This is a genomic window from Salinicola rhizosphaerae (assembly GCF_014652715.1).
Taxonomy (GTDB): Bacteria; Pseudomonadota; Gammaproteobacteria; order Pseudomonadales; family Halomonadaceae; genus Salinicola; species Salinicola rhizosphaerae.
In genome coordinates this window covers 296,801-352,511 of the sequence record NZ_BMZI01000001.1, presented here as the reverse complement: position 1 = coordinate 352,511, position 55,711 = coordinate 296,801, and the positions used below count along the sequence as shown (strand labels likewise).

The window sequence follows — 55,711 nt, the reverse complement described above, 5'->3', positions numbered from 1 at the left end:
GCGTTATATTCTCCCCGCCCCGCTGGCGGTCGGCCGCGCGCTGATCGCAGAGCGGGCGCTGCTCGCGCATCATGCCATCACCACCGTGATAGAGATCCTTGGTGGACTGATCGGCGGGGTGCTGCTCGGTCTGGTGACCGCGTTGTCTCTGGCCCGATTTCGCCCCCTGCGCCGGACCCTGCTGCCTTTGCTTCTCGTCAGTCAGGCGATTCCGCTGTTCGCGCTCGCGCCGATCTTGATGCTCTGGCTTGGCTACGGGCTCGGCCCCAAGATCCTGATGGCCATGATCATCATCTACTTTCCCGTCGCCTCGACCGGCTACGACGGGCTGCGTCAGACCCCGCAAGGTTGGCTCGACCTCGCGCGGACGTTTGGCTTGAACCGACGTCAGGTGCTGTTCCGCGTGCAGCTTCCTGCCGCCCTGCCGTCACTCGCCTCCGGACTTCGCATGGCGGCGAGCGCGGCACCGATCGGCGCCGTCATCGGCGAGTGGGTCGGGGCGAGCCGGGGCCTCGGTTTTTTGATGCTCAACGCCAACGCCAGGCTGCAGATCGACGTCATGTTCGCCGCCCTGGTCGTGCTCGTCGTCTTCGCCATACTGCTCTACTTCGGCGTCGACGCCCTGCTGCGTCTGGCCATGCCGTGGCACCGCGACGGCGTTGCAACCGAATACTGAAATGCACCACCGGCAATCAACAGCAACCACGAACGATAGCGATCAACCAAGAGGGAACACGATGCCGTCAAACCACTCGACTTGCGATCGAACCGCCCCCGACGCGGCGGGCGTGATGCGCCGAATCCATCGCGCAGCGTCCGTGCTGTTGATGTCGCTGGCGCTGATGCTCGCGGGATCGCTTCCGGCCCAGGCGCAGACGGCCCAGGAGACATCGGCCGGCAATGACGATCTCGCACCGCCGCAGATGATCCCCCTGAGCGTAATGCTCGACTGGTATGTCAATCCGGTCCACGCCCCGCTGATTATCGCCAAGCAGCGCGGGCTTTTCGCCAAGCGCGGGCTGGACGTGGACATCCAGACACCCGCAGATCCGAGCGTGCCACCGAAACTCGTCGCTGCCGGTCGAATCGATCTCGCGCTGAGCTATCAGCCACAGCTGCACCTGCAGGTCGATCAGGGATTGCCCATCGTTCGTGTCGGCACGCTGATCGCGACCCCTCTCAATGCGCTGATGGTTCGCGCCGACAGCGGCATCTCCAATCTGTCGCAGCTCAAGGGCAAGAAGGTCGGCTATTCGGTGGGCGGCGTCGAGGAAGTGCTGCTTGGCGCAATGCTCGAACACAGCGGCCTGAGTCTTGACGATGTGGAGATGGTCAACGTCAACTTCTCGCTGACGCCCGCGCTGATCAGCGAGAAGGTCGACGCCGTGACCGGGGCTTTTCGCAACTTCGAGCCGGCACAGATGCAGCAGGAAGGCGTCAAGGGCAAGGCGTTCTATATCGAAGAGGAAGGCGTGCCCACCTACGACGAGCTGATCTTCGTCGCCAATCGCGACACGCTGGATCAGCATCGTGATGCCTACCGCCGCTTCATGGACGCCATCGGCGAAGCGACCTCATGGATCATCAACCATCCGGACGACGCCTGGCAGCAGTTCATCGCCTATGACGACTCGCTCGACACCCCGCTCAACCATGCGGCCTGGGAGTCGACCTTGCCACGTTTCGCGCTGCGCCCGGCGGCGCTCGACGCCAAGCGCTACCGGGACTTCGAAGCCTTCCTGCTGGAGCGCGGCGCCATCAAGGCGCAGAGCCCGGTATCACGACTGGCCGTCGATCTCGATAACCCTTGACCGGGCGCGGGTTGCGCAAATCGTCTACCGTAGAGGGCATGACTGTCTCCATGCCCTTCTACGATCCCGACCAGGACCCGGCACACACACTGCCGAGCGTCGCGCTAGACGAGGCCTCGACACTGCCCGGCAAGGCCGGAGTCTACGTCTTCTTCGGCGACAGCAACCTGCCGCTCTACGTCGGCAAGAGCGTCAGCATTCGCACCCGCGTGCGCAGCCACATTCAGCAGCCATCCCAGGGCCGACACCGCCACCTGATGGCGCAGACGCGTCGGGTGGCGTGGCTGCGCACCAGTGGCGATCTCGGCGCGCAGCTGCTGGAAGCCGATCTCATCAAGCGCTGGGTACCGCTGTTCAACCGCCAGCTGCGCAAGCGCGTCAGGATGATCAGCTGGAACTGGCCACTCGACGAAACGCGGCCCGCGCTGACCGACGGCCAGTGGGTCATCACGGCGCGGTCGCGATTCTATGGGCTTTATCGTAACCGCCGCGATGCGCAGATGACGCTCAAGGATATCGCTGCCGAAGAGCGCCTCTGCCTGCGCGTGCTGGGTCTCGAACCGGGTTCCGGGCGCTGTTTCGGTTATCAGATCGGCCGCTGCGCCGGTGCCTGCTGCGGCGAGGAGAGTCTGGAAGCACACGCCGAGCGGGCTCGCGAGGCGATGGAGAGGCTACGTATCGAGAACTGGCCCTGGCCAGGCCGAGTGGCGTTTCGCGAAGGCGACGTCGAGGGCGAAATCGGCTACCACGTGGTCGATCACTGGCACTATCTCGGCAGCGCCACCTCGCTCGAGGCACTGCCTGCGATGCCCGACGCACGCGGTTTCGACATCGATACCTATCGCATCCTCAACCGCTTCATGGGCAGCCTCGACAACACCATCGAGGCCATTCCGATCGACGGCGATACCGAAACCGTCTGAGCCTGCTCCGCCGGCGTGTCGCCGAGGCGGCAATCGGAGGCACGTCGACCGTCAGCGCGCTCGGCTCACGTCTCTTCGAGAAAGCGATTCACCGCATCGCGAAACGCCTTCGGCTGCTCCGCATGCAGCCAGTGTCCGGCCCCCTCGATCGTCTCCAGCCGAACGTTCGGCATCATCGCCTCGATGGCTTCGCGGTGTGAGGGGCGGACGTAGGGGGATGTCTCTCCGCGCAGTAGCAGTGCCTTGCCGGTGAAGGCGCCCTCGCCACCGGGCGGAGCGATGATCGAAGGATAGCCATCGCTGATCTCGTCCAGTCCGACGCGCCAGCGCATGATGCCATCATCGTCTCGCACCAGATTGGTCGCCAGAAACTGCCGCGTGGCTGCGATCTCGATCGCTTCCTGCATGATATCGTCCGCCGCCTTCCGGGAGCCTGGCTCGGCCCTCTCGACGGCGCGCATCGCCGCAAATATCTCGTCATGGCCATGCCCGTAACTGACCGGAGAGATGTCGGCAACGATGAGGTGCGAGAGCTGTTCGCCGTGCTGACGCGCCACGGTCATCGCGACCTTGCCGCCCATGGAGTGGCCCAGCAGATCGAAGCGGCCCAGGTTCAGCGGCGTCAGCGTCTCCATCACATCCTCGGCCAGCGCTTCGTACTGCATGCCAGCCTGATGTCCGGAGCGACCGTGGTTGCGCAGATCGAGCGCCAGGACGCGACGCGACCGCTGCCACTGCTTGATGTGGGAGCGCCAGTTGTCGGCACTGCCAAACAGCCCGTGAAGTATGACCAGCGGCGGCGTGTCATGACTGACGCCTTCACCCCTGTCGTCTTTACCACTATCGATAACATGAAGTTGCACTGCCCGACTCCCTCTCCAACCCTTGATTGCGGCGTCGCTCACTCCCCTTGGCGAGGCGATGACCGTCGGTCACCTGCCAGCATACCAAAACCGCCGCTGGGATCTCGCGACCCACGGCCGGCTACCCTGCTCTGATCGAGCGAGGAAGTCCGGGCACGACGCGAGCGATCGGCAGGCTCAGTGCGCCGAACGTGGCACGCCATCCGGGCGAACCCAGCGACGACCAAGCCACGTCAGCAGCACACCGTAGAGAGGCAGGAAGAAGATCAGGCTGATCGCCAGCTTGACCCCATAATCGAACCAGGCGATGTCCACCCAGTGCTCACTCATGAAAGCGTCCGGGCCATGCCAGAAGGCAATGGCGAAGAACGCGAAGGTATCGGCCAGGTTGCCGACCACGGTCGAGAGCGTCGGCGCGACCCACCAGGACCGCAGGCGTCGAAGACGATCAAAGACGTGAATATCGAGCAGTTGCCCCAGCACGTAAGCCATGAAGCTGGCAAACGCGATACGCCCGACGAACAGATTCCAGCTCGCTACCGCGCCCAGGCCCTGAAAATGGCCCTGCTGGAACAGCACCGACACCGCATAAGAGACCAGCAGCGCCGGCACCATGACGCTCGCGATGATGCGCCTGGCGTTCGCCTTGCCGAATAGCCGCACGGTCAGATCGGTCGTCAGAAAAATGAACGGAAAGCTGAAAGCACCCCAGGTCGTATGCAGACCCCAGAGCGTGAATGGTAGCTGAACCAGATAGTTGCTGGCGGTGATCACCAGGATGTGGAAACCCACCAACCAGGGAATGATGGCGCGGCGTTGGCGTGTGTCGAGCGAGAACATTGTTCACCTTTTTCATTTGCCGGGATGCGGACCGAGGGGTAAGGGAACCCTCGAAGGAAAAGCGGACCCTGCGTCTTACGCCGGGTCGATTCGGGCGCCGATGGGACGCGAAAGCGAATCATGATCAGAGCGGCCGGGGATTATAGGGAGACACGCCGCGAATCACCAGCGCTCGCGCGCTGGATTATCTGTAACTTTAGGTTACACTAAGATAATATAAGCCAAGCCTGTAACAGCTCGTTCGGCGCCGGCCCCGCCTGACGCGGATGCGGAAACCCCAAGATGACGACCATAGCCATACCCCTTGAAGACCACCAGATAGCACCCTCGACCGCCGTTCTCAAGGCGCTCGCCAACGAAAGCCGACTACGCATTCTTTGCCTGCTGATGCACGGGGAGCGCTCGGTGACTCAGATCAATCAGGAAATGTCACTGAGTCAGTCGGCGCTGTCCCAGCACCTTGCCGTGCTGCGCCAGGAGCAGCTGGTCGCCACCCGCAGAAGTTCGCAGGTGATCTACTATTCGCTGCACGGCGCCACTGCCGAGCGGCTGATCCAGACGCTCGGCGAGCTCGATATCGCGTAACGCGGGCAACGTCAGGTTCCCTTGGCACGATCGGCCAGCGTCGGTGCCAATCAGCGTCGGTGCCAGTCAGCGTCGGTGCTCGTCGGGGCTGATCAGCGCCGCTGCCAACGTAGATCGTCGACCCGCTGCATGACCTGGTCGACACCGCGCTCCAGACCGCTTTCGACTCCCTTGCCAAGGCGCCCGAGAAGGCCGCTTCTTGCCGTCAGCGCAATATGCAGGACTCTCGCGTGGCTGCGCTGTTTCTCCAGCAAGTACGCATCGCTGGTGCCGACCGCGTCGATCAGCCCTTCGGCGAGCGCCTGGCTCCCGTACCAGATCTCTCCCGTGGCGACATTCTCGATATCGAGTCCAGGGCGGCGCTCGCCGACATACTGCTTGAACAGATCGTGCGTGGATTGCAGGTCTTCGAGGAATTTAGCGCGCCCCTCCTCGCTGTTCTCACCCAGCACCGTCAACGTTCGTTTGTAGCGCCCGGCGGTCAGCAGCTCGACATCGACATCGTGCTTCTTGAGCAGCCGGTGCACATTGGGAATCTGCGCAACCACGCCGATCGACCCGATCACGGCGAAGGGCGCAGCGATCAGCCGGTTGGCGCAACAAGCCATCATGTAGCCGCCGCTCGCCGCCACCTTGTCAACGCAGACCGTCAGGCTTGCGCCGGCGTCGCGCAGTCGGTCGAGCTGCGCCGACGCCAGCCCGTAGCTGTGGACCAGGCCGCCGCCTGACTGCAGACGCAGTACCACTTCGTCGCCTTCGCGAAGCTCCTCGAGCAGCAATGACACCAGGTCGGCCAGCGCTGGCGTCTTCGAGGCCTTGAGATCGCCGTCGAAATCGACCACCCAGACTCTCTCTCGTTCGGCAGGCGGCGCTTGCTTGTCAGCCTGTCTGGCGACCTTGCGCAGGCGCTTGGCCAACTGTCGGCGTCGCGCTTTTGGCGCGGCAGCCAGCTGAAGCTGACGACGTCTGCGATCGAAACGCGCATCCAGCTCGGTGACCTTGAGCACCGCACCGGCGTCTCCACCCTGCGCCCTACCTCGCCCCTTCGCGATGACCGCGAGGATCAAGACCACGGCGATCACCAGCGTCACTGTCTTGGCAAGGAATAGACCGTAGTCGGCCAACCATTCGATCACGTGCAGCTCCTTTTGCGTGTCATGTCTTCATCATTCCCATCCACCTTTGCCGCCCCCTGGGCCTACACACCAACCCAAGTCATGCCGCGCTTGCAAGCCGGCCACCGCGATGCTTTGCTTGGCGCTTTCCTCGAAGGAGAGCTCATCATGGACGACGATCATGTGATCGCCAAACTCCACGCGCGCTTCGACGCCGAGGCGGCTGCCAACGTCGCGGCGGTCTATCAATTTCGCCTGAGCGACGCCGAAGACCATCACATGACCATCGATCACGGCGCGCTCGACATCCAGCCCGGCGAACACGCGCAGCCCGACGTGACCATTTCCAGCGATACCGCCACGCTGCTCGGACTCGTGCGCAAGGAGATCAACGCGATGCAGGCGCTGTTGACGGGATGCGTCAAGGTCAAGGGGGACATCGGTCTCGCCGGGAAACTGCCGAAGCTTTTCGGAAAGGCGCGTCAGACCGCACAATGATGGCGGTCTGACACCAGATCAACGCACGGCGACGGCGCCGCGATGGGTCTCGATCAGCTGGCGCGAGATCGAGTAGACCGGCGGCAACTGAGGCAGATTGTCCGGCGAGAACCATGCCGCATCGACAATCTCTTCGCCATCGATACGGATGCGCCGGCTCGCGGCTTCGGCGAAAAACCCCATCATCAGCGAGTGCGGAAACGGCCAGGACTGGCTCTTGAAGAAGCTGACCCGCCCCACGTCGACGCCAACTTCCTCCATCACCTCACGTCTGACGGCCGCCTCGACCGCCTCTCCCGGTTCGATGAATCCGGCCAACGTGGAGTAGCGCTGCGGCGGGAAACGCGGGCTTCTTGCCAGCAGCATATCCTTGCCATGAGTGACCAGCGTGATGATGCACGGAGAGATTCGCGGGTAGCTGCGCAGACCACAGTGATCGCAGTGCATCGCGAACTCGTGGCCGAGTCTACGCATGGCGTGGCCGCAGCGGCCGCAGAATCGATGGTCGCGGGCCCAGCGCGTGACCTGCAGCGCCGTCGCGATCAGCTCGCTTTCCGCACTGGAAACCTGAGCCAGCCATTCGCGGGCCGGGGGCCACTCCTGCCCTTCCTCGACGGAGACGGCGACCGGGACTTCCGACCAGTAGCCCAGTCGCATCGCCGACTCGGGCCACGGATCGACCCGGCTCAGCATCGCGCCGTCGTCATCGGCAGGTGCCACGCCGCCGGCGCTGTCGAGGCGCAACAGCCAGCCGCCCGACACCGTCGCCGGCGGCATCTCCCGGCGCAGCATCAGTGCTGGCTCCCATCGGCATCGAGCGCGTCCCACCGGCACTCTCCGGCGGCCTGGCGAATCGCCTCCAGGCGCTCGCGGTGCGCGGCCCACTCTTCGTCGCTGGGCCGCGTGACCGCCAACGTCACGCCCTCGCGCGAGACCCTGCGAATACCGCTGGCGCTGCCGGCATCCGAGCCGCCAGCCTCGTCGTTACCGGCGAGTGACAGCGCCGTCTGTCCGCCGGTCATGGCGAGATAGACGTCGGCAAGAATCTCCGAGTCGAGCAAGGCGCCGTGGAGTACACGCTCGCCGTTGTCGATATCGTAACGTTTGCACAGTGCGTCGAGACTGTTGCGCTGACCGGGATGCATCTGCCGCGCCATCTTCAGGGTGTCGAGCACGCCACAATGCTCGGCCACCGGGCCGAGCTTTGGCTCGCCGCGCGCGGCATTGACCAGCTTGAATTCGTGATCGAAGAACCCGACGTCGAAGGGCGCGTTGTGAATGACCAGCTCCGCGCCCTGCATGAACGCCCACAGCTCATCGGCAATCTGTGCGAAGACCGGCTCGTCGGCGACGCGCTCGTTGGTGATGCCGTGGATCTCGATCGCCTCGGCTTCGATATTGCGCTCGGGATTGATGTATTGATGATAGGTGCGGCCGGTAAAACGCCGATTGATCAACTCGATGCCGCCAATCTCGATGACCCGATGCCCTTCGCGCGGATCGATACCGGTGGTTTCCGTATCCATGACGATCTGACGCATGTTTTACCTCACTAAAGCACTGGCTCTCTAAAGCGCTGGAGTCAACTTTTGATCCTGTCGGACCCGCTGAAGAACCGCAGTGGAAATCATGATCAGCGCTGCGGTGCCGCGCGTCGACGCTGATCGACGACGTCATCGATCGCCTCGTTGACCAGGCGGTCGGCGGCTTCATTGCCTTCATGGCCGCTGTGCCCCTTGACCCAGTGCCACTCGACCTCATGACGCTGCGTCTCCGCCAGCAGTTCCCGCCATAGCTCGGCGTTCTTGACCGGCTGCTTCGACGCCGTGATCCAGCCGCGTTTCTGCCAGCCGTGAATCCACTCGGTAATGCCCTTGCGCACGTACTGCGAATCCGTCCAGAGCGCGACGCGACAGGGCCGATCGAGGGCTCGCAGTGCCTGAATCGCTGCCATGAGCTCCATGCGATTGTTGGTGGTGTCGGGCTCGCCGCCCTTCAACGCCTTACGATGAGGGCCGCTGATCATCAGCGCTCCCCAGCCGCCCGGACCGGGGTTGCCGCGACATCCGCCGTCGGTATAGATGGTCACGGAAGGTGACGATGAGGCGGTCGTGTCGGGGGCAGACAAATCGGTAACTCTCTCGGTGACGAATGATGGAATACCGCGGGTTACAGACCGCCAAGGCAGTCTTGCCACGGACTAGATCGGGGAAACGGGCTCGCGCCGTTTGGGCGGCGCCTTGACCTCACGCCGCGCTTCGCCGGTTCGTGCGGCATGCGCTGACCCGACCTCGAGCCGCCGGTCCTCCTCTGGCCGCCCGCGCGCGAGCCCGAGCCAGGCACCGGACTTGACGCCGGCGACGGCCGGTCGACGCAACCGGATCGGCTGCACCGGTACGCTGCGCCGGCGGGCCACCAGCAAGTAGGCCGTGGCCCAGGGCACATTGTAGCGTCGGCCCAGCGTCTCCAGCCGGGCATTGTGAATCGAGCGCCACGGCAGGCGAAATCCGCAGTAGTCTACCCGTTCGATCTCGAAATCGACAAACGCAAGCCAGTCGCTCAGACGGCGCGGCGCGCGCCACTGACGCTGCCAGGGTACCGGCCGTCGACTCGGCAAAACGCCCGCCGGTCCTAGCGGGGACCAGCCGAAGACCAGCAGCCGACCGTCCGAGCGGGTCACGCGAGCGGCTTCCTGCATCACGTGGTGCGGATTGTCCACCGCTTCCAGCAGATGATGCACCAGCGTCAGGTCGACGCTTTCGTCGGCCAGCGGAAGATGTGTCGGCTTGCAGACGAGCGTGTTGGGTTGGCGGACGAGATCAGACCGAGGCGCCCAGTCCAGCGTATGGCGTACCGGGCACATGTCGCTGATCAGCGGTGCCATGCCGAGCTGTAGACTGACGATGCCGCGATGCTGTTCGCAGTGCGGCCCCAGGCACGCCCGCTCGGCCCGCCAGAGTGCCTGGCCGGGACTGGAGGCCCAGAAAAGACGTCCCTGCTGGACGATCGAAGCCAGTGACGAATCGAGCTGCGAGATTGACACGGCGGCGTTTACTCCCCAAGGTTGTCGCTTTTTGGCGTCGCATCGTGATTCGACCGCTCTCGGTCGGCGAGGTTCTGCGCCGGGTCATCGCTGACGCCTCGCGCGATTGCCGACTCCGGCGGCGGCTTCGCGAGACCGTGCCGATCACCGCGTCCGCGAGGACGACGGAACCCGAGCCCGCTCGGCCGGTCTCAACGACGCTCGCCGTGACGGCAAGCCTGTGAATCGATGGTGCCACCGCTCGATTTGGCTGGCCCGGAGGTGCTCACGACTGGAGGGCTTACCGAGCCCGACTCGACGGCACGGGATCTGACGACATCGGACCCGCTGACACCGGGGCTCGTGGCGCCGGACCTGATGAAAGTGGCGCCGGACCTGATGAAAAAAGGATGACGCATGCTGACCGTGATACCGATTCCCGCATTCCAGGATAACTATATCTGGCTATTGCGCCAGGATACGGCCCCTGGCGTTGCCGTGGTCGATCCGGGCGACGCCGAGCCGGTCATCGCCTGGCTGGAACGCGAGAATCTCACGCTGGATACCGTACTGATCACGCATCACCATCAAGATCACACCGGCGGCCTGCAGACACTGATCGAGCGCTACTCGCCGACGGTCTACGGCCCGGACAACCCCGCGATCGCCGGCATCCAGCACACGCTCGGCGACGGCGACGAGTGCCGCGTCCTGGGTCGCCGATTCGAGATCTTCGCCGTCCCCGGTCATACCCTGGATCATATCGCGTTCTACGCCTCCGGCACACCGACGCTGCTGTTCGCTGGCGACACGCTGTTCTCTGCCGGCTGCGGCCGCTGCTTCGAGGGCACGGCCCAGCAGATGCAGACGTCGCTGGGCAAGTTCGATGCCCTGGCCGATGACACCCTGGTCTTCGCTGCCCACGAATACACGCTGGCCAACCTGGCTTTCGCGACCGCCGCTGAACCGGACAATCCCGCACGCGATGCCTACCACCGCGAGTGCGAGAAGGCCCGCGGCCACGACCGACCGACGCTGCCGACCACGCTCGGCCGGGAGCGCCAGATCAACCCGTTTCTGCGTATCGATCAGCCTGGCATCCGGGCAACGCTTGCCGAGCAAGGTCCCGCGGACGATCGCGAAAGCGCGTTCGCTACCCTGCGCGCCTGGAAAGACCGCTTCTGATACGGAGAGATCGGCTAACGATATCTCAGCTCACGAATCTCGCCGGCACCCATGGGCCGCGACAAGAGTGACTCGAAGGATTCTCGACACATGACATTCCGATCGCGACGTCGCCATGTCGCCCTCGGCCTGGCGGGTTCGCTGCTGCTCTCCACGCTGCCGCTGACAGCCGCAGCCAACCAGCCAGCTTCATCGGTACCGCGTCAGCACACGTTCTGGTCCGCCCTGCGCCTTGACGAACGTCCCGCGCCCGACACCTGGACGCGACTGCGCAAGGGTTTCGCGCTATCTCACGAGACGGCCAACCCGCGCGTGCAGGAGTGGCTCGAGTGGTATCGCGAGCATCCGCGCCACGTCGAGCGTATCGCGGCACAGTCTCGCCCCTGGCTACGTTGGGTCACGCGCCAGCTGGAAGCGGATCACCTGCCGACCGAGATTGCCCTGCTGCCGTTCATCGAGAGCGGCTACAACCCGGCCGCGACCAATCCGGGGGGCGCCGCCGGACTGTGGCAGTTCATGCCGGGTACCGGTGACGCCATGGGACTCTCGCGGACCGACTGGTACGACGGACGCCACGACGTGATGGCCGCGACGAAAGCTGCCGCGAGCTACATTCAGCAGCTCGCCAGCCGCTGGTACGACGGTGACCTACTCCTCGCCCTCGCCGCCTACAACGCTGGTGCAGGCACCGTGAATACGGCGCGCGACGTCGCCGCGAATCGCGGCGAGCCGATCGATTACTGGCACCTCAGGCTACCGGCGGAGACGATGGCCTACGTTCCTCGACTGCTGGCCCTTTCGGAAGTCATCGACGAGCCGGAACAGTACGGCATCGCGCTTCCTTCGATCCCGGACGACGCACAGTTCGTCAAGGTGGCCACCGACGGCCCCCTGACGCTGTCGCTGGCCGCCGAACTGGCGGGCGTCTCCGAGCAGACCCTGCGCTCGCTCAATCCCGGTTTCAAGCGGGCCTCCACCCGCCCTCGCCAGGATGCCAGCATCCTGGTGCCGATCGCTGCCAAGCAGCGTTTCCTGGCCAATCTGGAGACGCTTCCCGCCGCCGAGCGCACCGTCATGAATCGCTACGTCGTGCGTCGTGGCGACACGCTCTCCGCCATTGCCGCGCGCTTCGGCGCCAGCGTAGGCGAAATCCGCCGGGAGAATACGCTCAAGGGCGACGTGATTCGCATTGGTCAGACGCTATCGGTACCGGCGCAGGCACTGGCCCAGAACGACTGAACCGGGTTCGCCGCGGGCAAACCGTCGAGAATCTGAAGGCAGCCGATCAGAAAACCCCTCGCCACCGGTAGCGCTCGGTCGGGGTTCCCGGTAAAACTGCCGGAACGTTTTGATGTCGTGTTCGGTGAGCGGCATCGGGTTGTCGCCATCGAGAGATCGGGAAAGTCGTTGAATGCGCTACGCACGCCACCTGCTGACGGGGCTGCTCCTCTGCCTCACGCCGATGTTCGGGCTGCTACCGTCCGCCGTTGCCCGAGCGGCTACCGCCGACGTCAGCAACCATACCAGCGCGGGAGCGCCGACTGACGCGCAGGCCGGGGCCGACTCCCAGCCCGATACCGAGAGTCGCGTTCCCACCGTCCACGCGCTGGCGCTCTACGGCGAGCCCGCCCTGGCGCCGGACTTCGACCACCTCCCGTATGCCAACCCGGGTGCCCCGAAAGGCGGCACGCTGCGCCGCGCCGCCAGCGGCAGCTTCGACTCGACCAATCCGTTCATCATCCAGGGCACGCCCGCTCTCGGCCTCGAACAGACCTACGACACTCTCATGGTCTCCAGCGCAGACGAGCCTTTCACCATGTACGGCCTGCTTGCCGGCGGCATCCGGCTGGCCCCCGACCGAAGCTGGATGGAGATCGATCTTCGCCCGCAGGCGCGCTTTCACGATGGCTCGCCGGTCACCGCTGGCGATGTCGTGTTCAGCTTCCGTCTGCTGCGTGACAAGGGCCAGCCGTTCTATCGCGCTTATTACGCCAACGTCGCGTCGGTCGAGGCGCTGAGCGAGCGCACCGTGCGTTTCTCGTTCAAGCGCAGCGACTCGCGTGAGCTGCCGCTGATCCTCGGTCAGCTGCCGGTGCTGCCGAAGCATTACTGGCAGTCGCATGACTTCACGCGACCGACGCTCGACAAGCTGCCGGGGTCCGGACCCTACGAGATCGCCGAGGTCGATCCCGGTCGACGCATCGTCTATCGCCGGGTCGACGACTACTGGGGCCGCGACCTGCCGATCAATCGCGGTCGCAACAACATCGGTCGTCTGGTCTACGACTATTTCCGCGATCAGTCGGTCGCGCTGGAGGCCTTTCTGGCCGGCGACCTCGACTTTCGACTGGAGAACAGCTCCAAGAGCTGGGCCACGGCCTACGATACGCCTGCCGCGCGTGCCGGGCTGATCGACCGCCTGGTCATCCCCGACAAGCAGCCGGCGGGCATGCAGGGCTACGTGTTCAATACCCGTCGCGACAAGCTATCGGACCCGCGCGTGCGGCAGGCGCTGGGGCTGGTATTCAATTTCGACTGGCTCAATGAACACATGTTCTACGGTGCTTATCGGCGCACCCACAGCTACTTCCAGCACTCCGACATGGAGGCCAAGGGTCTGCCGAGCGCCGGTGAACTCCGCTGGCTTGCGCCCTATCGGGACCGACTCCCCGCCGCGGTTTTCGATCAGCCGCTACCGAGGCAGCAACCCGAGGCGCTACGGCCACGGCTACGCCAGGCGCTGAAACTACTGAAGGCGGCCGGCTACGAAGTGCGTGATGGCAAGATGGTCAACGCCACTACCGGGCGGCCGTTGACACTCGATTTCCTGCTTTACGACTCGCAGTTCGAACGCGTCACCCAGCCGTTCGCCCGCAACCTCGAGCGACTCGGCATCGAAAGTCACATCCGGGTCGTGGACGTCAACCAGTACCTCGACCGCCTGCGCCGATTCGACTTCGACTTGATCATCGGCAGCTTTCCGCAATCCGCCAATCCCGGCAACGAGCAACGCGACTTCTGGGGCAGCGACTATGTCGATGTTCCCCAGAGCCGCAATCTGGCGGGCGTCAACGATCCGGTGGTCGATCATCTGGTCGACGATCTGATCGCGGCCGACTCTCGCGAGGCACTCGACACGGCTGCCCAGGCGCTGGATCGGGTGCTGCGCTGGGGTTTCTATGTCATTCCGCAGTGGTATCTCGACGGCACTCGCGTAGCGACCTGGAACAAGTTCGGTTACCCCCAGCCCTGGCCGCGCTATAACCTCGACTTCTCGGTCTGGTGGGTCGACCCCGAGCGAGCTCGCGCAGTCACCGCACACCAGCGTGGACAGGAGTAAGCGCCATGGCCAGCTACATCGCCCGCCGTCTACTGCTGATGATCCCGACGCTGTTCGGCATATTGCTGCTCAATTTCCTCATCGTTCAGGCGGCGCCCGGTGGACCCATCGACCAGATGATGGCCCGTTTCGAAGGGCTTGGCAGCCTCGCCAGCACCGGGCTCGGCGGCAGCGGCAACGAGGGTGGAGGCCATAGCGCCAGCGATAGTCAGCGCATCCAGGGCGTGAACGAGGAGCTGCGACAGCAGCTCACCCAAGAGTACGGCTTCGACAAGCCCGCCTGGGAGCGTTTCGCGCTGATGATCCGCGACTACGCCCGCTTCGATCTCGGCGACAGCCTGTTTCGGGGTCGCCCCGTCATCGATCTGATCCTCGAGCGCCTGCCGGTGTCGATATCGCTCGGCCTCTGGACCACCCTGCTCGTCTACCTGATCTCGATTCCCCTGGGCATCCGCAAGGCGCTGCGTCACGGCAGCGCCTTCGACGTCTGGTCTTCGGGCGTGGTGATTGTCGGCTATGCGATTCCCGGCTTTCTGCTGGCAATTTTGCTGATCGTGGTCTTCGCCGGCGGGAGCTATCTCAACTGGTTTCCGCTGCGCGGGCTGACCTCGGCCAACTTCAACGAACTCTCGCCCCTGGGCAAGGTTGGCGATTATCTCTGGCATATCGCGCTCCCCGTGACGGCCTCCGCCATCGGAAGCTTCGCCACGCTGACGATGCTGACCAAGAACAGCTTCCTCGACGAGATTCACAAGCAGTATGTACTGACCGCCCGTGCCAAGGGTGCCTCGGACCGGCGCGTGCTCTACGGGCACGTCTTTCGTAACGCCATGCTGATCATCATTGCGGGGATGCCCGCGGCATTGATCGGCATCTTCTTTACCGGATCGCTCCTGATCGAGGTGATCTTCTCGCTCAACGGCCTCGGCCTGCTCGGGTTCGAGGCCGTCATGCAGCGCGATTACCCGCTGATCTTCGGCACCCTCTATCTCTATACCGTCATCGGGCTGCTGCTGAAGCTGATATCGGATCTAACTTACGCTTGGGTCGATCCGCGCATCGACTTCAGCGCTCGGGAGTCATGATGAACCAAGCTCACGTCCCCCGGCGCGACGCGCCTTCGAATGGCCGCGGGCGACTGTCGCCCATCGCGCGGCGTCGGTTGCGCGTCTTTCGTGGCAACCGTCGCGCCTGGTGGTCGCTCTGGCTCTTCGGCCTGCTGTTCGCGATCAGCCTCGGCGCCGAATTCGTGGCCAACGACAAGCCGATCGTGATGCGTTACGAGGGCAACTGGTATGCCCCTCTGTTCGTCGATTACCCGGAGACGACGTTCGGCGGCTTCCTGCCGACCGCGACCGACTACCGCGACCCGGTGATCCGCGCGCAGATAGAAGACGACGGCTGGATGCTATGGCCGCCCGTACCCTTCTCCTATCAGACGCTGGATCGGGACGTCGAGGGGCCGATTCCCTCTCCCCCCACGCTGCGACACTGGCTCGGTACCGATGACCAGGGGCGCGATGTCTTTGCCCGTGTGCTCTACGGCTTTCGACTTTCGGTCGCCTTTGCCCTGGCACTGACGGCAGGCTCTATCGTGCTCGGAGTATTGCTGGGCGGCATCCAGGGATATTACGGCGGCAAGATCGACCTGGTGGGGCAGCGTCTGATCGAGATCTGGTCCGGGCTACCGGTGCTGTTTCTGCTGATCATCATGGCCAGCCTGGTCGAACCCAACGTCTGGTGGCTGCTCGGCATCATGCTGATGTTTTCCTGGCTTGGCCTGGTCGATATCGTTCGCGCCGAATTTCTGCGGGCGCGCAATCTCGAATACGTTCGCGCCGCGCGGGCGCTCGGCCTTCCCTCGCGCCTGATCATGTGGCGCCACGTACTCCCCAATGCCATGGTCGCGACACTGACATTCATCCCGTTTCTCTTCACCGGCGCGATCACCACGCTGACGGCGCTGGATTTTCTGGGCTTCGGGCTGCCGTCAGGTTCACCCTCGCTCGGCGAACTGGTCGCCCAGGGCAAGAACAACCTGCAGGCACCCTGGCTTGGCATCACGGCGTTCGTCACGCTCAGCCTGATGTTGTCACTGCTGGTGTTCATCGGTGAAGGGCTGCGCGACGCCTTCGACCCGCGCCATATCCTCAGTTCGATTTCCGCCCGCCCAACCGCTCAGGAGCGCCCGTGATGAATACCGAGCGACTGCTGGAGCTGCGCGGGCTGTGCATCGATTTCGGCGACCGCCGCGTCGTTTCCCACCTCGACCTGAGCGTCGCACGTGGTGAAACGGTGGCCGTGGTCGGCGAGTCCGGCTCGGGAAAATCGGTCAGTGCGCTTGGCGCGCTCGACCTGCTCCCGTCGGGGGCAAGAATCACGGGCGAACGGGAGTTCGAGGGGCGCGACCTCGCCAGGCTCGACAAGCGCCAGTGGAGCGCCCTGCGCGGCGGGCGAATCGGCTTCATCTTCCAGGAGCCGATGACGTCACTGAACCCGCTCCATACCGTCGGCCAGCAGATCGGCGAGAGTCTTCGCCTGCATCAAGGTCTGCGCGGCAGCAGCGCGCGCACTCGCTCTCGCGAGCTGCTGGAGAGCGTCAAGCTTCCGCGCGCCGAGGCGCTGCTGAGAGCCCGCCCGCACCAGCTCTCCGGCGGCCAGCGTCAGCGCGTGATGATCGCGATGGCCATCGCCAACGACCCGGCCCTACTGATCGCCGACGAGCCCACGACCGCGCTCGACGTCACCGTGCAGCGAGACATTCTCGCCCTGCTCGACGAGCTGCGCCGGGTGCATCACATGGGCCTGCTGCTGATCAGCCACGATCTCAATCTGGTCCGCCGCCACGCGGACCGCGTGGTCGTGATGCATCGCGGCGCTGCCGTCGAGAGCGGCAGCACTCAGGCCGTCTTCACGTCGCCACGTGCCGATTACACACGCCATCTGCTCGCCGCCGTGCCCGACGGCCGACCGCAGCCACTGCCCGGCGCTGTCAGCCAACCGCGGCTCGCCGCCCGGGAACTTGGCGTCGAGTTCGCGCGGCCCAGGCCCCTGCTGCGCCCGCGTCCCACCGCGTTCGTTGCCCTCGAGCCGCTATCACTTGCCGTCGCCCCCGGGGAAACGCTGGGCATCGTCGGTGAGTCCGGTTCCGGCAAATCGACACTCGCCAATGCGCTGATCCGACTACTGCCGTCACGCGGCGAGATCGACTTCGAGGGACAGCGCCTGGACCGGCTCACCGGCAACGCGCTACGTCGCCGGCGCCGAGATTTCCAGATCGTGTTTCAGGACCCCTACGGCTCGCTGTCGCCGCGCATGCCGGTCGCGGACCTGGTCAGCGAGGGACTGCGATTTCACCACCCCGAACTCGACCGCAAAGCCATCGACGAACGCATTCGGTCGGTTTTGAGAGAAGTCGGCCTGCCGGCCGACTGCGGGGATCGCTATCCCCATGAATTTTCCGGCGGCCAGCGCCAGCGGATCGCCATCGCCCGCGCCCTGGTCCTGAAGCCGAAGCTCCTCGTCCTGGACGAGCCCACCTCCGCCCTCGACCGAACCGTGCAGAAACAGCTGATTACTCTGCTGCGAGAGGTGCAGTCTCGCCACGGCATCAGCTATCTCTTCATCAGCCACGATCTGGCGGTTGTCAGAGCAATGGCGCACCGCATTCTGGTACTGAAGGAGGGTCGAGTCATCGAGACGGGGCCCTGCGAGCAGCTGCTGTCGTCACCGCAGAGCGAATATACGCGGACCCTCGTCGAAGCCGCCGAACTCACGCCGGTCGCCCCAGACCTGTCTCGATAGTCAAGAAGCCAACCCGATGGCCGCTGTTGCGGCCGAAGTTACGGTGGGTGCCGCGCCTATCAGTGCTTTTTGCAGCCCCGTAAAAACCGGAAATTGGTGTGTTTGGTAGCACGCAAGATAACGGTATAAACTGAATTTGAATAAAGGTCAGCATGCCTAAAACGACGCGATCTCCTCGGCAGTGAGGAAGCGACACTCACCCGGCTCGAGGTCGGCATCGAGAGAGAGCGCGCCAATAGACTCGCGATGCAGCGTCACGATCGACAGACCGACAGCGGCCGTCATGCGCCGCACCTGATGATAGCGCCCTTCGGTAACGCCAATGACGACCTCGTGATCGGCCAGCCGCTCGAACGTCGCCGGGCGCGTGGCCTGCTCTTCACCCTGCAGCACGATCCCTGCCTCGAAGCGCTTCTTGAGCCGCCTGGCCACGTTGTCGCTCAACGGAGCCTCCAGCGTCGCTCGGTAGCGCTTGAGACAGGCACGGTTGGGCGATGTCACGCGGTGCGTCCACTGCCCGTCGTCGGTGATCAGGAGCAATCCCGATGTCTCGACATCGAGTCGCCCAACCGGATGCAGACGTTCACGCTGGGGAATCTCGATCAGCTCCATGACCGACGGATAGTGCGTGGGGCGCAGCGAACACTCCACGCCGACGGGCTTGTGCATCATCAGATAACGCCACCCCACTCGCGTGATGGGCTCCTCCTGCCAGCGAATATCGTCCTCGTCGGAGACCTGCCTGGCCCCATCCTTCACCGGCTCGCCATTGACGGTCACCTCCTCGAGACGCAGCACGCGCTTGGCCTGGCTGCGGGTCAATTCGGTGGCTTCGCTGAGATATCGGTCCAGACGCATCGGTGACTATTCCTCGGATCAATCGAATTCGGTATGTAAGCAAGGGTGGAGAATAAAGGGGAATCAGGCTCGTGCGGCATGCGGCGGAATCCGCACGCGCGCATCGGGGCGTGTAATGAGGCCGGAATCAATCCAGAGCCAGCGTGAAGCGATCGGCGTCGCGCCAGGCGGGAAACTTGTCGCGGAAGGCAGCAAGCGCCTCCGAGGAGAGCGTGGCGGTCTCGACGAACGCCTCGCCCTGGGGCCGGTCGACGATAGGCTCTCCCTTGAAATCGATCACCATCGAATCGCCGGCGTAGGTCAGGCCGTTGCCATCTTCGCCGATGCGATTGACGCCGATGACGTAGCTGAGATTCTCGACCGCTCTCGCCTGCAGCAGCGTGCGCCACGAGTGACGGCGTGCCGCCGGCCAGTTGGCAACGCAGAGCAGTGCATCGTACTCGAACGCCTCACCCTCGCTCGGCTGCTGGCGCAGCCACACCGGAAAACGGAGGTCATAGCAGACGCTCAGCAGAATTCGGAAACCGTTGATCTGCACGACGGCCCGCGAACCACCGCCAGTGTAGTGGTCGGGCTCCGCGCCCATGCGAAAGAGGTGGCGTTTGTCGTAGTAGCTGACGTCGCCGGTCGGCGTGACCCAGATCAATCGGTTGTAGCAGCTACCGTGATCGGCGATCGCGAGACTGCCGGTGATCGCACAATCGCGCTCGCGAGCCTGTTCGATAAGCCATTGGATCGAGGGGCTGTCCTGGGCCGGCTCCGCCAGCGTTTCCGACTGCATGCTAAAGCCGGTGGCGAACATTTCAGGGAGCACGATCAGATCCGTCAGGCTGCCATCCAGCGCCGCCATGGCGGCATGGAGCGCGCGCCGATTGGCTGCCGCGTTCTCCCAGACCAGATCGGTCTGTACCACGCTCACCCGCAATTCGCCCATCGTCATTCTCCTTCTTTCTGCCGTGGCAAGGACCACGATCGCTTACGCCAACGGCGTGTCATCGCTGAGACGATAGCAAAGATGGAGAACCCTGTCGGCGTTCACATGAGTGACAGGTTTGACGCGAGACTAGATCTGCATGCCCATGACTTCCTTGTAGGCGTTGACCAGACGATTTCGCGTCTGCACGCCCATCTCGAAGGCCACGCTTGCCTTCTGCATGTCGATCATGACGTCGTTGAGCGCAACGTCCGGATCGCCGGCCTGGAAAGCGGCCGTCTGCTTCGCCGCGCTCTGCTGCATGGCGTTGATTCGCGTGAGCGACGCCTCGAAAGCACCGGCAAAGTCGCCGGTGCCGTTCGACGCATCCGGCGATGTCTGCCCCGCCGCCTGGGCGGAGAGCGCCTGCATCTGCTGCAGCGCAGCCTGGATCGCGGGGGCGCTCATCGCGACCGCCCTGCCGGCGAGGCGTTGGCCGACATCGGCGTATTGGCATCCATCATATCGTCACCTGAGATGTGCCGACGGGCCGTCTCGCGAGGCAGGTTTGCCGCGAATCGACTTCCCGAGCGGTCGTTTTCGATGCTGGCAGCCTACCAACACTCTTCTCACCGCCATCGCGCTAAATGCGCCTGAAAACCTCGGCTTTTTTGTCCTTCGCCCTTTACGGCCAGACACATAATGGCTGCCATCCCAATAACGCCCCGATTCCGGGCAGCGTTGATCGCCTCTCGAACCTCGAGGCCGTCGACGATACCGGAGGCCGGAAGAGCCGATGCTTTGCAGGGAGCGGATTACCGCTATGTTTTCGAACCACATCTCGCTGTCGAGTCACCTGTCGTCGACCTGGATGTCAATGAATCGTCGCACGAGTGAGCGCGCGCCGCTTTCCCGTCCGCTGACAGCCGAACAGGGACGCTCATGAGCACCGCCACGTCCCCTAACGAGACGCCCAAGAACGCGTCGACCAGCAGCGGCCGCAACAGTCAGGCAGCCGCCGCGAACAGTCGTGACTGGCTGAACAAGCTCACCAGCAGCCCGCGCATTCCGCTGCTGGTCGCCGGTGCCGCGGCGGTGGCGATTCTGATCGCGCTGCTGCTGTGGGCACGCAGCCCTGACTATCGCGTGCTCTACTCGACGCTCACCGACGCCGACGGCGGTCGTATCATCACTCAGCTCGACACCATGGGCGTACCCTACAAGTTCAGCGACGGCGGTCAGGCGCTGCTGGTGCCGGCGGATCAGGTACGCCCGCTTCGCCTCAAGCTCGCCGAGCAGGGCCTGCCCGAAGCCAGTGGCGTCGGCTTCGAGTTGATGGACAATCAGGCGTTTGGCATCAGTCAGTTCGCCGAACAGGTGAACTACCAACGCGCGCTCGAGGGCGAGCTGGCACGCACGATCGCCACACTGGGCAACGTCGACAAGGCGCGCGTCCACCTGGCAATGCCGAAACCCTCGGTCTTCGTGCGCGAGAGCCAGCCGGCCAGCGCCTCGGTCGTGCTCGATCTGCAGCCGGGCCGCGTGCTTGACGAGGGCCAGGTCAATGCCATCGTGCACATGGTGTCCAGCGCCGTACCGCAGCTCGCCACCGACGATGTCACCGTGATCGATCAGAACGGCGATCTGCTGACCTCGCGTGCCAGCGACGGCGCTCAGCTCGACGGCACGCAGCTCGACTACGTGCGTAATCTCGAAGGCGCCTATGCCGACCGCATCGAGGATATCCTCGCGCCGATCGTCGGCGCCCGTAACGTGCGCGCTCAGGTCACCGCTCAGGTCGACTTCTCGCAACGCGAGCAGACCGCCGAACGCTACGGCCCCAACCAGGGTGACAACCCGGCGGCCGTGCGTAGCGAGCAGAACAGCTCCTCTTATCAAAGCGATGCCGATCTCGCCATGGGCGTGCCGGGCGCGCTCAGCAATCAGCCACCGGGCACTGCGGCGTCTCCGATCAACGACCCCGCAACGCAGGCCAATGCCAACGCGGCCGGACAGAATGGCAACCCGAATGGTAATGCCAACCCGAACGGCAATGCCAACGCCCAGAACGGCAATCAGACCGGGGCCGGCAACGGCGCGCAGACCGCGAACAACAGTGGCAGCAGCGGGCAAGTACGGCGTGACAGCACGGTCAACTACGAGGTGGACCGCACGGTCGAACACGTCACGCAGCAGCGCGGCGGCCTGCAGCGCCTCTCCGTCGCGGTGGTCGTCAACTATCGCGATGGCGTCGACGACGACGGCAATCCGACTCAGGTCGCGCTGAGCGACGAGGAGATGACCAACATTCGCGGGCTGGTACGCCAGGCGATGGGCTATACCGAGTCTCGTGGAGACGATCTGGAAGTCGTCAACAGCCCGTTCCAGGTCAGCGCGGATACCTTCGAGGCGACGCCGTGGTGGCAGACCGCCGAGGCCTGGAGCCTGGCCAAGAGCGTGCTGAAGTACCTGCTGGTCGGCCTGGTCGCGCTGTTCCTCTGGTTCAAGGTGATCAAACCGCTGCTGCGCCAGCAGACCACCGAACTCGCCCCTGCCGCCCCGCCCACCCAGACGCCAGCACAGGCCACCGCCGCCGCGGCAAGCTATCAGCAGGTCGGCGAGATGGACGAGGCCGAAGTCGACGATCGTCCGGCGACGACCCGCAAGCGTGAGCGCCGCTCGTCCGGCTACGAGCAGGATCTCAAGGATGCCCGTGAGATCGCGCAGGAAGACCCCCGCTTGGTCGCCATGGTGGTCAGAACCTGGATGGAAAAGTCATGACGACAGAGATGACCGGCGCCCGTCGTGGCGCGATCCTGCTGCTCTCGCTCGATGAAGACAGCGCAGCGGAAATTTTCAAGTACCTCTCGACCCGCGAGGTGCAGGACGTCAGCCAGGAGATGGCCAAGCTCGGCCAGGTCTCCCACGAGGAGATGGCCGTCGTGCTGCGCGACTTCCACCGCGAAGCGGAGCAGTTCACCGCCATCAACCTGCATACCAACGAGCACATTCGCAGCGTGCTGACCAAGGCGCTCGGCAGCGAGCGCGCCAGCAGCCTGATCGAGGACATTCTCGAGACGAGCAACACCGCTTCCGGTATCGACTCGCTCAATCTGATGGAAGCCTCGATGGTCGCCGAATTGATCCGCGACGAGCACCCGCAGATCATCGCCACCATCCTGGTCCATCTGGAGCGCGGCCAGGCAGCGGATATTCTCGAGCTGTTCGACGAGAAGCTCCGCGACGACGTCATGCTGCGTATCGCCACGTTCAGCGGCGTGCAGCCAGCCGCCCTGCAGGAGCTGACCGAAGTCCTCACCTCGATGCTCGACGGCACCAACCTCAAACGCAGCAAGATGGGCGGCGTGAGGACCGCAGCCGAGATACTGAACCTGATGAACTCCTCGCAGGAAGAGCACGTCATCGAGATCGTACGCGCTCACAGCGAGGATCTTGCCCAGCGCATCATCGACGAGATGTTCCTGTTCGAGAACCTGCTCGACATCGACGATCGCGGTATCCAGCTCATCCTGCGCGAGGTCGAGACCAATTCGCTGGTCATCGCCCTGCGCGGCTCGGAAGAGGCGCTGGTCGAGAAGTTCACGCGCAACATGTCTCAGCGCGCCGCACAGCTGATGCGCGAAGACATGGACAACCGCGGACCGGTGCGGCTGTCTCAGGTCGAAACCGAACAGAAGGCCATTCTCGGCATCGTTCGCCGCCTGGCGGACTCCGGCGAGATCGCATTGAGCGGTGGCGACGATGGCTACGTCTGATCGCGACGGCAAGCCGACCGGCCACGAGGCCCAGTGGCATCGCTGGCAGATGGGGTCGCTCGAGCGAGAGCCTCGAGCCGCGTCCGGTAGCGAATCCGCCCATCGCGAACAGCAGCGACGCCGGCTGGAGACCCAGGCGCGCGACGCCGAGGCCAAAAAGGCCCGCGAAGCGGGATTCCAGGCCGGCCACGAGGAAGGCAAGGCGCAAGGTTACGACGCCGGTTATGCCGAAGGCCTCGCGGCCGCCCAGGCCGCGGCGGAGCTCGAGTTCCACAAGCGGGTGACGCTCTGCCTCGATCCGCTGGCAGAGCTCGCTGACGGCTTTCATCACGCCCTGCAATCGCTGGATGACCATATCGCCGATCAACTGGTCGAACTCGCGCTGATCGCCGGACGACAACTGGCAGGCGACGCCCTCGAGGCACACCCGGAGCAGATCCTCGCGATCGTCAACGAGCTGCTCGACGCCGACACCAGCCTGAGCGGCAAGCCGCGGCTCTGGCTGCACCCTGACGATCTCGAACTGGTGACGCAGTCGATTGGCGATGCGCTGGCCGCGGCCAACTGGGAATGTCTCTCCGACCCCGCGCTGGCGCGCGGCGGTTGCCGCGTGACGAGTGCCGGGGGTGGGCTCGATGCCAGCCTCGATACCCAGTGGAAGGCGATTCTCGATCAGCGACGCCACCGCCGCGTCAGCGCCCTGCCGGACGACGACCAGGCCGATACCGATGGCTGAGCTCGGCGATCGTCAAGGCATCGATGACCGTCAAGAGATCGGTGAACGTGGTGATCCCGGCGATCACCACGAGCGCTGGCGTTTCACGCTCGACAAGGTCACGCATCGCATCGAGGCGCTCTCCCGCTATCGCCACGAAGGCCGAGTCACGCGGGCCACCGGGCTGGTGCTCGAAGCCGTGGGGATCCGCCTGCCGCTCGGCAGCGCCTGCCTGATCGAACTGTCCGTGGGCCAGCTGCCCGATCACGAGGCCCGCTTCGCCGAGGCCGAGGTCGTCGGCTTCTCCGCCGACAAGCTGTTTTTGATGCCGCTGGCCGATACCAGCGGCCTGCTGCCCGGCGCCCGCGTCCTGGCCTTGAGCGGCAATCGCCTGGATATCGCCAGTGCTCGGCGCTTTCCGCTGGGAGACGGTCTGCTCGGCCGCGTGCTGGATGGCAACGGTCGCCCGTTGGACGATCTCGGTCCGCTGGAGCAGTCACCGCACGCGCCACTGGAAACACCGCCGATCAACCCGCTGGCGCGAGCCCCGATCGACACGGCCATCGATGTCGGCATCCGGGCCATCAATGGCCTGCTGACGGTCGGCCGCGGGCAGCGCATGGGACTGTTCGCCGGTTCCGGTGTCGGCAAGAGCGTGCTGCTGGGCATGATGGCGCGCTTTACCGACGCCGATGTCATCGTCGTCGGACTGATCGGCGAGCGCGGCCGGGAGGTCCAGGACTTCATCGAGAACATCCTCGGCGAGGAGGGGCTGGCGCGCGCCGTCGTCGTTGCCGCGCCCGCCGATACCTCACCGCTGCAGCGCATGCAGGGCGCCGCCTATGCCACCCGGCTGGCGGAAGATTTTCGCGACAAGGGACGCAACGTCCTGTTGATCATGGACTCGCTGACCCGCTATGCCATGGCCGCCCGCGAGATCGCGCTGGCCATCGGTGAGCCGCCGGCGACCAAGGGCTATCCGCCTTCGGTTTTCGCCAAATTGCCCAGCCTCGTCGAGCGCGCCGGCAACGGTAAACGCGGCGGTGGTTCGATAACCGCCTTCTACACCGTGCTGACGGAAGGCGACGATCAGCAGGACCCCATCGCGGACTCCGCCCGCGCGATTCTCGACGGCCACATCGTACTGTCGCGCCAGCTGGCGGAAAGCGGCCACTACCCCGCCATCGATATCGAAGCCTCGATCAGCCGCGCGATGCCGGCGGTCGTCGACGGCGGGCAGCTACGCCAGGCCCAGCGTTTCAAGCAGATGATTTCGCGCTATCAGCGTAACCGTGACCTGATCAATGTCGGCGCCTATGTCACCGGCCAGGACCCGCAGCTGGACCGCGCGGTGGCGCTCTACCCGCGGCTGGAAGGCTTTCTCGCGCAGCGCATGGACGAAAATTCGGATCGGGCGCATACCCTGGCCGAGCTTGGCCGGCTGGTACCGGCCGACGGCCCTTGATCGCATCGAATCGCGGAATGTGCCTCGGTGCGAACGCCGAACCTGATAACCGCAACCGTCTACGAAACGCGAATAGCGTACCCGCAAGCCCGCTTATCGTCCCTTAGACGCGACGCCAACCGGCAGACAATGGCACTTATCGAAGTTGTGTCGAAACCCGTCGTTTCGACAACCGATCGTGTCGAAAACCTTCGTGTGGGTAAGGAGGGGACTCTTGGGCAATCTGCAAGCCATGGAAATGCTTCGCGACCTCGCGCAGCGCAGCAGCGACAAGGCCGTCGAAGACCTTGGGCGGCTGCAGCGCCAGCAGCAGGACGTCGAACGCCAGCTCGAACAGCTCATGCAGTACCGCGACGAATATCAGCGCAAGCTGCATGCGACCCTGGCCAGCGGCGTGACATCGAGCCAGTGGCGAGACTATCAGCAATTTCTCGGGTCGCTCGAGCAGGCGATCGCACAGCAGCGGCTCCGCCTCGGCGACCAGCAGGCTCGCGTCGAGTCCGGTAAACGCCACTGGCAAGGCGAGCACCGTCGGCTCAACGCCTACTCGACGCTCCACGCCCGCGGTGAACGGGAGCTGGCTCACAGGGCCGCCAAGCACGAACAGCGAACCAGCGACGAGCTTGCCGCCCAGTTGAGACGGCGCCAGGCGGACTCGCGTCACTCTTGATGGTTTGACAGGTCTTGCCTCGACAGCTCTTTTTTCGCCCCATTCTTTTTCGTCCCTTTTTGCCGGAATCGCGACATGGACATCTCCCAACTGACCGCCAACGCCACACAGTCCTCCCGCGCCGGCACGAGCCCATCGCGATCCGAGAATTCGGGGTCCGCGGAGAGCGCGCCCTTCGCGACGGCCATGCAGCGCGCTCGGGATGCCGAGGAGAGCGCGACGCAGACGCCAAATACTGTTCAGGCTGGTGATCGCTCAGCGCAGCAGGCCAAGACCAGCGCCGACGCCGCCGCGAGCGTTGACGACAAGACGGCAGCGAGTACCCAGTCTTCTGGCAGCGAAACGGGAGAGCTGGCAAAAGCGCCCGCCTCGTCATCAACTGATACCGCGATGAACGACGCGCAAGCCGGCGATTCGCAGCGACTTCTGCCTGATGGCGTGCACGTCGACGGCGGCGCCCAAGCGACGCTGGCAGCCTGGATAGCCTCGCGAGAAAGCGGTCTCTCTCCCGCTCTCGGGACATCACCTGGCCCAACGGACAGCGGTGATAGCGACCTTGCCAACAGCGCTTTACCGCAGGGCGACCCCCTGACCGATAACGCTGCATTGGCAGCCATGGTCGCCGCGCTCGGCGGACAACTCGTCCCGGTGAACGCTTCCGGACAGACCGACCCAGCGCGCCGGGCGAGTCTGTCTGAATCCGGGCGCGCTGATCTGGCGGGCGCCTCGGTGTCAGGCCAGGCCATGGCGCTGGACACCGGCACTCGAGCGCAGCTGGCATCGTCGCCCCTCGCGGCGGACGACCCGGCACGGACCACCGATGATGTCCTTTTCCCCCGAGGTGACGCCACAACCTCGCGCCACGACGCCACGCAGCTGATGGCCAAGCTCGGAAGCGACGCGTCCCCGGCCGCTTCGAATGCCATTTCAGCGTCGCAGAAACCCGTCGACGGTAGCTTCATCAACGCGCTGGCCCAGCCGCTCAGTCGCTCAGGTGGGGACACCGGCAGTATCGATGCGGCCACGCTGGCAGCCACGACCAACGGTAGCGTCAGCAGCCACCTCGCCCCCGGCAGCGCGCCGGGCATGACAGCGACAACGGCGACCTCGACGGCACCGGCGGGCGCCACACTGCCGGTGGCGGTCAACTCACCACAGTGGCCCGCGGCGCTTGGCCAGCAGGTCGTCCAGATGCATCATCGCGGCGACCAGCAGATGGAGCTGCACCTGAATCCGCAGTCGCTAGGGCCATTGAGCGTTTCCCTCTCCGTTCACGATCAGCAGGCGCAGCTGCAGATCGCTTCCGCCCATGCGCCGGTGCGCGCCGCGGTCGAGGCGGCCTTGCCCCAGCTGCGCGAAGCGCTGGCGCAAAGCGGTATCGCGCTGGGTGAGACCAGTGTCGGCGATCAAAGCCAGTTCCAGCAGCAGCAGGACCCGCGAGGCGACACCTCGGGGCAGGGCCGCGCGATCGGAACAATGGCCGCCACCGGCGGCCTGGATATCCAGTCAGAGGCGCCTCTGCGTCCGGTCGCCATTGGCGCCAGGGGCAACATCAGCCTTTATGCCTGACGGCGGCTGCCGATAAACCGAGATGCCGGACGCTTTCCGCAAGCGTCCGGCATCTGACGTTATGCGGTGTCGTCTAGCCCGGCTTCAGCACGCCTATCTCCCACTGACGAAAGGCGAAGTTGGCAAACCGGAAGCGGCCTTTTCCATCGATCGCTGAAGGACTCGGCGCCGCATAATCCTCTGCAACTCCTCGGGATTACCGCTATGGCAGACGCAATGGCAGCACCGCAAGCCGCGCCGCGCAAGAAACGCACTCTCATTCTGATCGGACTGCTCGTCCTGCTGCTGGCGATCGCCAGCTCCGTCGCGGTCTATTTCTTCCTCGATGCGCGCGACAGCTCGCCGGTCGCGGCGGAAGACGCACCCCCGCCGGAGCCGCCGGTGCCGATTTTCGTGACGGTATCGCCGTTCACCGTGAATCTGCAGAGCGACTACGGCGACCGTTTGCTCTACGTCGGTCTGTCGCTTCGGGTCGGGGACGACAAGACCAGCGACTTCCTGGCACAGCACATGCCGGAAATCCGCAGTCGGCTCTTGATGCTGCTCTCCGGCAAAAGTGCCGAGGAACTGATCAAGCCCGCCGGGAAGATCGAGCTGAAGAAAGAGATCATGGGGCTTTTCGACACGCCCATCACCACGCCGCAGCCGACGTTGGCCATCGACGACGTGCTGTTCTCCGATTTCATCGTGCAGTAGGCGGCACCAGACTGACCATGTCCCAAGACGATTTGCTGTCGCAGGAAGAGATCGACGCCCTGCTCAATGGCGTCAGCGGCGACGACGACAAGCCGGCGGACGACACTCCCGGCGAAAAACGCACGCGGCCGTTCGATCCGGCGAATCAGCACCGGATCATTCGTGAACGCCTGCACGCGCTGGATATCATCAACGAGCGATTCGCGCGCCTGTTTCGCGTGGCGATGTTCAACCTGATCCGGCGTAGTGCGGATATCACGGTGACCGGCGTTCGCTACCAGAGCTACAGCGAGTTCGCCCGCAACCTGCCGGTGCCGACGAACCTCAACCTGATCAGCCTCAAGCCGCTGAAAGGCACCGCGCTACTCGTCTTTCCGCCGAGCCTGGTGTTCATGGTCGTCGACAATCTGTTTGGTGGAGATGGCCGGTTTCTCACCAAGTCGGACGGCCGCGAGTTCACCGCGACCGAGCAGCGCATCATTCAGCGCCTGATGACGCTGGCGCTGGAAGGTTACGGCGACGCCTGGAAATCGGTCTACCCGCTGGAGATCGAGTACATGCGCTCCGAAATGCAGGTGCGTTTCGCCAACATCACCAACTCGCCCAACGAGATTGTGGTCAACAGCACCTTCCACCTGGAGGTCGGCAACCTCGCCAGCGATTTCAATATCTGCATCCCGTTTTCCATGATCGAGCCGATACGCGACGTGCTTTCGAGCCCGATCGGCAGCTACGGCAGCGACGACACTCAGTGGGAGTCGCGCATGGCCGGCGAGATCAAGCAGACCCAGGTCGAACTGATTGCGGACTTCGCCGAAGTCGACTCGACTATCGCCGAAGTGATGTCTCTGAAGGTCGGTGACGTATTGCCGATCGACCTGCCGAAGAGCCTTGACGTGCGCGTCGACGGCGTCCCGGTCATGGCCTGTGAATATGGTACGCGCGAGGGCCACCGCGCCCTGCGGGTGAAGCATCTTATCGACCATGGTACGTACTCTGCCATGAAGGACTTCGACAATGAGTGACGATCAGAAACCGACTTCGAAAGACGAAGCAGCGTTGGAAACCGGTTCCGCCAACAGTGACGCCGAGACGGCCCAGAGCAACGCTGACGCCGACGATCTGTGGGCGGCGGCGATGGCCGAGCAAGGCGTCGAGCCCGAGTCTGAACCGGAAGCGCCGGAGGTGGCGACCAGTTCGCCGGAGATTACCGCCAAACCGTCTGCCGTCTCGGCCGAGGCCGGCGTCTTCCCCTCCTTCGACGAGGGAAGCGGTACTCGCGAAAGCCGCGATCTAGGCATGATCATGGACATTCCGGTGAAGCTCTCGGTCGAACTGGGCCGTACGCGTATCACCATCAAGCAGCTGCTCGAGCTGGCGCAGGGTTCCGTAGTCGAACTCGACGGTCTGGCGGGAGAGCCGATGGATATCCTGATCAACGGCTATCTCATTGCACAGGGCGAAGTGGTGGTGGTCGAGGACAAGTACGGCATCCGTATCACCGAGATCGTCACGCCATCCGAGCGCGTGCAGAAACTGAACCGATGAGTCGCGCTCGATGAATGACAGTGCTGCCACCCAGAGCGCCCAGATGGGTCATGACGCTACCGGCGGCGTCGGCTTGTTGATGTTCGGCAAGACCGCCATGTCGCTGCTCGTGGTTATTGCGATCATCCTCGTCTGCGCTTGGCTGCTGAAGCGAGTGGGCCCGAACCGTCGCGCGGGCACGCAGCATCTGCGTGTCGTCGCCAGTACGCCGGTGGGCCAGCGCGAGCGCGTTGTCATCGTCGAGGTCGAGGACCGCTGGCTGGTGCTCGGCGTCGGCGGCGGCCAAGTCACCAAACTGGATACGCTGACGCCGCCCGAAGCGCCGCCATCCCCGACCGGCGGCGCGCCGCTGGCCGGTGGCTTCGCGAGCCGGTTCACCCAGGCGCTCAGACAGAATGCGCGTCAATCGCTTGGCGGCAAGGCCTCTGGTCGTGACAGCTCTGGTCGTGACAGTTCTGATCAGGATGGCTCCCGCTCGTGATCCGCTACGCATCCATCAGGACCTTCGTGCTTACCGTAGCGGCATTGACCGCGGCATTCGGCAGCCAGTGGGCCATGGCGCAGGCGCTCCCCGGCGTGGTCAGTCAGCCGCTGGCCGACGGTGGCCAGCGCTGGTCGCTGAGCTTACAGACACTGCTGTTCCTGTCGTCGCTGGCCTTCCTGCCGGCGATGCTGCTGATGATGACCTGCTTCACACGGATCATCATCGTCTTGGGCCTGCTGCGCACGGCACTCAGCACGCCCTCGGCGCCGCCGACACAGGTGCTGATCGGGCTGGCGCTGTTCCTGACGTTCTTCGTCATGTCGCCGGTGCTGGATCGCATCTACGACAACGCCTGGCAGCCCTACGCCGCCGAGCAGATCTCGCTGGAAGAAGCCCTGGACCGTGGGGCGCAGCCGCTGCGCGAGTTCATGTTCGCGCAGACGCGAGAAGCGGATCTGGCGATGTTCGCGCGCATCGCCAAGATCGGCGACATGCAGGGCCCGGAGGACGTGCCCATGCGTATCCTGGTGCCGGCCTACGTCACCAGTGAATTGAAGACCGCCTTTCAGATCGGGTTCACGATCTTCATTCCCTTTTTGATCATCGATCTGGTCGTCGCCAGCACGCTGATGGCCCTCGGGATGATGATGGTGCCACCGGCGACGATATCGCTACCGTTCAAGCTGATGCTGTTCGTTCTCGTCGACGGGTGGCAACTGCTGATCGGTTCCCTGACGCAGAGTTTCTACATGAGCTGACCCTGATCGGGACGGCTTGTTCATGGCCAAAGCGGATCGCGGCGCGATCCCCGGGAGCATCGCAATGACGCCGGAAATGGTGATGAGTCTCGCCTACCAAGGCATGAAGCTGACTCTGATGGTGGCCGCGCCCCTGCTGCTCACGGCGCTGGCGATCGGCCTGCTGGTCAGCCTGTTTCAGGCCGCCACACAGATCAACGAGATGACGCTCTCGTTCATTCCGAAAATTCTCGGCGTGTTCGCGATGCTGATCGTCTCGGGATCCTGGCTGATCCAACTGCTGACCAACTTTACCCGCGAAGTGATTCAGAACATTCCCAATCTGGTCAGCTGACCGCGAAGGCGCCGATGATCGACATCACCTCCGCGCAGTGGCAGAGCTGGATCACGCTGTTCTTCTGGCCGACGGTGCGCATTCTCGCCTTCCTGATGGCGTCTCCTCTGTGGAGCACGTCAGCGGTGCCTCGCCAGGTCAAGCTGTTGTTCGGCATGGCAATTGCTCTGGCCATCGCCCCGACGCTCCCACCAATGCCGGATATCCCGCTCTTTTCGTTGACGGGGCTCGTCGTCATGCTCCAGCAACTGCTGATAGGCATTGCGATGGGCATGGTGCTGCGCATCATGATCGCCGTGGTGCAGACGGCCGGCGAGTTCATCAGCATGCAGATGGGGCTGGGGTTCGCGACCTTCTACCAGCCAGAGGCGGGTACCAACACCATGGTGCTGTCACGCTTTCTCGAGATCATGACGCTGCTGATGTTCATGGCCATGAACGGCCACCTCATCAGTCTTCAGATCCTTGCGTGGACGTTCGAGGTGCTGCCGGTGGGAGCCGATAGCCTCGATACGAGCTTTGCCGAAACGCTGGTGCGCTGGGGCGGCACGATCTTCTCCTCCGGACTGCTGCTCGCCATTCCGGTGGTCACCGCCCTTCTCCTGATCAACCTCTCGCTGGGCATTCTCAACCGAGCATCCCCGCAGCTATCGATCTTTTCGGTCGGCTTTCCGATGACACTGACCGCGGGTCTGGTGCTGTTTCTGGCGCTGGTACCCAACCTGGGCGGGTTCTGGAGCGATCTGTTCGATCAGCAGTTGCGCTTCATGCAGGGGCTTATCGAGCAGATGGCGGGGACGCCGCGTTAAGCGAAGGACGTTTTTTTAGCGCCTGCACCGCTCGCCGAACGCCGTCATCGAAGGGCGTCATCAAGGGCGGGCCAGAAACGCCAGAGGCCGGTTCCCGCGGGAACCGGCCTCTGGAACGCTCGTCTTGGGTGACGGCGATGACGCGACCCTACATCATCTCGAAAAGCGACGTGCCCTGGAGCTCGACGAACGCCTTCTGTGCCGCCTGCAAGCCAACCTGACGCAGCACGTAATCCGATACCGCGGTGTTGTAATCGAGATCGATCAGGTCGCTCTGGGTCTGGGTATAGGCGATCTCTCGGTCGCTGCCGACCGTATCAAGCGTATCTAGCTCGCTGAGTCGAGAACCGACCGAGGCCCGCACGGTCAGCACGTTGTCCAGGGCGTTATCCATCTGGCGACTGGCGGTCGAGAGCGTATTGGCAAATGCCGCCTTGTCCTCGTCGGAGTCCAGCGGATTCTGCAACGCGGAGAGCATGTTCTCGAACGTCGTGAAGATGTCAGGGTCCATGTCGGCGGCCTTGCCCACCTCGATCGTATCGCCGGTCTCGGGTTCACCTTCCAACGTCAAGCGCACGCCGCCGAACTCGATCGCCTGACCGGACTGGTATTCGGCAGCCGACACCACTTCGTCACCATCGGTATTGGTCACGGTATACGTGGTCGGGGCAGCATCGGCATCGAAACTGATCGTATAGCTGTCACCGTAGCCGGCATCGGAGGTATCGGCGATGCTGGGGCCGGTGAAAGTCAGTGTCCCGGCGTTGTCTGCGCCGGCCTCTGCGAGATAACCTGCCCCGGAAGCGACGCTCTGGAACACGTCGCTGCCAGTGTCGCCGATCTCCATCAGTCGGGAGGAGTCGACTTTCTGCTGGCGGACACTCTCGGAGCCGCTGTATTCGACGGCACCGTCTGCGTTCTTGACGAACGGCGCCGCGCTGTCCTGGTAGCCGGCAAACAGGTAGTTTCCGTTACCGTCAGTGGAGTTGGCCTGACCCAGCAGCGCCTCGTAGACACCTTCCAGCTCGGAGGCCATGGACTCTCGGTCCGCATCGCTCAGCGTGCCGTTGCCCGCCTGTACCATCAACTCCTTGGCTCGGGTCAAGGCATCGGTGACGCTGTCGAGCACGCTCTCTTCCTGACTCAGCGCATTGCGCGCCGTGACCCGGCTGTCGCTCTGCTGGCTGTTGGTCGCCAAGGACTGCGACACGCCAAGCGCCTGGGCCGCGGCCTGCGGATCGTCGGATGGCCGCACGACCCGTTTGCCCGAGGCGATCTGCTCGCCGACATCCAGAAACTCGCTCTGCTGCCGATTCATCGAGGCAACGCTGCGCTCGAACATCATCGTCGTACTGACACGCATGGGAATCTCCTTCTTCGCGACGGCGGGAAGCGCCCGGCACCTTGCATCGTCGCTACTGATCTACCGAATCGGCATGAAACCTTATTGCCCTACCCGCTCACTCAGTTCCGCAGACCGAGAATCGTGTCGAGCACCGAGGTGCCGGCATCGATGACCTTGGCGTTGGCCGTGTAATACTGCTGATATTTCATCAGGTTGGCGTACTCTTCATCGAGATTGACGCCGGAGTCCGCCTGCTGATAGGCGTATAGCTGATCGCGCAGCCCCTCCTGAGTGGTCAGGTTGGCTTCGGTGATCGACGTCTGATTGCCCACATCGCTGACCAGCGAGGCGTAGGCGCCATTGAACGTGGCCGTGCCGGAGACCAGCTTCTGGTTCTGCAGATCGAGCAGGTTGAGCGCGTTGGCGTTGTCGCCCGTGCCACCGGTCGCCGATCCGGCAGCTGCGAACAGACTGGTATCGGTGAAGGCGATGTCGAGCCCTTGAGCAGCGTCACGAGTTGGCTGAACCAGGAAAGTATCCCCTTCGGCAGGGGTGCCGGACGGCGTGATCGACACGCCACCGAAGACCAGATCACCGTCAGCGTTCGGCGAAATCGTGGAGACATCGCCGCTGGTCAGGTTCTCGAGCTGATAGCTTCCGTCGGCCTGATACGTCAGACGGTAGTCATCGGCCGTCACATCCGCGTAGCTTCGCGTGTCACCGTCGGCAACCGCGTCATCCCCGGTATAGCGGATCGCCATGACTGCATCGCCACTATTGCTGGTGTTCGGTTGCACGCCAGGTGAACCCATCGAGAAGAACGATTCACCGGCATCGCCATCGAGGTCGAAACCCTGCTCCTGCATGGCGTTGAAGCTGCCGGCCAGCGTCACCGCGAGCTGGCCGAGCTTGTTCTGTGCGCCGTCGAGCGTCTCGCTGCGAAAACTCAGCAGGCCACCGAGTTCACCGCCCTGAATGACCGACTCGTCGATCTGCTTGACCGCCCCGACCGCGTTGCGATAACCGATGGTCACACGGCTCGGATCTTCCTCGTCGGTCACGGCGGCCAGATCGTAGCTCTTGTTGCCGGCCACCAGCGGCAGACCGTTGGATAGCGAGACCTGATAGGTAGAGCCATCCTGGACGGTCACATCGACATCGACGAGCTGGCTCATGTCGCTGACCAGCTTATCGCGCTGGTCGAGCAAGGAGTTCGGTTCTTCACCGGTTCGCGCGCGCGCCAGCGTGATCTGCTTGTTGAGATCGGCAATCTGGTCACTGAGATCGTTGACCTGAGAAACGACATCGCCGACCTGGCTATTGACGCCATCTTGCATGTCGCTCAGGTAGTCATCGTAGGATTTGAACTGTGCGACCAGGCTCTGCGCCGTTCCCAACACCCCTTCCCTGGCCGCGGAATCTGCCGGCGAACCGGAGAGATCCTCAAGGCTGGAGAAGAAATCCTGCATCAGCGAATTGAGCCCGGAATCGGAGTCCGCCAGCAGGTCATCGATCTGACTGATCTGAGTATCGTAGGTTTCCAGTGCGCTCTGGCGGCTGTCGGCCTGATTGAGCTGCGTGGAGATATACTGGTTGTACTGACGCTGGATGCCGTCGACGCTCACGCCCGTGCCCAGCGAACCGGTGCTGCCACTCTCTCCCAGCAAGGTGAGCTGGCGGCTGTAGCCGTCGGTATAGACGTTGGTGATGTTGTTGCTGGATGTCGACAGCGCGTTCTGCGCCGCGCGCAAGCCGCTCAGACCAATCGAGTAGAGACTCATTGCGTTATCCCGTCAGGCGCCACGTCATGCACATGGCCATGATCTAAAGTTATGATTCTTATCGGCCGAGCCCCGTTACGGCTTGAGCCGTCGCGCATGCTTTTTCGCAACGATTTGTTATCCGGCAGTGAGCCGGAAAAGCGCGAAATTTCTCTCCAGAAATTTCCGCCGGCACATCATCAGAAAATCGTCGTCGGCGCAGTGTCGGTCGCGTAGGGATCGTCGAGCTCCGCCTTGGCCATCAACGTCGGTGCTGCGATACCGTCGATGCTGCCGAGCTGCGCCATGACCGCATTGAGCTTATCGGCGTAGCGTGGGTCGGTGGCATAGCCATTGCGCTGCAGTGCGACGGCTGCCTGCTGCGGCGTCGCGGCGTCGACCACATCGCGATAGCGAGGATTGTTGCCGATCAGATTGGCGTAATCGGAGAACGCGTCGCTGTAGGAGTCGTAGACGCGGAAGGCATCGTCTTTCTTGATCGGTCGGCCATCGACGTATTCGGTCGTCGTAATCGTCGTTGACTCGCCCTGCCAGTAGCTACCCGCCTTGATGCCGAAAAGATTATGGCTGTTGCCGCCGTCGGCTGTCGGGATCTCGCGCGCGCCCCAGCCCGTCTCGAGCGCCGCCTGCGCCAGAATCAGTTCGGCCGGGACACCGGAGGAGGCTTCCGCCTGCTTGGCCGAGGGCGCCAGTTTGGCCAGAAACGCCTTGACGGATGACGGGCGATCATCGTCTTCGACGCTGAACGGCGCGTCTTGCGATGCGCTCAATTCTTGGGGCATGCGCAATCCGCCATGCAGCACGCGCGGCGTCCCGCGAGGGATTCCAGCAATCACGGCCGAGACGTTCGCCTCGGCCCCGGCGGCCGAAGATCGATCCGACGTTCCCGGCAGTCCGCTGCGAGAAAGCTCCGAAACCAGCTGATCAGCCAATCCGAATCCCTTGCCGGCCAGTTGCTGGGACCACTGCTGATCCTGCATCGACTGCATCATGTCCATCTGCTGGCTATGCATCAGGCCGGACTTGGGCGTCGCTTCTCGCATGCTCTTCAACATCGACTGGATGAAGATCGCTTCGAACTGGCGCGCCGCTTCTTTCAGACTCTTCTGCGGGTCGTTGGCAGCGCTGTACTTGAGCTTCTGCACGCTCTGTACATCGAGGGCGAACTGTCCCGATAGACTCTGCGTGATCGCCATCAGATGATCTCCAGGTCAGCATTGAGCGAGCCTGCCGCCTTCAGCGCCTGCAGAATCGACATCAGATCCTGAGGCGAGGCCCCGAGAGCGTTCAAGGCATTGACCACGTCCATCAAATCGGCGCTGGTGTTGAGCATCTGCAGCGCGCCGCCTTCTTGCTGCACCGTGATGTCGGCGTTGGGCACGACGGCCGTCTGGCCCCCGGAAAGCGCTCCCGGCTGACTGACGACCGGGTTGGAGTCGATCACCACCGACAGGTTGCCGTGCGCCACGGCGGCGCGATTGAGCGTCACGGTATCCGACAGCACGACAGAGCCGGTTCGCGAGTTGACGATGACCTTGGCCGGTCCACGTTCGGTCGAGACATCGATACCTTGCACCCGCGCCAGAAAACTGACCTGCGAGTTGCTGTCCGCCGGCAGTTTCAGCTGCACCGTGCGGCCATCCACCGCAGCTGCCACGGGCGCGCCGAATTCCTGATTGATCGCGGCGACGACGCGACGCGCATTCTCGAAGTCAGAGCGCTTGAGGAACAGGTCGAGCGTGCCGTCGGGCGAACCAAGACGCATCGGGACTTCCTGCTCGACGACTCCGCCATCGGGAATGCGTCCGGCGGCCTGATGGTTGATCGAGACGCTGCTGCCGGCCGCCGACGCACTGGCGCCGCCAATATAGACATTGCCCTGCGCCAACGCATACACCCGGCCATCCGCCCCTTTCAGCGGCGTCATCAGCAGCGTACCGCCGCGAAGACTATCCGCGTTGCCAACCGAGGAGACCGTGACATCGATCTCCTGCCCCTGACGGGAGAACGGCGGCAGCTCCGCCGTTACCATGACGGCAGCAACATTACGCAGCTGCATGTTGGTCCCCGCTGGGATCGTCACCCCGAGCTGCGAAAGCAGATTGGTGATGCTCTGCCCGGTGAAGGGGGCCTGAGTCGTCTGGTCGCCGCTCCCGTCGAGACCGACCACCAGCCCGTATCCCACCAGCGGGTTGTTGCGGATACCCGAGAAATTGGCCAGGTCCTGAATCCGCTGCGCGCTGGCGACACTGCTCAGCGACGAGATCAGCAGCGCCAGACACAGGCCCAGGCTCAGACGGCCGAGGCGAATACTCGACTGACGGAAGACGGTCGACCGGATAGCGGTCGATGAGAGACGGCGAAAGCGGTTCATAAGCATCAGAAAGGCGCGATGTTGAGGAAGAAGCGCTGCAGCCAACCCATGGTCTGCGCCTCGTTGATATAGCCATCCCCGATATATTCCATACGGGCATCGGCCACCTGACTCGACTGCACGGTGTTGACGCCGCTGATCGCGCGCGGGTTGATCACGCCTGAAAAGCGGATGTACTCGGTCCCCTGGTTGATCGCGATCTGCTTTTCGCCGCGAACCTTCAGATTGCCGTTGGCGAGCACGTCGTAGACCGTCACCGTGATGGTGCCGGTAAAGGTGTTGTTGGCATTGGCACCGCCCGAGCCATTGAACACGTTCTCCCCTTCCACGTCGGTGCCGTAGTCATTGAGCACATCGAGCGGGTCGGGAACCTGATTCATGGTCAGGCCGATGGAGCCGTTACGGGTCGCGTTCGCGGCGGAACTCTTGCTCGCGCTGACCTGTTCATCGAGCACGATGGTGATGATGTCACCGACCTGACGCGGCCGGCGATCCTCGAACAGGGGCTGGTAGCCGAAGCGCGCCTGGTAGATCGAGCCGTTGACCTGCGTCGGCGGCGTGGAGGGAATCTCGACGGGATCGGAATTGTCGACCACCGAATGGCGCGGGATCTGTGCGCAGCCGCTGACGAGCAGCAAGAGCACTGCCACACCTGTCCACCATAACTTTTGCCGCATCGGATTCACCTTCGCCACGCGTGCCGTCATCGCATCATCGATCATCAGAGCTGGGTCAGACGCGCCAGCATCTCGTCGGAGGTCTCGACAGCCTTGCTGTTGATCTCGTAGGCGCGCTGCGTCTCGATCATGCTGACCATCTCCTCGACGACATTGACGTTTGAGGTCTCGACATAGCCCTGATAGAGCGTGCCCGCGCCGTCCAGCCCCGGTGTCAGGTCATTGCGCGGACCGGAAGCCTCGGTCTCGAGATAGAGGTTCTGACCGATGCTCTGCAGTCCGGTCGGATTGATGAAGGTGGACAGCATCATCTGCCCGACTTCGTTGCTGTCCGAGGTGCCGGGCTGCGTCACCGAGACCGTGCCATCCTGACTGACCGTGATCGACAGGGCGTTCTGGGGAATCACGATCGGCGGATCGACGGGATAGCCACCGGCGGTCACCATCTGGCCGTTCTGGTTGACCTGGAAACTCCCGTCGCGGGTATAGGCCGTGGTGCCATCGGGCATCTGCACGGCGAAAAAGCCCTTGCCGTTGATCGCCAGATCCCGCGAGTTCTCGGTGTTCTGCAGACCGCCCTGCGTGTGCAGACGCTCGGTTGCCACGGGGCGAACACCGGTACCGACCTGCATGCCGGAAGGCAGCGTGTCGACGACCGACGACTGAGCGCCGGGCTGGCGAACGTTCTGATAGAGCAGATCTTCGAACACGGCACGGGAGCGCTTGAAACCGTTGGTCGAGACGTTGGCCAGGTTGTTGGAGATGACGTCGAGCTTGACCTGCTGCGACTCGAGGCCGGTCTTGGCGGTCCAGAGAGACTTGATCATGGGAGAACCTCGTTAAGCGGTGGCGGGTCGTCAGCTGGTCAGCGACAGCAGGCTGTTGGCGCGCTGCTCGTTCTCGTCGACGCTGTCGATCACTTTCATGTGCATGTCGTAGCGCCGCGAGCTGTCGATCATCGAAATCATGGCGTCGGTGGCGGTCACGTTGCTGCCTTCGAGCGCGCCGGGCACGAGACGCAGGGCGTCGTCGGCCGGGACTGGCGCCGCAACGTTCTGCCCTGCTGGCGGCGTCATGCGGAACAGGCCATCTTCGCCGCGGACCAGATTGTCGTTGCCGGGCGCAACCATCTTCAAACGCGCCAGCGGCGCGACCGAATCCGGATTCTGGCCAGGCTCGAGAACGCTGATCGAACCGTCCGGCGCAATGGTCACGTCCCCGCCCAGCGGCACGACGATGGCCTGACCGTTGTCGGAGAGCACCGGGTTGCCCAAAGAGGTCAGAAGCCCCGTAGCATCGACCTGGAGATCGCCACGCCGTGTGTAGGCCTCCCCCCCGTCCGGGGACTGTACCGCCAACCAGCTATCCGCTCCCTGCAGCGCCACGTCGAGGCTGCGCCCGGTGGTGTCGATATTGCCTGGCGTGAAGTCGGCGCCCGGCGTCGTCATCATCGACGAAACCCGGGTGTCCAGACGCGCCTCGCCCTCGACCGGCACCGCACGGAGCGCCATCAACTGGCCGCGAAAGCCCGGCGTCGAGACATTGGCGAGGTTGTTGTTGACCACGGCCTGCTGAGCCATGGTCTGACTGGCACCGCCGCCGGCGGTGTAGAGAATGCGATCCATTCGAAGATCCTCGGTACCCCTGTGCGCGAAGGCATCGCATCAGCCCCGGCCAGCCAGGCCGGCGCCGATGCGACAACGGCTCATCAACGCAGGTTGACGACCGTCTGCAGCACTTCGTCCTGCGTCTTGATGGTGTTGGAGTTGGCCTGGAAGTTGCGCTGGGCAATGATCAGATTGACCAGCTCCTGGCTCAGGTCGACGTTGGACGCTTCGAGCGTGCCGGACTGCAGCGAGCCGAACGAACCGTTGCCGGCAGTGCCGATCACGGCCTGGCCGGACGCGGTAGTCGCCTGCCACAGATTGTCACCGATCGGCTGCAACCCTTCGGTGTTGGCGAAATCCGCCAGCGCCACGCGGCCCAGGGCCACCGTCTGATCGTTGGAGTAGCTGCCGTTGATGGTGCCATCGCTATCGATGCTGATGCCCACGAGCTGACCGGAAGCGTAGCCGTCCTGATTCGGCGAGCTGATCGCATAGGACTGCTCGGTCTGAGTGGAGCCATCGAAGTCAAAATCGAAGCTCAGCTCAGCGGCGCCATCGGTGCCCGGGAACGTGAAGGACAGAGCACTTCCGTCCGTCGTACCAGTGCCTGTGCCATCATCGACGCCCTGCAAACGGCCATTTTCGTCGAACAGTAGCGTGGTGGAAGGCGTCGTGGTCGTCGGGTCTGTCGTGCCATCCAGGCTGGTATTGACGGTCCAGGTGTTATCGTCCGTTTTGGTGAAGTACATCTGCAGGTTGTGAGCCACGCCCAACGAGTCGTAAACGGTGGTCGAGGTCGCGTAGTTGTAGGTATCGGCGTCGTCGGCGTCGAAATCCGCGGTGATCGCGTCATCGCTGGCATCGAGATCGATCGACGCAGATGCACTGGTCGTCGCCCTGGCGGAGATCGAACCGCTCGGAATCTGGATCACCTCCGGCTGACCACCGGTCGCGACCGTCGCAGCCGTCGTGGAACTGTTGAAGTTCTGCACGTTATAGCCGGTCAGATAAGCCCCCTGGGCATTGGCCAGGTAGCCGTCGGTGGTCATGGTCAACTGGCCGTTGCGCGAGTAACCGACCGTGTCACCTGACTGGAACCGGAAGAAGCCGTCACCGCTGATCCCGAGATCCAGATCCCGGTCGGTGGTCTCCAGCGTCCCGTTACCGAAATCCTGCAGAATGCCCGCTACGCTGGTACCCAGACCGACCTTGCTGCTGGCGTAGACGTCGGCGAACTGGACCGACGAACTCTTGAACCCCGAGGTCTGCGAGTTGGCGATGTTGTTGCCGATCGTGTCGAGCTGCTGCGAGGCGGCGTTCATGCCGCTCAGAGCCTGCGAAAATCCCATGATGGTCTCCCTGCCTGATTAGTTGGCATCGTTAAATGACATCGTTGAATGGCGTCAAAAACTGCTGCGTTGTCTGTCTGTCGACTCAGAGAATTTGACGCACGTCATCGAGCGTCACGGGATCCTGAGCGTATCCCAGGTCGAGCGTCGGCGAGCCGTCGTCGCTCTGGATCACACCGTTGACCAGCGCATAGTTGAGCGTGGTCGGGGTATAGCTGCTGTCACCGCTGACTGCGGTCATCTCGACGCTGTAGGTCTGGTCGGCGGAAGCGTAGCTGCCATCAGACAGCGTGCCGTCCCAGGTGAAACTGTGAACGCCGGCGCTGAGAGGGCCGGTCGAGAAGCTGTCGATCGCCTGGCCGTTGGCGCCCTTGATCGTGATCTGCAGGTCGTCGACCGCGCTGTCGAGATCGACCCCCACTGGCGTCGCGGCCACTTCGCCCGTGGTGTCATCGCTGGTGCCCACCAGGATCTGATCGCCGGGCACCATGACGCCCTGCCCGATCAGCGCAGTGGCCTGCAGAGCTTGTCCAGCGCCGATCTGATCGTTGATCTTGTCGAGGCTGTCGTTAAGATCCTCGATGCCGCTGACGGTGTTGATCTGCGCCAGCTGCGCCGTCATATCCGAGTTATCCATCGGATTGGTCGGATCCTGATTCTTCAGCTGAGTGATCAACATCGTCATGAAACGGTCGTTGAGCTCATCACTGGAGCTGGTACCTGTCGTCGTACTCGTCGACGTGGTGCCGTTGATATTGGCGAGTGTCGTGCTACCGATCACCGGACTGGCCATGCTGTCTCCTTAGCGGAAAATCCATCGGGACTGGAAAGCGGCGGTCGTTCAACCTTCGCCAATGGTCAAGGTCTTGCTCATCAATGTCTTGGCGGTATTCATCACCTCGACATTGGCCTGATACGAGCGCGAGGCCGCAATCATGTCGACCATCTCGTTGACGGGATCGACATTGGGCAGCTGCACGTAGCCGTCATCGTTTGCCAGCGGATCGCCCGGCCGGTACTCCAGACGCATTGGCGTCGTCTCGTCTTCCACCACGCGATCGACGCGCACACCGCCGACGCCCGAGCCGTTCTGGCTCATCGCCTGGAACATCACCTGCTTGGCGCGATAAGGCTCGCCATCGGGACCGGCGACGCTGTCGGCGTTGGCGAGGTTACTTGCCGTGACATTCATGCGCTGAGAATTGGCCGTGAGGGCCGATCCGGAAATTTCGAATACACTGAACATGGACATGGAATTACTCCGATTGCATCGCGTTCTTCAGCCCCTGGATTCGGCGACTGACGAAAGTGAGATCCGCCTGATAACGCAGCGCGTTATCGGCGAAAGCGGAACGCTCACGGTCCATGTCGACCGTGTTTCCATCCAGGCTTGGCTGATCCGGCATGCGGTACTGCAATTCGTGAACGGCGCTGACCGCGCCGGCACCGCCGGCAATGTGACGCGATGAAGTACGCTCCAGCGCCAGCCCCGAGCCCTCGCTGCGCCCCTGCTCCATGACGCGCGTCAGTTCGGACTGGAAATCGAAATCGCGCGCCTTGAAATTTGGCGTGTCGGCATTGGCGATATTGTTGGCCAGCACCTTCTGACGCTCTGCGCGCAGATTGATCGCTTCTTGCTGGAATCTCAGTGCGCTGTCCAACTTGTCGAACATGCCAAACGCTCCCTGATGGTGATCATCGACCGACGCATGGTCGTCGGTAACAGTGCCGATATCGGCAAAACCAAAGTCCCGAGGTGGCAATCCTGGAAATCAACACCGCTCGAAAGCGGACCACGGAAAATCGTCAGGATGGAGAATAACGGCGAGCCAAAACCGACAAACGACGAAATAGGCCGTCAATTGCGCATCATTTTGATCAATGCCCGACGACCGACAGCTATACAATCGCTTCTCATGTTGGAGAGAACCGCCCCAGGAGCCTGTCGGGCTTGACCGATCGTCGCGACGTTAAGCCCAACAGGCTCCTAGACTCGGTGGCCGACTCCGACCCGTTTTGCCTGCCCATGCGAATCGAGAGCCCGCCATGAAATCCGGTATTTCCCGATATTCGGCCTCACCCCGCTCCGGTCGAGCGTCGCGCCTGAGGCGCGGATTGATGATTACCGCATTGGGCACCTGGGTGATTCTTTTCGCCCTGTCGATGCTGCCGTTGCCGTCGATCGCACAGGCAGATGGGCTGGACTCACCGGCGCCTGGGCTTGACGCCACGGTTCGCGCCTTTCTGGTTCAGCAGACGGCGGCGCTGGGCGACGACGTTGAGATCCAGGTGCGGGACGGCAACGCCAATTTCGGTCCCTGCGCATCGCCACAACCTTTTCTCCCCCGCCCGGGCACCCCGCAGGGGCGCGTCACCGTTGGCATTCGATGCGGTGCCGAAGACGAGCAGACGCGCTATGTACAGGCGACGGTATCCGCGCAGGTCAGACATCTCGTCGCCAGCCGAACCATCGGACCGGGCGAGCGACTCGACCAGGCAGCGCTTTCCTGGGAAACCTCGGATCTCTCTCATTTGCGCCGCGGTTATCTCTCCTCGCTCACGGAGGCGGTCGGCCAGGTGGCAAAGCGGCGGATTCCGGCGGGCACGAGCGTGACCGACGACATGATTCGAAAACCCTGGATGGTCAAACGGGGAGATACGGTCATGTTGACGGCCACGGGCGAGGGCTTTCGCATCAGCCGAAGTGTCGAAGCGCTGGAAAATGGCGGACTGGGCAGCACGATTCGTCTCAAGACGGAAAATCGGCAGATACTGCAGGGTAAGGTGACGGGGCAGGATCAACTGAGTGTCGATTTTTGAGTCAGACCATGTTGAGTCAGACAATCGAGCGGGCTAGTCAGATAAATTTCTTAACAAAATTCTGACCCCGCCCGATTTCAGTTTTGATGACGTTTGCCGATAACGTTGGCAAGCACACATCGTGCAGAACGCCATGAGGTAGATAACGTGAAGATCGATCAGACACAACCGCTGACTCGCCCGACCCAAAGCGACGCCGCCGATTCCAGAAAAGGGGCAGCGCCGCTCGTCTCCCAATCGGCTCAGGCCGGCTCGACCACGACCCTGAGTCAGTTTTCTGCCAGCGACGAGAGCGGCGACATCGATACGGCGCGCGTCAACGAGATTCGCCAGGCGATTGCCGAGGGACGTCTGGATCTCGACACCGGCAAGATTGCCGATGGGCTGGTCCAGAGCGTGCGTGACCTGCTGGGCAGTAACTCCTAATTCTTGATCCGGATAATGTCATGACAGCGCCCACACTCATCGCCGAACAGCACGCCTGCCTCGAACAATATCTGCGCGCGCTCGAAGTGGAGCGGGAGTGCCTCAAGTCCGGCCAGGTCGACGGCAGCAGCCTGGCGGAGACTGCCGCTCACAAACAGTCATGGCTCTCTCGACTCGAGCAACTGGAAAACCAGCGCCGCAAAGCGCAGCGTGAGGCGGGATATGGCGAGGGTCGTCAGGGTGCCCAACGCTTTGCCGAATCCCTCGATGCGGGATCGCTATGGTCGCAGATCGTGCTGCTGGCGCAGCAGGTTCAGCAGGTCAATCGCCTCAACGGCTTCATCATCTCTCAGCGTCTGGAACACAACCAGCGCGCTATCGATTTTCTCAACCAGGCGATCGGCGGCAGTGTCTACGGGCCGAACGGCCAATCACGCCATGGTGGTTTCGGCGGTATCAGCTCGAAGGCCTGATATCCGAAGCCCGACGGCTTTCAAATCGCGACGCCTGCCCCCTCGCTCCTGCCCCAGTCCGGCCATCGCACTAGCCAGTACCGCACCGATCAATCCCGCATCGCCACCAGGGTAGCCAGTACACTCTCTCCGACTCAAACAGTCGCGACGAAAAAAAGCCCGAACCCAGAGGCTCGAGCTTTACGGCGTTCGATATCGCGTCAGATTCTACGACAGTGACCAGAAGGCCGGTCAGTCTCTCTGACGGTCTCAGCATCAGTCTTCGGTGCGGACGACCCACGACTCGACGGTATCGCTACCGTGCTCGTCTTTCCAGATCTTCAGCGTCTTGTGGTTGCCGCCACGCGTCTCGACGACCTCACCCGTATTCGGGTTCTTGTAGATCTTGAGCTTGCGCTTGCGTCGGCCACCGCTGGAAGCCGCGGGTGCAGCACTGCTGCCACTCTCCGGCTTCGGGCTCAGCAGCTCGATGACATCTGCCGCCTTCTTGCCATACTCCGACATCAGCGCTTCCAGCTTCTCCTTGAACTCGAGCTCCGCTTTCAGGCGCTGATCGCCTTCCATGCGCTTGAGTTCTTCCTCGAGCTGTTTGAGCAGCTGTTCCTTCTTGACGTAGTCACTCAATAAAGACATTAGCTTTTCCGTTGTAGAACACTTGGCAGGCGTATTATTGCTTTTATGCCATCGAATGCAAGTCCAAGAGCGATGATAATTTCAGGACCTTCCGATTGATTTTCTTTATTCCGTGAAACTTATTGGTGTTTTGCGGGTTTTTCCGTGCCCACCGCGCGTCTTTCGGGAAGATTCGATTCAATCCGGCGATCTCGGAAGCCCCCTTTCGAAAAACCGGTATTAAGACCACATGAGTTAAATACTGGTTACTTTTTAACCATACCCGGACAAACCATCGCTCCCAGGCGCGCCTCGTTAGGGATGAGACGCTCACGCCAAGCCGTTGATCCACCTTGCGTCGCCACACTTTAAATCCGGCTTTCGATACTGGCTCTCAATATCGGCTTTCGATACCCGCGTGGAGAATAACGCCGCCATTAACGAGTCGTTATTTGCCGATAACAATTCCACAAGCCAAGTTACCGCAGACGGCGTCGCCGGGCGGCTCCAGGGACGTATCGTTAGTCTTCCGCCTGCCGGTCCACACCGAAAGGAGCCACCGCTCTATCTTTCAATTCTCATGGGTCGATAAAAGCCCGAATATCTCTGAGAGCCATCCAGCGGATCCTTGTACGCCTACACGTTTTCCACCCTTGTGCCCATACCGGCCCTCCGGGCCGCCGACCGACCTGGCAACGACAATACGACCAGCTAATTGAGTTATCCCTGAATCAACATTGCCCCCAAATCCGATTATCTCCCGGACTTAATGAATCGATGCCGACTACAGTTATCGCCCCGGCGGTCGATATATCTTTCGCAAGCGGCCTTCGGCGCGAGCGACCCGATCGCGGACGGTCGTGGTTTGCCAATGACAAGACGATATGGATCTCGACACCGTTCATCACCATGCTGAAATCGATCGCACGCTCTACCCTGATGCTTTCGCTCGCTGCTGCGCTGATTATCCTGACGGCGGCGGCCCTGCTCGTCGCCATTGCGCGAGGCTTGAGCGTCTTCCTGCCTTTCTGGCCCGCCACCATGCTCGCGGGCATCTGTGTCGCCATGCTCGCCGTCGCCGGGACGCGGCTCATTCTCGATCGATGGCTTCTGACGCCGATTCGGCGTCTGGTCGATCATGTCCGGCTCGAGAGCGACTTCGGTTACACACCACGGATGATGCCGAAAGACCTCGCCACACGCACCGATGCCGTCGGCCTGCTCGCCCGACAGATCCAGCAGTTGATCGAGGCGTTGCGAAGCCACAACGCATCGCTTCTCGAGCAGACGATGAACGATCCACTGACCGGCCTTGGCAACCGACGCCTGCTCGAACACCGTCTGAACCTGATCGTGCCGTTGAGCCGTCGACTCCACTGCACCGTCTCGGCCATGATGATCGACGTCGACCATTTCAAGGCGTTCAATGACAACTACGGGCACCCGGCAGGCGACGCCTGCCTGGTCGAAATCGCTGGCGTACTGCGCGACACCTTCCGTCGGGAGACCGATGTCGTGGTGCGCCTGGGCGGTGAGGAGTTCCTGGTCCTGCTAATCGATACCGTACAGGAAGAGGCCTGGGCGCTCGCCGACGCGATGCGCGGCATGATTCAGGCGCTGGGTCTGCCCCACGCACACTCCCCGACCGCGCCGGTGGTTACCGTCAGCGTCGGTGTCGTGACCAGTCCTCACGGCGTACTGGTCAACGTCGATGACATGATCGCTGACGCCGACCGGGCACTCTACGACTGCAAGGCGCACGGCAGGAACCGAGTATCGGCGAGAGTCGTCGGTGTCGCGCCGGAGAACGAGACGTCATTGACGTCATCCTGATATCCGCCGATCTATTTTATCTGCCGTTCTTTTTATCGACTGCTCTATCTCCGCCGTGGTCGATGGCTTGTCGTTCCACCGCGTTTCTTCTCTCGTCGCGTCTTACGCCACCCACGTCCCGGCCGACGAACGAAGCCCGGTGCCGAGCGCTAAAAAAGCCCCACGCGGCCGCTCCCCTGCGAATCAATACACCCTGATTTACTTCCTTGGCTTACGAAAAAATACTGGATATATACACAGTATTTGAGCTAGCGTAACGACAGCGCTGTAGGCTCATGCACACCAATTTCGATAGCTTTTTTTACGCATAATTTAAATTATAGCTTTTTTTATCTATATTCTGACGAAAGCACTGAACTCGATCGATGGAGATTCGTCGTGCCTATCATCGGTGTACTCAGCGGCGACGTCGTCGCCTCACGGGAGATTTCGGACAAGCCGCGATTGAGGCGCGCCATCGACGCCGGGCTTGCCCTGCTGCATTCGCAGTGCGCGGCCGTCGGTATACGGTTTCGCGGTGATGCTTTTCAGTTGGCCCTGCCCGATCCCGCCGAAGCGATTCGTGCGGCCGTGATCATGCGCGCCAGCCTGATCGAGCACTCCCCTGGCAAACAGCAGACCTGGGATGCGCGGATTGCGATCGGCATCGGCAAGGGCGATATGCCCAGCCAGGACGCGTTTATCGATGCCGACGGCGAACCCTTCGTACGCTCCGGTCAAGGGCTCGATCAACTCGGCCAGAGCGATCAGCGACTGGGGCTCTTTCTACAGCCCCCTCGAGACGATCTCGATCTGCTGACTCGCTTTGCCGATGACATCATCAGCCACTGGAGCCACAACGCCGCCGAGGTCATCCGGTGGAACCTGACCACCTCCCTTTCGCAGCGCGAGCTGGCCAGGCAGATCGGGCGCACCCAGCCAACGGTGAACCGTCGCCTGACGGCCGCTCGATGGAGCCTGATCCAGGAGTACATGCGCTACGCACGCGAGGCCCTGGTTGGGGCATCGGAGGCACATGCCGATGAGCGATGAAGCCCTTTCCCTGCTCCTGTCTCTCTTGCTGGCGCACGTGATCGGCGATTTCCTGCTGCAGAGCAATAGCTGGGCCGCCCAGAAGCGCGAACGACACTTTCGCGCGCCGTCGCTCTACGCCCACGTCGCCATTCACATGGCGTTGAATCTTGCCGCACTGCGCTTTTTCGATGTCGACTGGATGCCGGCCCTGCTCACAATGGCAGCGATCGGCATCAGCCACTGGCTGATCGACGTCGCCAAGAGCTACACCACGGCACGCCCGATCCGCTACTTCGTTCTCGATCAGGGCCTGCACCTGCTGATCGTGGTATGGCTCTGGACCGAACTGCAGGCACCGCTGCCACAGGTCGATATCGACTGGTCGCTGCTGTGGCAGCCTGACACGCTACTGCTGTTGCTTGCCTACCTCGTCGCCATGAAGCCCGCATCGGTATTGATCGCCCTGATCATGCGGCGCTGGAGCCAGGGCGTGGACACTCGGGGCACGCTGGCTGACGCCGGTGCACGAATCGGCATGCTCGAACGCTTTCTGATTCTGACGTTCGTGCTCAGCCACCAGATGGCCGCCATCGGTTTTTTGCTGACCGCCAAGTCGGTACTGCGCTTTGGCGATCTTTACGAAGACCGCGACCGCAAGCTGACCGAATACGTGCTGCTCGGCACCATGCTCAGTTTTTCGCTGACCTTGACGCTCGGACTCGCCACGCGCTACCTCTTGACCAGACTCTGATCCGCCCAATCCGACAAGCCCCGCCCAGAGGCATTCATGACGCCGAACCACTCTCTCTCGACCCGTTGCCGATACTGGCTCGCTTTCTGCGTCTGGGGGCTGATGGCTGGCTGCGCCAGTCATTCCCTGGAACAGCGTGCCGGTTATCGGGTCGATTCGAGCCATCATTCCAGCGCTTTCAATCAGCGAATTCGCTATCTGGTGCTGCACTACACCGACTCGGATGCCCCGCGTGCGCTGAAGACCCTGATGGGGCCTGACGTCAGTGCGCATTACCTGGTGCCCCGCGAGCTCTCCGACGACGGTCACATCCACGTCATGCAGCTGGTCGACGAGGATCGTCGCGCCTGGCACGCCGGCGTCAGTGCGTGGCAGGACCGCACGCAGATCAACGACACCTCCATCGGCGTGGAGATCGTCAATCGCGGGCCACAGCACCAGCACGGGGTCGCTAGCTGGCAGTCCTATCCCGATGCACAGATCCGCGCCGTCATCGCGCTCGCGAAAGATATCGTCACCCGCTACGACCTGCCCCCGCCGGCCGTCCTCGGGCACTCGGATATCGCCCCCTCACGCAAGATCGATCCCGGCCCTCGGTTCCCGTGGCATCGTCTCTACCTCGCCGGTGTCGGCGCCTGGCCGCATGCGGCGGACGTCGCCCGTTATCAGCGCCGGTTTGTCCGCTGTCCGCCATCGATCGATGCCTATCAGGCGGCGCTCTCCACGTACGGCTACGCGCTCGAGGTCAGTGGCGAACTCGACCCGATGACACGCGATGTCACGCGCGCCTTTCAGATGCACTTTCGACCCGCCAATACCGCCGGCAATCCGGATGTCGAGACCCAAAGCATTCTGTGGGCGCTGTTGAAACGCTATCGCCCTGATGCCCTTACGATGCCGGCGCTGCCGGATGAGTGTGCAGCGGGTAGTGGATCAGATCGTGAAATCTCACCGGGTGCGACGTGAGATTGCGGTAGCCATGGGGCTGATCGGCCGGAAAGCGCATCGCTTCGCCGGCCCCGAGACAGTACCGCCTGTCATCGACGGTCAACTCGAGTTCGCCGGCGATCACCACGACATGCTCGATGACGCCCGCGGCGTGCGGCGTGGACTCGCTAGCCCCCGCCGCCGCCAGTTCGATCAGGTACATCTCGAATCCCAGCGCCGGGTCGAAAGCAAACAGGGGTTGGATCACCATCCCTGAAACATCGCGATGCCATGCCGCGGGTGCCGATCGCGTTTCGCCGACGATGGGCGAGAGAAAGTGCGAGAGTGGCGCCTGGATGCCGCTGGCGATTCGCCATAGCGTCGCCACGGTCGGCATCGACTCGCCACGCTCGATCTGTCCCAGCATCGCCTTGCTGACACCGGTCGCTTTGGCGGTACGATCCAAGCTCCAGCCGCGCTCCCCGCGCAGACGTTTCAGATGGCGACCGATCGAGGCCATGTTCTCTTCCATGCTTGCCTCTCCGTCGGGCATGAATATCGGCTCGCTCGGCGAGCGACGACCATCATACGGGTTATCCCCGTCCGTTCTATTCCGATTCCCTGTCTTGCGGTTCGATCTATCTCGATCCTGGCTATCTCGATCCTGTCCATCTTGACCCTGACTGTCTCGAACCGGCCTGAATCGAGACTCTGGCTTCAATCCATGATCATTCTTTGCAACGGCGTGCGTTATCGCGACCGTTGAACTAGCAGATATTTGTGCGCTATAACGCACGTAACCTTCACCAACTGCCCCGACTCGACATGCCGACACCCCCATCGTTCTGGAAATCGCTCAGCGCTTCGCATCTCTCGGCGGGCTTCATCGCGGTGCTGGTCGGCTATACCAGTTCCGCCGTCATCATCTTTCAGGCCGCTGAGGCCGCCGGCGCCACGGCCGACCAGATCGGTAGCTGGCTAGCGGCGCTGGGACTGGCCATGGGGGTGACGTCGATCGGTCTATCGCTGCGCTACCGACAGCCTATCCTGACGGCGTGGTCGACGCCGGGCGCCGCGTTGCTGGCGGTCAGTCTACCGGGCACTCCCCTGAGCGACGCCATCGGGATCTTCATGTTCTGCGCGGCGCTGATCGTGCTGTGCGGCGTGACCGGCTGGTTCGCCCGCCTGATGCAGCTCATCCCCCAGTCATTGGCGGCCGCGATGCTCGCGGGTGTTCTACTGCGATTCGGCCTGGACGCTTTCGCCTCCCTGCAGAGCGATTTCACGCTCATCCTTGCCATGCTGATCACCTACCTGTTCGCCAAGCGCTGGCTACCCCGATACGCCATTCTGCTGGTGCTGATCGTCGGGCTGGGCCTCGCCATCGGCGGTGGCGAAACACGGCTTGCCGACACCCACTGGTCGATGACTCAGCCTCAGGCAGTCTGGCCAACCTTCTCGCTGGCAAGTCTGATCGGAGTGGGCCTGCCGCTGTTCGTGGTCACGATGGCTTCTCAGAATGCCCCGGGCGTGGCCACGCTGCGGGCCGCGGGACTCGATGCCCCCGTCTCGCCATTGATGATCTGGACCGGGCTCACGGCGCTGATCCTGGCGCCTTTCGGCGGTTTTACCGTCTGCCTCGCCGCGATCACGGCGGCAATCTGCATGGGGTCGGATGTGCATCCGGATCCCGCGCGCCGTTATCCGGCCGCCGTCTGCGCCGGTGGGTTCTATCTGCTGGCGGGCGTGTTCGGCGGCTCCATCGGCACCCTGTTCGACGCCCTGCCGCATGCCCTGGTCGTCGGTATCGCCGGGCTCGCTTTGCTACCCACCATCGGCGGCAGCCTCAGTGGCGCGCTCGCGGCGCCGGAACAGCGCGAGGCAGCGCTGATCACCTTTCTCACCACGGCATCCGGGGTCACACTTTTCGGTATTGGCGCGGCATTCTGGGGACTCGTCGCGGGCGTCCTGGCGCTGATCATTGCCGGCCATTGGACAAGAGAGCGACGCAAACTCCCCGTCTGACGATTGGCCATCAGAGACTGGCCGCTAGAAACCGCTCAACGCGCCTTGGCGCGACTCGCCGGCGATCGGCTCCACGTCGACGGCGACCTCGAGTTGATGCGTTCCCCCACCGCTCATGACGCCCTTGAGCGGCGGAACATCCCCATAGTCACGCCCCCAGGCGAGAACCAGATGCCGCATCCCGGGGCGGGCACCATTGGTCGGGTCGAGTTCCAGCCAACCCCACTCCGGGATATGGACGGCAACCCAGGCGTGGGACGCGTCGGCCCCGACCAGACGCGGCTGGCCGGGCGGTGGCAGCGTTTCGAGATAACCGCTGACATAGCGCGCTGACAACCCCATCGAACGCAGACAGCCGATCATCAGATGCGCGAAGTCCTGACAGACGCCGCGTCTGGCTTCAAGTACGTCGAGAACCGGCGTGGCGAGCGTGGTAAATCCGGGATCATAGACGAAGGTCTCGAAGATTCTCAGGTTGAGATCATCGAGCGCATCGATCAATCCACGTCCCGTGGCAAAGCTCGGCGCCGCAAAGCGGCGCAGCGCCGAATGTCGCCCCACGAACGGCGAATCCAGCTGAAACTGGCGCAGCGTAGCACGCTGACCGACGTGCCCGAGGGCCTGCTGCCAGTCGAGATTGGTGGCCTGTGGCGGCAACGGTCGCTCGGACGTTTCCAGACGACTGCTCGCCGTGACGGTCAGCGTCTGGTGCACTTCCTGGACGGAAAAGTAGGCCACGTCATTGCCGAAGAAATCCTGTCGCCACTGGATCACCTGGGGCGCGGGCACCACCGCAAGCTCGCTCTGCGCCACCCGCTGCCAGGGTAGTTGCCGAGGCGCGACACGCGCTTCGTTGTGGCACAACGATACCGGCGAAGCATATTCGTAGCGTGTCTCATGACTGACGCGGTAACGCATGTCGCGATCCTTGCGTTGACGGCCTTTGCCGGCTCGTTCAGGCCTGCATGGGAATCAGCTGGCGTGGTGCCTCGACGTGACTGAAATGACTGTGCTCGATCGCCAGCGACAGCGCCGACAGCGGTGCCGCGAGACCATCGAGCAGTGCCGCCAGTGCTTCCCGGGCGAGAGGGTCCTCATCGACCCGCGCGAGTGTCTCGAGATCAGCCAGATGCAGCGCCGAGCGCGCCTGGATCAGCAGACGCGCCTCATTGCTGCGGTACGGCGTATCGCTGGGCTGAGGCAGATGATCGATCTGGCGCTCCAGGCGTTTGAAGATATAGCCCATCGAACGCGGATTGCCTTCATCGAACAGCAACAGATCCAGCATGGCAGCCGGGTGAAGTTCGCTGCGGTAGCGGCGCCGATAGGCCGTGGCATTATCGGTGACCGACAGCACGACGTCCCAGAGCGCATCGCCGGCGTGAGTCGACTCGATCAGCGCATAACGCAGCAGCGAGAGCGTCGACATGGCGCGTTCGAGAAAGCGCCCGATATCCATGAATCGCCAACCGTAATGGTGCGGCATGGTCTCGTTGCAAAAACCGAAAAACGCGGCCAGCTGGGTCATCAGCGTCTCGACCGCCCGCCGCCCATGCACCGGCTCCAGCTGCGGCATGCGGATCGCTTCCTGACGCAGCTGATTGAACACGCGCCAGGCATCGTCACCGAGATGATCGCGCACCGCACGCCCGTTGTGGATCATCCGCGAGATCAGCTCGGGCAGCGACCCACCCTGACGCTCGCCGAACAGCGCCATCAGGCGATCACGATGCGCCACGAAACGCTCCTCGGCGGCGTCGGCCTCGGCGTAGTCCACCTCGAGCAGATGCAGGAGATCGTCGAGCGTGGCGTCGGCCATGCCCTCCTGATCCTGATCCAGCAGGCGATAGAGCGCTTCGCGCAGTAGCCGCGAGCGTCCGTCGAGACGCTCACCGTAGCGACCCAGCCAGAGCAGGCTGTCAGCGACGCGACTGGGCAGATCCATGCCATCGCGGGTCACCACCAGCGGCTGATGTGAACGCCGCAGGCGGCTGACATGGGGCTGCGGTGACTCCGCCTTGACCCAGAGATCCTTGACGCACTGGCTCGCCTGCATCGCAAGGCCCGGCTCTCCTTGCCAGGCCAACCCGCCCGGCATGGCTTCGAAGCCGGTGAACTGGAGCCCGTCATCGAAGCTTGCCTGGGTAAAGCAGCGCAGATTGAAGGTCGAGGGAATCAACGACTCGCAGTCGGGCGTCAGAAATGGCGCGGTCGCCCCGCGAATCGGGCGAGAGGCCACATAGCTCGCTGGCTCGGCCACCAGCGCGTGCCGCAACGCCTCTCGCGCAGGCGCATCTAGCGTCGAAGGCACGAGCGGTGCGCGGCCATCGACGTGCTCGAAGTGCAGCGCATCGAACTCGGCGAGCGCCCACGCCAGCCCCTCGCCTCGGCCGCACCAGTGACGCTCGCCGCCGTGCATCAACAGCGGCTCGCCCAGCAGATGCTCGCTGAGCTGCGGCAAGTGAGCCGCTACCAGCGGGTGTTCCAGCGCCCCGACGCCGGGCGGATTGGAGATACCGACACCACCGGCGCGAATGGCTTCCATTAGTCCGGGAACGCCGATCAGGGAGTCACCGCGCAGCTCCAGGGGGTCGCTCCAGGCGTCGCCAATCTGGCGCAACAGCACGTCGACGGGCTTGAGTCCGCCCAGGGTACGCATCCAGACGCGGGCGTCACGGACCACCAGATCGCCGCCCTCGACGAGCGCCAGGTTCAGATAATTGGCGAGATAGGCGTGCTCGAAGTAACTTTCATGATCCGGCCCAGGCGCCAAGAGAGCCACCGTCGGCTGATCGAGATTGAGCCGCGACAGCGCCGCCAGCGAGTGATGCTGGCGCGAGAGGAACCCGGCCAGACGTTTCAACGGAGCGTTGCGATAGAGGTCCGGCAGTGCCCGCGCCATCACGATGCGATTTTCGAGCGCAAACCCCATGCCGGAAGGCGCCTGCAGATGGTCCGCCAGCACGTGCCAGCGGCCCTCGGCGTCCCGCGTCAGGTCGACGCCATGCAGGGAGATGCCGGGGTCATCTTCGCCGAGCAGACCGTCACTAGCGAGTAGAAATCCGCTATTCGCGAATAGGGCGTCAGCGGGCAAGATGCCCGCCTCCACGACGCGT

Annotated in this window: 57 protein-coding genes (1 of these 57 only partly in view); 32 read left to right on the top strand and 25 right to left on the bottom strand. The window is 63.2% G+C overall.

The window, feature by feature from the left end:
- The 3 genes from IE125_RS01485 to IE125_RS01475 all read left to right on the top strand — a co-directional run.
- A protein-coding gene (locus IE125_RS01485; RefSeq protein WP_189442815.1) for an ABC transporter permease crosses the window boundary here: on the top strand, window positions 1-676 show its 3' portion. Its footprint begins 98 nt before the window's first position; 676 of the gene's 774 nt are visible here — the last part of the coding sequence; the start codon falls outside the window, past its left edge; its stop codon occupies window positions 674-676.
- A gap of 115 nt (window positions 677-791) precedes the next feature.
- Window positions 792-1,811, top strand: coding sequence for an ABC transporter substrate-binding protein (locus IE125_RS01480; RefSeq protein WP_229808865.1), 1,020 nt, complete (start codon window positions 792-794; stop codon window positions 1,809-1,811).
- Between the two features lie 50 nt (window positions 1,812-1,861).
- Window positions 1,862-2,734, top strand: a complete 873-nt coding sequence (locus IE125_RS01475) for a hypothetical protein (protein WP_189442814.1) — start codon at window positions 1,862-1,864, stop codon at window positions 2,732-2,734.
- Window positions 2,735-2,799: 65 nt separating this feature from the next.
- Here IE125_RS01475 and IE125_RS01470 read toward each other — a convergent pair whose 3' ends face one another.
- Window positions 2,800-3,597, bottom strand: coding sequence for an alpha/beta fold hydrolase (locus IE125_RS01470; RefSeq protein ID WP_189442813.1), 798 nt, complete (start codon window positions 3,595-3,597; stop codon window positions 2,800-2,802).
- 177 nt (window positions 3,598-3,774) lie between these two features.
- Window positions 3,775-4,437, bottom strand: a complete 663-nt coding sequence (locus tag IE125_RS01465; protein WP_189442812.1) for a 7-cyano-7-deazaguanine/7-aminomethyl-7-deazaguanine transporter — start codon at window positions 4,435-4,437, stop codon at window positions 3,775-3,777.
- 282 nt (window positions 4,438-4,719) lie between these two features.
- Between IE125_RS01465 and IE125_RS01460 the strand changes: the two genes are divergently transcribed.
- Complete coding sequence (locus tag IE125_RS01460) at window positions 4,720-5,022, top strand: ArsR/SmtB family transcription factor (protein ID WP_189442811.1); 303 nt, start codon at window positions 4,720-4,722, stop codon at window positions 5,020-5,022.
- 92 nt (window positions 5,023-5,114) lie between these two features.
- On the opposite strand, the gene sohB is transcribed toward IE125_RS01460, so the two are convergent.
- On the bottom strand, window positions 5,115-6,158 hold the full coding sequence (gene sohB / locus IE125_RS01455) for a protease SohB (protein WP_189442810.1): 1,044 nt from the start codon (window positions 6,156-6,158) through the stop codon (window positions 5,115-5,117).
- Window positions 6,159-6,305: 147 nt separating this feature from the next.
- Between sohB and IE125_RS01450 the strand changes: the two genes are divergently transcribed.
- The gene (locus tag IE125_RS01450) at window positions 6,306-6,635 is read left to right on the top strand and encodes an SCP2 sterol-binding domain-containing protein (protein ID WP_189442809.1); all 330 of its coding nucleotides are present in this window, start codon (window positions 6,306-6,308) and stop codon (window positions 6,633-6,635) included.
- Window positions 6,636-6,653: 18 nt separating this feature from the next.
- On the opposite strand, the gene nudC is transcribed toward IE125_RS01450, so the two are convergent.
- The 4 genes from nudC to IE125_RS01430 all read right to left on the bottom strand — a co-directional run bounded on the left by nudC (window position 6,654) and on the right by IE125_RS01430 (window position 9,678).
- Window positions 6,654-7,427 (bottom strand): NAD(+) diphosphatase, encoded by a 774-nt coding sequence (nudC, locus tag IE125_RS01445; protein WP_189443174.1) that lies wholly within the window; start codon window positions 7,425-7,427, stop codon window positions 6,654-6,656.
- Window positions 7,427-8,176: a DNA polymerase III subunit epsilon gene (dnaQ, locus tag IE125_RS01440; RefSeq protein ID WP_189442808.1), complete on the bottom strand. Its 750-nt coding sequence runs from the start codon at window positions 8,174-8,176 to the stop codon at window positions 7,427-7,429. The genes nudC and dnaQ overlap by 1 nt, the downstream gene beginning before the upstream one ends.
- A 92-nt stretch (window positions 8,177-8,268) precedes the next feature.
- Entirely contained in the window at window positions 8,269-8,763 is a 495-nt protein-coding gene (gene rnhA, locus IE125_RS01435) for a ribonuclease HI (protein WP_189442807.1), read from the bottom strand.
- A 72-nt stretch (window positions 8,764-8,835) separates the two neighbouring features.
- A complete protein-coding gene (locus IE125_RS01430; protein ID WP_189442806.1) occupies window positions 8,836-9,678 on the bottom strand; it encodes a methyltransferase domain-containing protein in 843 nt (280 codons plus the stop codon).
- Window positions 9,679-10,074: 396 nt separating this feature from the next.
- On the opposite strand from IE125_RS01430, the gene gloB reads away from it, so the two are divergent.
- The 6 genes from gloB to IE125_RS01400 all read left to right on the top strand — a co-directional run bounded on the left by gloB (window position 10,075) and on the right by IE125_RS01400 (window position 17,986).
- A complete protein-coding gene (gene gloB / locus IE125_RS01425; protein WP_189442805.1) occupies window positions 10,075-10,842 on the top strand; it encodes a hydroxyacylglutathione hydrolase in 768 nt (255 codons plus the stop codon).
- 90 nt (window positions 10,843-10,932) lie between these two features.
- Window positions 10,933-12,081: a transglycosylase SLT domain-containing protein gene (locus IE125_RS01420; protein WP_189442804.1), complete on the top strand. Its 1,149-nt coding sequence runs from the start codon at window positions 10,933-10,935 to the stop codon at window positions 12,079-12,081.
- A gap of 172 nt (window positions 12,082-12,253) precedes the next feature.
- A complete protein-coding gene (locus IE125_RS01415) occupies window positions 12,254-14,182 on the top strand; it encodes an extracellular solute-binding protein (RefSeq protein WP_229808864.1) in 1,929 nt (642 codons plus the stop codon).
- A 5-nt stretch (window positions 14,183-14,187) separates the two neighbouring features.
- The gene (locus tag IE125_RS01410) at window positions 14,188-15,267 is read left to right on the top strand and encodes a microcin C ABC transporter permease YejB (RefSeq protein WP_189442803.1); all 1,080 of its coding nucleotides are present in this window, start codon (window positions 14,188-14,190) and stop codon (window positions 15,265-15,267) included.
- Window positions 15,267-16,376: an ABC transporter permease gene (locus IE125_RS01405; protein WP_189442802.1), complete on the top strand. Its 1,110-nt coding sequence runs from the start codon at window positions 15,267-15,269 to the stop codon at window positions 16,374-16,376. The genes IE125_RS01410 and IE125_RS01405 overlap by 1 nt, the downstream gene beginning before the upstream one ends.
- A complete protein-coding gene (locus IE125_RS01400; protein WP_189442801.1) occupies window positions 16,376-17,986 on the top strand; it encodes an ABC transporter ATP-binding protein in 1,611 nt (536 codons plus the stop codon). Before IE125_RS01405 ends, IE125_RS01400 begins: the two co-directional genes overlap by 1 nt.
- A 156-nt stretch (window positions 17,987-18,142) precedes the next feature.
- Here the strand turns inward: IE125_RS01400 and IE125_RS01395 are convergent, their stop codons facing one another.
- The 3 genes from IE125_RS01395 to fliE all read right to left on the bottom strand — a co-directional run bounded on the left by IE125_RS01395 (window position 18,143) and on the right by fliE (window position 20,225).
- Window positions 18,143-18,844, bottom strand: coding sequence for a pseudouridine synthase (locus tag IE125_RS01395; RefSeq protein WP_189442800.1), 702 nt, complete (start codon window positions 18,842-18,844; stop codon window positions 18,143-18,145).
- Window positions 18,845-18,971: 127 nt separating this feature from the next.
- Complete coding sequence (locus IE125_RS01390; protein ID WP_189442799.1) at window positions 18,972-19,778, bottom strand: amidohydrolase; 807 nt, start codon at window positions 19,776-19,778, stop codon at window positions 18,972-18,974.
- Between the two features lie 129 nt (window positions 19,779-19,907).
- The gene (gene fliE, locus IE125_RS01385; RefSeq protein WP_189442798.1) at window positions 19,908-20,225 is read right to left on the bottom strand and encodes a flagellar hook-basal body complex protein FliE; all 318 of its coding nucleotides are present in this window, start codon (window positions 20,223-20,225) and stop codon (window positions 19,908-19,910) included.
- 474 nt (window positions 20,226-20,699) lie between these two features.
- On the opposite strand from fliE, the gene fliF reads away from it, so the two are divergent.
- The 13 genes from fliF to fliR all read left to right on the top strand — a co-directional run bounded on the left by fliF (window position 20,700) and on the right by fliR (window position 32,581).
- The gene (gene fliF, locus IE125_RS01380) at window positions 20,700-22,538 is read left to right on the top strand and encodes a flagellar basal-body MS-ring/collar protein FliF (protein WP_189442797.1); all 1,839 of its coding nucleotides are present in this window, start codon (window positions 20,700-20,702) and stop codon (window positions 22,536-22,538) included.
- Window positions 22,535-23,533 (top strand): flagellar motor switch protein FliG, encoded by a 999-nt coding sequence (fliG, locus tag IE125_RS01375; protein ID WP_189442796.1) that lies wholly within the window; start codon window positions 22,535-22,537, stop codon window positions 23,531-23,533. The genes fliF and fliG overlap by 4 nt, the downstream gene beginning before the upstream one ends.
- A complete protein-coding gene (locus tag IE125_RS01370) occupies window positions 23,520-24,269 on the top strand; it encodes a flagellar assembly protein FliH (protein ID WP_189442795.1) in 750 nt (249 codons plus the stop codon). Before fliG ends, IE125_RS01370 begins: the two co-directional genes overlap by 14 nt.
- The gene (gene fliI / locus IE125_RS01365; protein WP_189442794.1) at window positions 24,262-25,713 is read left to right on the top strand and encodes a flagellar protein export ATPase FliI; all 1,452 of its coding nucleotides are present in this window, start codon (window positions 24,262-24,264) and stop codon (window positions 25,711-25,713) included. The genes IE125_RS01370 and fliI overlap by 8 nt, the downstream gene beginning before the upstream one ends.
- Window positions 25,714-25,927: 214 nt before the next feature.
- Window positions 25,928-26,383, top strand: a complete 456-nt coding sequence (gene fliJ / locus IE125_RS01360; protein ID WP_189442793.1) for a flagellar export protein FliJ — start codon at window positions 25,928-25,930, stop codon at window positions 26,381-26,383.
- A gap of 75 nt (window positions 26,384-26,458) precedes the next feature.
- A complete protein-coding gene (locus IE125_RS01355) occupies window positions 26,459-27,952 on the top strand; it encodes a flagellar hook-length control protein FliK (RefSeq protein ID WP_189442792.1) in 1,494 nt (497 codons plus the stop codon).
- Between the two features lie 204 nt (window positions 27,953-28,156).
- Window positions 28,157-28,648 (top strand): flagellar basal body-associated protein FliL, encoded by a 492-nt coding sequence (gene fliL / locus IE125_RS01350; protein ID WP_189442791.1) that lies wholly within the window; start codon window positions 28,157-28,159, stop codon window positions 28,646-28,648.
- Between the two features lie 17 nt (window positions 28,649-28,665).
- Window positions 28,666-29,673, top strand: coding sequence for a flagellar motor switch protein FliM (gene fliM, locus IE125_RS01345; protein ID WP_189442790.1), 1,008 nt, complete (start codon window positions 28,666-28,668; stop codon window positions 29,671-29,673).
- Entirely contained in the window at window positions 29,666-30,196 is a 531-nt protein-coding gene (gene fliN, locus IE125_RS01340; RefSeq protein ID WP_229808863.1) for a flagellar motor switch protein FliN, read from the top strand. Before fliM ends, fliN begins: the two co-directional genes overlap by 8 nt.
- Before the next feature lie 10 nt (window positions 30,197-30,206).
- A complete protein-coding gene (gene fliO, locus IE125_RS01335; protein ID WP_189442789.1) occupies window positions 30,207-30,677 on the top strand; it encodes a flagellar biosynthetic protein FliO in 471 nt (156 codons plus the stop codon).
- A gap of 74 nt (window positions 30,678-30,751) precedes the next feature.
- Entirely contained in the window at window positions 30,752-31,438 is a 687-nt protein-coding gene (gene fliP, locus IE125_RS01330) for a flagellar type III secretion system pore protein FliP (RefSeq protein WP_189443171.1), read from the top strand.
- 64 nt (window positions 31,439-31,502) lie between these two features.
- Window positions 31,503-31,772 carry a flagellar biosynthesis protein FliQ gene (fliQ, locus tag IE125_RS01325; RefSeq protein WP_189443170.1) on the top strand — a complete coding sequence of 90 codons (270 nt, stop codon included), beginning with the start codon at window positions 31,503-31,505 and terminating at the stop codon, window positions 31,770-31,772.
- Window positions 31,773-31,786: 14 nt separating this feature from the next.
- Window positions 31,787-32,581 (top strand): flagellar biosynthetic protein FliR, encoded by a 795-nt coding sequence (gene fliR, locus IE125_RS01320; RefSeq protein WP_189442788.1) that lies wholly within the window; start codon window positions 31,787-31,789, stop codon window positions 32,579-32,581.
- A 148-nt stretch (window positions 32,582-32,729) separates the two neighbouring features.
- Here fliR and flgL read toward each other — a convergent pair whose 3' ends face one another.
- From flgL to flgB, 11 genes are all read right to left on the bottom strand, one after another.
- A complete protein-coding gene (gene flgL / locus IE125_RS01315) occupies window positions 32,730-33,944 on the bottom strand; it encodes a flagellar hook-associated protein FlgL (RefSeq protein WP_189442787.1) in 1,215 nt (404 codons plus the stop codon).
- A gap of 101 nt (window positions 33,945-34,045) precedes the next feature.
- Window positions 34,046-35,707: a flagellar hook-associated protein FlgK gene (gene flgK, locus IE125_RS01310; RefSeq protein ID WP_189442786.1), complete on the bottom strand. Its 1,662-nt coding sequence runs from the start codon at window positions 35,705-35,707 to the stop codon at window positions 34,046-34,048.
- Window positions 35,708-35,886: 179 nt separating this feature from the next.
- On the bottom strand, window positions 35,887-36,903 hold the full coding sequence (gene flgJ / locus IE125_RS01305; RefSeq protein WP_189442785.1) for a flagellar assembly peptidoglycan hydrolase FlgJ: 1,017 nt from the start codon (window positions 36,901-36,903) through the stop codon (window positions 35,887-35,889).
- The gene (locus IE125_RS01300) at window positions 36,903-38,087 is read right to left on the bottom strand and encodes a flagellar basal body P-ring protein FlgI (protein WP_229808862.1); all 1,185 of its coding nucleotides are present in this window, start codon (window positions 38,085-38,087) and stop codon (window positions 36,903-36,905) included. The genes flgJ and IE125_RS01300 overlap by 1 nt, the downstream gene beginning before the upstream one ends.
- Entirely contained in the window at window positions 38,087-38,758 is a 672-nt protein-coding gene (locus IE125_RS01295) for a flagellar basal body L-ring protein FlgH (protein ID WP_189442784.1), read from the bottom strand. The genes IE125_RS01300 and IE125_RS01295 overlap by 1 nt, the downstream gene beginning before the upstream one ends.
- Before the next feature lie 44 nt (window positions 38,759-38,802).
- Window positions 38,803-39,585: a flagellar basal-body rod protein FlgG gene (gene flgG / locus IE125_RS01290; protein WP_189442783.1), complete on the bottom strand. Its 783-nt coding sequence runs from the start codon at window positions 39,583-39,585 to the stop codon at window positions 38,803-38,805.
- 30 nt (window positions 39,586-39,615) lie between these two features.
- On the bottom strand, window positions 39,616-40,383 hold the full coding sequence (locus IE125_RS01285) for a flagellar basal body rod protein FlgF (protein WP_189442782.1): 768 nt from the start codon (window positions 40,381-40,383) through the stop codon (window positions 39,616-39,618).
- 83 nt (window positions 40,384-40,466) lie between these two features.
- Window positions 40,467-41,714, bottom strand: a complete 1,248-nt coding sequence (flgE, locus tag IE125_RS01280; RefSeq protein ID WP_189442781.1) for a flagellar hook protein FlgE — start codon at window positions 41,712-41,714, stop codon at window positions 40,467-40,469.
- Between the two features lie 85 nt (window positions 41,715-41,799).
- Window positions 41,800-42,507, bottom strand: a complete 708-nt coding sequence (locus tag IE125_RS01275; RefSeq protein ID WP_189442780.1) for a flagellar hook assembly protein FlgD — start codon at window positions 42,505-42,507, stop codon at window positions 41,800-41,802.
- A 48-nt stretch (window positions 42,508-42,555) separates the two neighbouring features.
- Window positions 42,556-42,966, bottom strand: coding sequence for a flagellar basal body rod protein FlgC (gene flgC / locus IE125_RS01270; RefSeq protein WP_189442779.1), 411 nt, complete (start codon window positions 42,964-42,966; stop codon window positions 42,556-42,558).
- A gap of 4 nt (window positions 42,967-42,970) precedes the next feature.
- On the bottom strand, window positions 42,971-43,387 hold the full coding sequence (gene flgB, locus IE125_RS01265; RefSeq protein WP_189442778.1) for a flagellar basal body rod protein FlgB: 417 nt from the start codon (window positions 43,385-43,387) through the stop codon (window positions 42,971-42,973).
- Window positions 43,388-43,832: 445 nt separating this feature from the next.
- Here flgB and flgA point away from each other — a divergent pair, with 445 nt between their 5' ends.
- The 3 genes from flgA (at window position 43,833) to IE125_RS01250 (ending at window position 45,433) form a co-directional block, all read left to right on the top strand.
- Window positions 43,833-44,534, top strand: coding sequence for a flagellar basal body P-ring formation chaperone FlgA (flgA, locus tag IE125_RS01260; RefSeq protein WP_189442777.1), 702 nt, complete (start codon window positions 43,833-43,835; stop codon window positions 44,532-44,534).
- Between the two features lie 147 nt (window positions 44,535-44,681).
- Entirely contained in the window at window positions 44,682-44,960 is a 279-nt protein-coding gene (flgM, locus tag IE125_RS01255) for a flagellar biosynthesis anti-sigma factor FlgM (RefSeq protein WP_189442776.1), read from the top strand.
- A 20-nt stretch (window positions 44,961-44,980) separates the two neighbouring features.
- Entirely contained in the window at window positions 44,981-45,433 is a 453-nt protein-coding gene (locus tag IE125_RS01250) for a flagella synthesis protein FlgN (RefSeq protein ID WP_189442775.1), read from the top strand.
- A gap of 255 nt (window positions 45,434-45,688) precedes the next feature.
- Here IE125_RS01250 and IE125_RS01245 read toward each other — a convergent pair whose 3' ends face one another.
- Complete coding sequence (locus IE125_RS01245) at window positions 45,689-46,066, bottom strand: histone-like nucleoid-structuring protein, MvaT/MvaU family (RefSeq protein ID WP_189442774.1); 378 nt, start codon at window positions 46,064-46,066, stop codon at window positions 45,689-45,691.
- A gap of 888 nt (window positions 46,067-46,954) precedes the next feature.
- Here IE125_RS01245 and IE125_RS01240 point away from each other — a divergent pair.
- The 4 genes from IE125_RS01240 (at window position 46,955) to IE125_RS01225 (ending at window position 50,609) form a co-directional block, all read left to right on the top strand.
- Entirely contained in the window at window positions 46,955-47,878 is a 924-nt protein-coding gene (locus IE125_RS01240; RefSeq protein ID WP_189442773.1) for a GGDEF domain-containing protein, read from the top strand.
- A 378-nt stretch (window positions 47,879-48,256) separates the two neighbouring features.
- Window positions 48,257-48,910 carry a hypothetical protein gene (locus IE125_RS01235; protein WP_189442772.1) on the top strand — a complete coding sequence of 218 codons (654 nt, stop codon included), beginning with the start codon at window positions 48,257-48,259 and terminating at the stop codon, window positions 48,908-48,910.
- Window positions 48,900-49,643: a DUF3307 domain-containing protein gene (locus tag IE125_RS01230; RefSeq protein ID WP_189442771.1), complete on the top strand. Its 744-nt coding sequence runs from the start codon at window positions 48,900-48,902 to the stop codon at window positions 49,641-49,643. Before IE125_RS01235 ends, IE125_RS01230 begins: the two co-directional genes overlap by 11 nt.
- Window positions 49,644-49,679: 36 nt before the next feature.
- A complete protein-coding gene (locus IE125_RS01225; RefSeq protein WP_189442770.1) occupies window positions 49,680-50,609 on the top strand; it encodes an N-acetylmuramoyl-L-alanine amidase in 930 nt (309 codons plus the stop codon).
- Here IE125_RS01225 and IE125_RS01220 read toward each other — a convergent pair.
- A complete protein-coding gene (locus IE125_RS01220; RefSeq protein WP_189442769.1) occupies window positions 50,533-51,102 on the bottom strand; it encodes a helix-turn-helix domain-containing protein in 570 nt (189 codons plus the stop codon). The genes IE125_RS01225 and IE125_RS01220 overlap by 77 nt on opposite strands.
- Window positions 51,103-51,395: 293 nt before the next feature.
- Here IE125_RS01220 and IE125_RS01215 point away from each other — a divergent pair, with 293 nt between their 5' ends.
- Window positions 51,396-52,595 (top strand): benzoate/H(+) symporter BenE family transporter, encoded by a 1,200-nt coding sequence (locus IE125_RS01215; RefSeq protein WP_189442768.1) that lies wholly within the window; start codon window positions 51,396-51,398, stop codon window positions 52,593-52,595.
- 24 nt (window positions 52,596-52,619) lie between these two features.
- Here the strand turns inward: IE125_RS01215 and IE125_RS01210 are convergent, their stop codons facing one another.
- Window positions 52,620-53,513, bottom strand: coding sequence for a transglutaminase family protein (locus tag IE125_RS01210; protein WP_189442767.1), 894 nt, complete (start codon window positions 53,511-53,513; stop codon window positions 52,620-52,622).
- Between the two features lie 37 nt (window positions 53,514-53,550).
- On the bottom strand, window positions 53,551-55,711 hold a 2,161-nt coding region (locus IE125_RS01205; RefSeq protein WP_189442766.1), incomplete at its 5' end, for a circularly permuted type 2 ATP-grasp protein.

Excerpts from the sequence above, each read along its gene's own strand:
- IE125_RS01480 (WP_229808865.1), top strand. The coding sequence starts at position 792 with ATGCGCCGAATCCATCGCGCAGCGTCCGTGCTGTTGATGTCGCTGGCG.
- IE125_RS01475 (WP_189442814.1), top strand. The coding sequence starts at position 1,862 with ATGCCCTTCTACGATCCCGACCAGGACCCGGCACACACACTGCCGAGC.
- IE125_RS01465 (WP_189442812.1), bottom strand. The coding sequence starts at position 4,437 with ATGTTCTCGCTCGACACACGCCAACGCCGCGCCATCATTCCCTGGTTG.
- IE125_RS01460 (WP_189442811.1), top strand. The coding sequence starts at position 4,720 with ATGACGACCATAGCCATACCCCTTGAAGACCACCAGATAGCACCCTCG.
- IE125_RS01450 (WP_189442809.1), top strand. The coding sequence starts at position 6,306 with ATGGACGACGATCATGTGATCGCCAAACTCCACGCGCGCTTCGACGCC.
- nudC (WP_189443174.1), bottom strand. The coding sequence starts at position 7,427 with ATGCTGCGCCGGGAGATGCCGCCGGCGACGGTGTCGGGCGGCTGGCTG.
- dnaQ (WP_189442808.1), bottom strand. The coding sequence starts at position 8,176 with ATGCGTCAGATCGTCATGGATACGGAAACCACCGGTATCGATCCGCGC.
- gloB (WP_189442805.1), top strand. The coding sequence starts at position 10,075 with ATGCTGACCGTGATACCGATTCCCGCATTCCAGGATAACTATATCTGG.
- IE125_RS01420 (WP_189442804.1), top strand. The coding sequence starts at position 10,933 with ATGACATTCCGATCGCGACGTCGCCATGTCGCCCTCGGCCTGGCGGGT.
- IE125_RS01415 (WP_229808864.1), top strand. The coding sequence starts at position 12,254 with ATGCGCTACGCACGCCACCTGCTGACGGGGCTGCTCCTCTGCCTCACG.
- IE125_RS01410 (WP_189442803.1), top strand. The coding sequence starts at position 14,188 with ATGGCCAGCTACATCGCCCGCCGTCTACTGCTGATGATCCCGACGCTG.
- IE125_RS01405 (WP_189442802.1), top strand. The coding sequence starts at position 15,267 with ATGAACCAAGCTCACGTCCCCCGGCGCGACGCGCCTTCGAATGGCCGC.
- IE125_RS01400 (WP_189442801.1), top strand. The coding sequence starts at position 16,376 with ATGAATACCGAGCGACTGCTGGAGCTGCGCGGGCTGTGCATCGATTTC.
- IE125_RS01395 (WP_189442800.1), bottom strand. The coding sequence starts at position 18,844 with ATGCGTCTGGACCGATATCTCAGCGAAGCCACCGAATTGACCCGCAGC.
- IE125_RS01390 (WP_189442799.1), bottom strand. The coding sequence starts at position 19,778 with ATGGGCGAATTGCGGGTGAGCGTGGTACAGACCGATCTGGTCTGGGAG.
- fliE (WP_189442798.1), bottom strand. The coding sequence starts at position 20,225 with ATGAGCGCCCCCGCGATCCAGGCTGCGCTGCAGCAGATGCAGGCGCTC.
- fliF (WP_189442797.1), top strand. The coding sequence starts at position 20,700 with ATGAGCACCGCCACGTCCCCTAACGAGACGCCCAAGAACGCGTCGACC.
- fliG (WP_189442796.1), top strand. The coding sequence starts at position 22,535 with ATGACGACAGAGATGACCGGCGCCCGTCGTGGCGCGATCCTGCTGCTC.
- IE125_RS01370 (WP_189442795.1), top strand. The coding sequence starts at position 23,520 with ATGGCTACGTCTGATCGCGACGGCAAGCCGACCGGCCACGAGGCCCAG.
- fliI (WP_189442794.1), top strand. The coding sequence starts at position 24,262 with ATGGCTGAGCTCGGCGATCGTCAAGGCATCGATGACCGTCAAGAGATC.
- IE125_RS01355 (WP_189442792.1), top strand. The coding sequence starts at position 26,459 with ATGGACATCTCCCAACTGACCGCCAACGCCACACAGTCCTCCCGCGCC.
- fliL (WP_189442791.1), top strand. The coding sequence starts at position 28,157 with ATGGCAGACGCAATGGCAGCACCGCAAGCCGCGCCGCGCAAGAAACGC.
- fliM (WP_189442790.1), top strand. The coding sequence starts at position 28,666 with ATGTCCCAAGACGATTTGCTGTCGCAGGAAGAGATCGACGCCCTGCTC.
- fliN (WP_229808863.1), top strand. The coding sequence starts at position 29,666 with ATGAGTGACGATCAGAAACCGACTTCGAAAGACGAAGCAGCGTTGGAA.
- fliO (WP_189442789.1), top strand. The coding sequence starts at position 30,207 with ATGAATGACAGTGCTGCCACCCAGAGCGCCCAGATGGGTCATGACGCT.
- fliP (WP_189443171.1), top strand. The coding sequence starts at position 30,752 with ATGGCGCAGGCGCTCCCCGGCGTGGTCAGTCAGCCGCTGGCCGACGGT.
- fliQ (WP_189443170.1), top strand. The coding sequence starts at position 31,503 with ATGACGCCGGAAATGGTGATGAGTCTCGCCTACCAAGGCATGAAGCTG.
- fliR (WP_189442788.1), top strand. The coding sequence starts at position 31,787 with ATGATCGACATCACCTCCGCGCAGTGGCAGAGCTGGATCACGCTGTTC.
- flgL (WP_189442787.1), bottom strand. The coding sequence starts at position 33,944 with ATGCGTGTCAGTACGACGATGATGTTCGAGCGCAGCGTTGCCTCGATG.
- flgK (WP_189442786.1), bottom strand. The coding sequence starts at position 35,707 with ATGAGTCTCTACTCGATTGGTCTGAGCGGCTTGCGCGCGGCGCAGAAC.
- flgJ (WP_189442785.1), bottom strand. The coding sequence starts at position 36,903 with ATGGCGATCACGCAGAGTCTATCGGGACAGTTCGCCCTCGATGTACAG.
- IE125_RS01300 (WP_229808862.1), bottom strand. The coding sequence starts at position 38,087 with ATGCTTATGAACCGCTTTCGCCGTCTCTCATCGACCGCTATCCGGTCG.
- IE125_RS01295 (WP_189442784.1), bottom strand. The coding sequence starts at position 38,758 with ATGCGGCAAAAGTTATGGTGGACAGGTGTGGCAGTGCTCTTGCTGCTC.
- flgG (WP_189442783.1), bottom strand. The coding sequence starts at position 39,585 with ATGATCAAGTCTCTCTGGACCGCCAAGACCGGCCTCGAGTCGCAGCAG.
- IE125_RS01285 (WP_189442782.1), bottom strand. The coding sequence starts at position 40,383 with ATGGATCGCATTCTCTACACCGCCGGCGGCGGTGCCAGTCAGACCATG.
- flgE (WP_189442781.1), bottom strand. The coding sequence starts at position 41,714 with ATGGGATTTTCGCAGGCTCTGAGCGGCATGAACGCCGCCTCGCAGCAG.
- IE125_RS01275 (WP_189442780.1), bottom strand. The coding sequence starts at position 42,507 with ATGGCCAGTCCGGTGATCGGTAGCACGACACTCGCCAATATCAACGGC.
- flgC (WP_189442779.1), bottom strand. The coding sequence starts at position 42,966 with ATGTCCATGTTCAGTGTATTCGAAATTTCCGGATCGGCCCTCACGGCC.
- flgB (WP_189442778.1), bottom strand. The coding sequence starts at position 43,387 with ATGTTCGACAAGTTGGACAGCGCACTGAGATTCCAGCAAGAAGCGATC.
- flgA (WP_189442777.1), top strand. The coding sequence starts at position 43,833 with ATGATTACCGCATTGGGCACCTGGGTGATTCTTTTCGCCCTGTCGATG.
- IE125_RS01250 (WP_189442775.1), top strand. The coding sequence starts at position 44,981 with ATGACAGCGCCCACACTCATCGCCGAACAGCACGCCTGCCTCGAACAA.
- IE125_RS01245 (WP_189442774.1), bottom strand. The coding sequence starts at position 46,066 with ATGTCTTTATTGAGTGACTACGTCAAGAAGGAACAGCTGCTCAAACAG.
- IE125_RS01240 (WP_189442773.1), top strand. The coding sequence starts at position 46,955 with ATGCTGAAATCGATCGCACGCTCTACCCTGATGCTTTCGCTCGCTGCT.
- IE125_RS01230 (WP_189442771.1), top strand. The coding sequence starts at position 48,900 with ATGAGCGATGAAGCCCTTTCCCTGCTCCTGTCTCTCTTGCTGGCGCAC.
- IE125_RS01225 (WP_189442770.1), top strand. The coding sequence starts at position 49,680 with ATGACGCCGAACCACTCTCTCTCGACCCGTTGCCGATACTGGCTCGCT.
- IE125_RS01220 (WP_189442769.1), bottom strand. The coding sequence starts at position 51,102 with ATGGAAGAGAACATGGCCTCGATCGGTCGCCATCTGAAACGTCTGCGC.
- IE125_RS01215 (WP_189442768.1), top strand. The coding sequence starts at position 51,396 with ATGCCGACACCCCCATCGTTCTGGAAATCGCTCAGCGCTTCGCATCTC.
- IE125_RS01210 (WP_189442767.1), bottom strand. The coding sequence starts at position 53,513 with ATGCGTTACCGCGTCAGTCATGAGACACGCTACGAATATGCTTCGCCG.